This window comes from Allobacillus salarius (assembly GCF_007559425.1).
Lineage (GTDB): Bacteria > Bacillota > Bacilli > Bacillales > Alkalibacillaceae > Allobacillus > Allobacillus salarius.
The window spans coordinates 57672-115342 of sequence record NZ_VMHE01000001.1; the positions used below are offsets into that span (position 1 = coordinate 57672).

Below are 57671 nucleotides of genomic sequence, written 5' to 3' on the forward strand. Positions count from 1 at the left end.
TTGATCAAAAGCTTCATGAATAATAGTCGCTTTTCGTTTGACTGCGTTAGAGAGCTTATACGCTTTACACCATGTTGATATCGATATCGATGGTTCCATCAAATGTAAATACGCGATTAAGACGGCTTGATCGCTTATTGGTTCACGAAGTCGTTTATAAACTTGCGAAAAAACTTCTTCATTCTCTCGAAATATCGGTAACTGTTGATAAAGGTTGGTTTCTTTTAAATATTCCAATGCTCGAACGACACCGTTTCCGCCGAACATCTTCGTCAGTTCCACTGTAATTCGTTCTACAGAGATTGCGTCTAATAGTGAACGGTTTTCTTTTATAGCCGTAACTACTTCGTCATCAATGAAGAATTCCAATTGACTGGAGAAGCGAATGGCCCGCAACATCCGAAGTGCATCTTCGTTAAATCGATCTTGTGCATGTCTAACGGTCTGAATGCGTTTTGACTTTAAATCCTGCAGACCATTAAACGGATCGATAATATTACCATCTAGATCCATAGCTATAGCATTAATCGTAAAATCTCTTCGACTTAAGTCTTCTTCTATGCTATCTACAAAAAACACTTGCTCTGGATGACGGTGGTCTTTATACTCCCCTTCTGTCCGGTAAGTCGTTACTTCATACGAATTATCATTCAAAAGAACTAATATTGTTCCGTGTTCGATGCCAACAGGAATCGTTCTTTTAAATAATTGTTGAACAGTGTGTGGATCTGCGTCAGTTGCGAGATCAACATCACCGATTGTACGCTTTAATTGGAAGTCACGTACGGATCCACCGACAAAAAAACACTCATATCCGTGTTTGTTGAGTGTATGTATAATAGGTGCCGCCTGATCGAATGGTTTACCGATCATGGAATCTACCGCCTTCTATACTTCATAATAAAGATTTTCATAACGTTTAATGATTTGTTCAGCATCAAAGCACTCTCTCACTCTTTCTTTGGAAAGAGTCGATTGTCGTTTCCATTCAGACTCTTGTGTCAAAAGGTGAATGGCTCTTTTGCTCATCGCTTCAATATCGCCAACTTCACAAATATAGCCTGTTTCACCATCTTTAATCACCTCAGGAATCCCGCCTGTATTCGAACCAATTGACGGTACTCCAGCTACCATAGCTTCCAAAAGTACTAAGCCGAAACTTTCTTTCTCAGAGACTAACAAATTTAGATCACTAATTGCGAATAAGTCATGTATGTTGTCCTGCCTACCCATAAAGATGACTTGATCTTGTAATCCTAGATTTTGAACGAGTTGATAAGCATCACCATATTCAGGGCCATCGCCTACTAAAAGAAGTTTTGTATTTACTGTTTGTTGAACTCGATGAAAAACATGAATGACATCTTGAACTCTTTTCACTTTGCGAAAGTTGGAAATATGAATCATTACTTTTTCAGCTGGCTGAATGGATAATTTTCTTTTTAATTCTTTTTTATCAGTTGGTTCGTCTATTTTATCAGATTCAATAAAGTTATGAACGACTTCAATGTCTTTTTGTATATTTAGTAATTCTTTCGTTTGGTCCCTTAAACTATAGGAAACAGCCGTGACAGCATCTGACTCTTCAATCCCGAAACGAATTAAATTCGTTAGACTTGGATCAATACCAAGTACCGTAATATCTGTTCCATGCAAGGTTGTAATGACACGCACATCTTTTTTCGCCATTTGTTTAGCTAAAAGAGCGCATATTGCATGTGGCATTGCATAGTGAGCATGAATGATATCTAACTGTTCACGGTCGATGACCTCCGCTATTTTACTCGCCAAAGATAAGTCATAAGGCGGGTGTTTGAATACTGGATAATTTGCAATTTCAACTTCATGGAAGAAGATATTAGGGTCTAGCCGTTTTAAACGAAAGGGCATGGTTTGTGAAATAAAATGAATCTCATAATCCCGGTCAGATAGATGCATACCTAATTCGGTTGCTACCACCCCAGATCCCCCGACTGTTGGATAGCAAACGATACCTATTTTCTTATTCATCATATAAAGATGTTGACTCCTTGACGTTTCTCCAATCAAGCCACCCGCTTTGAATGCCGCGAACCATAATTTCAGCTGACGCTTCGTTGGTGGCGAGAGGGATTCGATAAACATCACATAATCTTAGTAATGCAGTAACATCTGGTTCATGTGGTTGAGCTGTCAATGGGTCTCTAAAGAAAACCACTAAGTCTAAATCATTCGCTGCAATTTTTGCACCGATTTGCTGATCACCACCTAATGGCCCCGATTGAAATCGATGAACATCCAACCCAACCTCTTCTTGAATCATTTTTCCTGTTGTACCTGTAGCAAATAATTCATAATCATTAAAAATATCTTTGTAAGCTGTGACGAAATTGAGTAAATTCCTTTTTCGCTTGTCATGTGCAATTAATGCGATTTTCATTATTTCACAACCTATTCCATTAAGTTTTCAAGTCCATAAACGAAATCTTCACGATTCATAACTTCATTGACCGCAAATTCAACACCACTCATAAATGATGCTCTATCTGCTGAATTATGGTTAATCGTTAATGTTTGTCCGCTCATTCCAAACACAACTTCTTGTTGGGCAATAAATCCTGGTAGTCGCATGCTGTGAATTTTCATTCCATCTACATCTGCCCCTCTAGCCCCTTCAATCGTTTCTATTTCATCTGGATGGCCTTGTTTATGCTTTTCTCTTACTTCTTGAATCAGTTGAGCTGTTTTGACTGCTGTTCCAGAAGGAGCATCTAATTTATTGTCATGGTGTTTTTCAATGATTTCTACATCCGGAAAGTATTTAGCAGCCTCTTTCGCAAACCGCATCATTAAAATGGCACCAATTGCGAAATTCGGTGCGATCACAATACCTGTTGCATTTGAAGCACTTAATTCTTCAAGTTCTTGCAATTGATCCGTTGAAAAACCAGACGTACCGACAACCGGTCGCACATGGTGGATCAGCGCTTGCTTCGCATGATGGTACCCAGCATGAGGGTTCGTAAGTTCAATTAAAACGTCTGCATTCACTTGATCGAATGCTTCCGTCGCATCTGTAAATATTGGTGCATCAAATGCAGGCATGCCTTCCAAATCGCGAAGATTCATTCCGTCGTTTTTTCGGTCGATACAACCGACTAGGCGAAAATGCTCCGTGCGTTCTATTAATGCTAAAGCTTCTCGGCCCATTTTACCGCGAGGGCCGGCAACAATCATATTAATGGTTTTATTCATGTTGATTCTCCTTCTTCGTCCAACGGTTTTGATCTCTATGTTCTATTTTTGACATACTTCGATCGAACGCTTCATCGAGCTCAATGCCAAGTGAATTCGCTAATGTCACCAACACAAAATAAACATCACCAAGCTCATCTTCAATCGATTTTTCTTTTTCCGTAGATTTTTTTGGTTTTTCTCCATAATAATGATTAATCTCTCGTGCAAGCTCCCCCATCTCTTCAGTAAATCGAGCCATCATAGAAAGTGGAGAAAAATACCCCTCTTCAAATTGTCGGATAAACCGATCTACGCGCTCTTGTGTTTCTTTTAATGTTACTGATTGCTTTTCCACGATTTAACGTCTCCTTCATGAAAACATCTAATCATATGTTAGCTAAACAGACGAATTTTGACAAATCATTAAACTTTGTTTGATGAATCTAATTTATTTGTCTATAATATTCTGGAGATATGTCTGGAGTGGTTAAATGAAAATTCCGATTAAAATGAAGAATATATTATTTATTATTATTGGTTCTGCAATCTTTTCATTTGGAGTCGTCAATTTCAACATGGCGAACAATTTAACAGAAGGTGGATTTACCGGGATCACACTGCTTTTATACTTTCTATTTTCTTGGGATCCTGCAATCATGAACCTTGTTTTAAATGTTCCCGTATTTTTCGTAGGATGGCGTTTGTTAGGCCTATCGACGTTTATTTATACGGTAATCGGCACAGTCATGGTTTCTGTATTTCTATGGATTTTTCAAATCTTCCCGTACGGTTTCTCACTACAAAACGATATGACGTTGGCGGCATTGTTTGCCGGTTCCTTTATTGGTGTAGGTTTGGGAATTATTTTCCGCTATGGAGGTACAACTGGTGGTGTCGACATCATTGCCCGGCTAGTCAATAAATATGTTGGCTGGGGTATGGGCCGTACAATGTTTTTATTCGATGCGGTCGTTATTGTTGCATCAGTGATTTTTTATTTGAATGAAATTGAAGGGATGTATACGTTAGTTGCTGTATTTATCGCAGCTCGAGTCATTGATTTCATGGTGGATGGTGCTTATGCTGCAAGAGGTGCATTGATTGTATCAGACCACCAACAAGCGATTGCAAATAAGATATTGAAGGAAATGGACCGTGGCGTGACACTCTTACATGGAAGTGGAAGTTACACAGGTGAAGCTAAACGAGTTATTTACTGTGTTGTCGGACGAAACGAGATCATTCGATTGAAAAATTTAATTAACGAAGTTGACCCACATGCCTTCGTTTCCATGATGACTGTCCACGATGTTCTCGGAGAAGGATTCACATTGGATGAAAATAAGAATCCGATTGATTAATGATTTCAATATCTGAATGAAGATGCGTACCGCGTTCTCATTCAGGCATTTATTTATAATTTGAGTTTGAATCGTAAGATAATATTAGTTCTCTTCTGCATTTGTGTCTCCATAAAATAAAGGCATACTAGAATCTTTTTTCTAGTATGCCTTTTATGATGATTTATTTTCTTTGATCAAACGCTTAGTTATTACTGTTCAAATATAACAATACAAAACGTAGAAGCTCCATAACTGCTACTGCTGCTGCAGCAACATATGTTAAAGCTGCGGCATTCAATACTTTCTTCGTTTCGCGGTGCTCACTACTTGTCACGACACCTGTAGATACAAGTTGATTCATTGCACGATTAGATGCATCGAATTCAACAGGTAATGTAACCAATTGAAACAGTACAGCAAAAGTCATTAGGAAAATTCCAGCTAAATAAAGTCCATTTGCTTGCAGAAAAATTCCACCTAGAATTAAAAAGTACGCCATATTAGAACCCAAACTTGCCATTGGGACTAAAGCTGTTCTAAACCGCAGGAATGCGTAATCTTGCGCATGTTGGATAGCATGTCCTACCTCGTGAGCTGCAATGGCTGCAGCAGCTTGTGAAGGGCGATGATAGTTGTCTGATGATAAACGAACCACTTTTTGTCGTGGATCATAGTGATCAGATAGAAAACCCTTCGTTTCCTCAACACGTACATCATACAAGCCGTTATCTTGCAAAATCTTTAAAGCGACATCTCTCCCAGTCATGCCAGAAGAATTGTGGATTTTTGAATACTTTTGATATGTTTTCTTCACTCGACTACTTGCCCATAAGGGTAGTAAGAGCAATATTCCAAAGTAAATTAACATTGATCCGATTGTCATGGTCGTTCCTCCTATATTTTTCTTTCTCTATAGGTCAATTTTAGTCAAATTCATCGTCGTTTTCAACATTTTTGCTTTCTTGCGTCTGTTTGTATTTTCTCCATGAAACATAAATTAATGAACTGATTACAATGGTAAAAATAACGGCTACGATTAACAAGAAATGACTCCAACTTGGTGTTCTGCTCATGACGAAAAAAGAACCAATAAGATGCCAATTATAACCCACTCAGCTCAACCCCTCTATAAAGGCTTTACTCATCTTATGCGCTTAGAGGGTTAACTTAGAACGAGGGGATTTAATGCCATAGCGGTAGACAAGCCATATTGAAAGGATACTTAACCAAAAAGTAAAATACCCAACGTGATTTATCGAATCAGTTAATTGATGATAGATAGGCATCATGCCATACACATAATCAATGACATCATTGTGTAACGTCCATATCGCTGCAACAACTAAATGTTTCATTTCGATTCGATAAAACTTTGCATAGAGGAGACCTTGAACAGCCATAGCTCCATGTGAAAGCACCAACATCATTCCTGTTGGGGATATCGATGACAATTGAATGAACGTCAAACCATTCATTACAACAGCCCACACGCCGTATTTAAATAAAGTCAGCATAGCTAAAGCTTCTATGTACTTAAAATTTCGACCTAGCAAGAAGCCAATTAGAACAATAACAAAAAACAGAGATGCTGTAGGAGAATCAGGAACAAATGGGATAAAGATTGGTGGTGTTATTTCTAGCTGCCAACCATACCAAATATAACCATAGATCGTTCCTAAGATGTTGATGATTAATAAGAGTATAAGAAACGTTCGGTTCATTAATAAGTAGTTCAACATATAATCTTCAACCCGCACTTTCTTGTATGTTCATGTGAAAAAAACCGACAAAATCAGTTAATCGATTTTGCCGGTCTACATTCAATAAATTATATCACATTATTATTCAGCGGAATCTTCACCTTCGCTGCTATCTTCAGAGTCGGAACCTTCTCCTTCTCCTTCCGCAGCTTCACCACCGGAAGCTGTCATGATAAAGTCAGCTAGTTGGTTTAATTCTTCATCTGAACCAGTAAACATGTCAGCAGGCATCTCACCGATACCGTTCTGTGCAATATCTTTAATTGCAGCAGCATCGTAAGGAAGGTCCACTAGATCTGGAGCCATTCCAGGGACACCTTGCAAACTGTCACCGTGACAGCTCATACAGTTATTTGCATATACTTCATAACCTGCATGATCTTTGTCTACTTCAACTTCAGTCATATTTGACACAGAGTATTCTGCACGCTCTTCCCAGTTAACTGCAGAAGCAGATTCATACGTTAACCAGAAAACGGAAACAACCGCTAATAGCATAAGAATAACTGCAATTGGTCGCTGTGTTGGACGACGGCCAGGCTTGCTATCTAGGAAAGGTGCTAACAATAGTGCACCGAAAGCTAGTCCTGGAATACCAATCGTACCAATTACCACATATTCTGCAGCCGCAAACTCATATTTCAACAATTCATATAAGAATAAGAAATACCAGTCAGGCAACGGAATATAACCAGATGTATTTGGGTCTGCTTTAATCTCTAAAGGAGATGGGTGAGCAGCAACCAAGCATAGAAAACCAATTAGGAATACAGCACCTACTAACCATTCTTTTAATAGAAAGTTTGGCCAAAACGGTTCTGTCCTACCAGGATATTCTGAATAGTCTTTTGGAATGGTTTGCTTTGGTCCCACTTTAATACGGGAATCGCCAACAAACTTCATACCTTTACCTTTTTGCACAGTGTTCCCTCCTTTTTGTATTCACTAAATAAAACTTATAGTGGTCCGCTGATTCCTTGACGACGAATCATGATAAAGTGTGCTGCTAATAAACCGAATAAGACAGCAGGTAAGAAGAATACATGAATCGCAAAGAATCTGGTCAGGGTCTGTGCACCAACAATCGTAGGATCACCAGCTAGAAGTGTTTTAATCTCAGTTCCTATAAATGGTACACTTTCAGCAATTTCCAGTCCAACTTGTGTAGCGAAAAATGCTTTGTTGTCCCATGGTAATAGGTAACCAGTAAACCCTAAACCTAAAATTACAAAGAATAATAATACCCCAACAACCCAGTTCAATTCACGAGGTTTCTTGTAAGCACCTTGGAAAAACACACGCAGTGTATGTAAGAAAATCATAACGATTACTACACTGGCTCCCCAGTGGTGCATTCCTCGAACAATTTGTCCGTGAGCAACTTCTGTTTGTAAGTATCGAACAGATTCCCAAGCATTTTCAATATCCGGTACATAGTACATTGTCAAAAACATACCAGATAGAATTTGAATGACGACAACGAAAAACGTTAATCCACCAAAACAATAAACAAAAGCTGAGAAATGGTGGGCTGGGTTTACGTGCTCAGGAACTTCGTGATCGGCAATATCACGCCAGATTGGCGTTACATCCAATCGTTCATCAATCCAGTCATAAATTTTGTTTAACACGTATTATGCCCCCCCTCTTGCATGCGTTTCTGGACTTAGATACAGCTTTCCTTCTTCAACCTTAAACGTATACTCATGTAATGGTTCAGTTGGAGGAGTACCTGCAATGTTTTCTCCTTCAGCGTTGTAACGACCATCATGACAAGGACAGAAAAATTCATCTTCCTTTTCTGTTGCCCAGTCAACTGTACAACCCAAGTGCGTACATACTGGTGATAAAGCTAGAATATCACCGTTACTGTCATAAAATACGAAAGCATTTTTTTCAACTTTCGATTCATACCAACCATCTGTTTGATCGACTTGGAATGAGACTTTCTGTGGTGTTTCTGTGATTTCATCTACGTCCAAAACGTAAACAAAGTCACCAGATTTCTCACCTTTCAATAGTGGGTCTACTGCAAATCCAACCATTGGCGCGATTAATGCAGCACCCATAAAGCCACCAACACCTGTTAAGGTATAGTTCAAAAATTGTCGACGAGAAACTTGGTTGTTCTTTTTATTGCTCATTCTTTTCCCCCCTCTACCATCTGATGCAACGCATAGGGTCTTTCGAAACGATTATTTATTAGGACAATACAATGATAGCGTATCCCTTCATTACGGTCAATAAAAATCCTATTTCGACGAAAATTTTTCAAAATTAAGACCAACTTTCTTTGATTAATTCTTCGATATCGATAATTTGAGAGCGAATGACTTCACGAACCTCATTTGATTGAAGATTGCCACTTTTGATTGCAGGAAGCCAAACTAATTCACCTTCTATGGAGCTTGACTGTTTTCGCCATTGTTTATCGAATGTTAATAGGAACACTTCGTTGAAAGGTTGTTTCTTCACTTCTTGGATAACATGATTAATGCGTTCAATTTCATTATCAATCAAACTATTTTTTAAATAAGTATAGACTGGAAATAGAAATATTCTACCTTTCAATCGTTGTTCGAGTTGATGAGAGTATAAATTCATTAGCTCTTGTTGAAACGACGTCAGAACCATTTCTTGATCATCATGAATGGCATAAGGGACTAATGGAATGATTGCTGTATCGATATATTCCTTTTCTTGGATATACATTTTTATATCTTGTTCAATATATTTCATTTTATACTTCCCTCCTTATTCAGAGTGTTCTTTGTCAAGATTATTCAATAACTTGCTCCATTTCAAAAAAGCTTCTTCATCACCTTGGTCTAACGCTTCATTTATTCTCTTTTGCAATGATTTTTTTTCATTTTCTCGAGATGTCTCTTCTAAAAATTTTTCGATCGCATTATAATCCTTTTTTTCCAAGTAATAATCGTCGGGTAAATATGGATTCTCTTCTAGTACATCTGCATATTCAGCCGATTGCCGGACGTCTTCATATATAAATTCAATAAACAACTCTTGATCTTGATTTAAACGAATATCATGAAATGCTTTATCGACATCTGTCGTCACAATATGCTCTTTATAAAAACGGAATGGTCTACTTTCTTCTTCTTCCGTCGAAACAATGATGCTTCGTGGTGTCAAGTGAGCTTCATAGATAAAATGAATACCGTTAAGTAATTGTTCTCTTTTTAAAATATACTGAAGTAACCACACGACTTCCCTTTGCTCAGGGGGATGTGTGGTTAGGAACCATTCAATAAAAGCCTTTTTTCGCTCAGAAGGCACTTGCATTTCTTTACACCTGCCTTTATTCGTTAGTCAATCGACTGACAAAATCACTAACTTCTTCATCTTCAGGTCGGAATGTCAAATAAGCTTCCAACAAGGATAGGCTTTGTTCCCGGTTACCTTCTTCATTCATAAAGTAACCATATTCTTTCAGAAAGTCTGGCTGCTCTTTAAATGAAGGATAAGCCTTTTCGTAAGCTTGCTTAGCTTGGTCAAACAATTCCAATTCGATCGAAACTTGAGCCTTTCTCCATAGGAGGATGTCTGGGTAAGCTTCATAACTTAAAAGCTCATCCAACAAGTCGTTGGCCGCTTCATAGTCCAAATCATCTTCATACAGTTCAAGTAGTCGCTCAGCAGCTTCTTCAAATCCAGGATCTAATGAAAGGGATTGTTTTAAATAAGATTCTGCATCTTTACGATTCCCTAGCTCAACAGCGTACTCGGCTGCCAGTAAGTACAATTCGTTGTTGAATTCATCTTTTTGAATGCCTTGCTCTAATGCTTCAAAAGCTTCCTGAACAGCTCCTTCCTCATGTAAGGAAGTTGCCAACAATGGATATACACTTGTATAATCCTGGTCGATTTCGAGCAATTTTCGCCACGCTTCAATCGCTACTTGATATCTTTCCAATTGATACGCGGTATATCCATATTTGAATAGTTGATCTGGATGATCTAAAGTAATCATTTCATAATATCGTAACGCTTCTTCCCAATTACCTAATGATGAGAGTGATTCAGCAAGCCGTTCTTTCACATTGACGATAGATACCTCTTCTTCCATCCGTTCAATTCGTTCATAATATGGTATCGCTTTTTGAAATTCTCCATTTGAAAAAGCCAATTCAGCCAATGCTAAATCAATAATCGGTTCGTTTGGTGAAATATCTTTTGCTTCTAGCAATTTTTGTTCCGATACTTCAAATAAACCTTGTGTTTGATATAAATCGGCTAGTTGAACTAACGCCGGTACATAAGCTTCTTCTTCAGGACGAATCGTTTCCATTAATTCGATGACTTTCTCGTCATCCCCAATATCCGTATATATTTCGGCCAGTAGTAATTTAATGTGTGAGTCTTCAGGGTAAAGCAATAACATATCTTCATAGATTGCAATTGCATCATTCATTAATCCCCAATCTTGAAAAAGTTGGGCAATCTCAATTCGTTCATCTTCTCCAGCGCTCCGTTGGTATTCTTGTAAGAGTTGGATGGCGTCATTTATTTTATCTTGGTCTTTCAATTGAAGTGCCTGATTAATAATATCCATTATCTTCGGCCACCTTTCTTTCATTCTTTTGGAGAATGTATCGGTTATATGAATTCATTCAACTGTTCAAAGAAATTAGGGTATGAGATTTTAACACAGTCTTGATCATCAACCGTTACGTCACCACTCGTAATTAACGAAGCAATCATTGCTGTCATGGCAATTCGGTGGTCGTGAAATGTTTTGACCACTCCACCATGCAATCGAGTCCGTCCCTGTATGACCATTCCATCATCCTTCATCTGAATATCTGCCCCGAGTTCTTCTAAACCAAGTACAGTCGCTTTTATGCGGTCCGTTTCTTTAAATCGTAACTCTTCTAAATGATGAAAGTGAGACGTACCTTCAGCCTGTGTTGCGACTAAAGCCAAAATAGGGATTTCATCAATGAGTGTTGGTATTTCATCAATTTCTAATGACGTTGCATTTAATGTCGAGTATCGAACAATAATTGTTCCGACTGGTTCGTTCATCGCATCTAACTTTTCTATGATTTCGATGGATGCCCCCATTCGCTTCAATACGTTCAGAAAACCGATTCTCGTTGGGTTAAGACCAACATGTTCAATGGTCAATTCACTTCCTGGAGTAATGACTGCAGCTGCAATCCAATAAGCTGCTGATGAAAAGTCTCCAGGTACCTCGATGTTTTTTGCATGTAGCACTTGGTTTTCTCTTAATGTAATTGTACCATTTTTATCCTCGATATGAATTCCGTAGGCTTCAAGCATACGTTCAGTATGATCTCTGGATTTCGTTTGTTCAGTCACCGATACATGAACTTGTCCAGTTAGCGCTGCTAAGAGAACAGCTGATTTTACTTGGGCGCTAGCGACGGGCATTTCATAATCAATTTGCTTCAGCCTGCCTCCTTCGATCGTCATAGGTAGGTGGCCATCCCGTTGCAAAAATTTAAACTTTGCGCCCATCATTGAAAGTGGTTCAGTCACACGTTTCATCGGCCTACTTGATAAAGAAGAATCACCTTTTATTACTGTGCTAAAAGGCATGGCTGACAAAACACCCGCTAACAATCTGGCGGTTGTCCCTGAATTTCCGAGATCAATAGCGTTTTTAGCTGGTAAAAATTTTGAGGGTCCTTCACTTTCAACGATGACTTGCTGATTGCGTTTAGTAATTTGTACCCCCATCTCCTGAAAAGCATCCAGTGTACGTAAACAATCTTCCGAAAACAAGAAATTATCAATCACTGTCTTCCCTGTCGATAAGCTTGCTAAAATTGCAGCTCGGTGAGATATTGATTTGTCACCTGGAACGATGAGTGTTCCGTTAATACCGTTCATTTGAGCCAATTGAATTCACCCTGATTCCACTTTGTAATAAATTCATTGAGATAACTTTCCATTGTATAGACGTTGATATTTTGTAAGCATGGACTTCCAATTTGTTTCAAAAGAACAAGCTGCAATTCATCCTGCGTATTCTTTTTATCAAATTTCATGTTGTTTAGAAGCTCTGCACTTGTAACATCATCTAATTGTAACGGATAATCCATTTGCTTTACCCAATCCATCAGTCTTTGAAATGAAAATCCTTTCAGATGATTGAACTTCTCGTTCGATAACCATAGAGCAAAGATCATTCCAAGCATCACACATTCACCATGGGTACGCGAATTCATATGTGCCGCTTCCAATGCATGGCCAAATGAGTGTCCAAAGTTCAAGAATTTCCGAATACCCGTTTCTTTTTCATCCTTCTCTACAATCTTATTTTTCACTTGAATCGACTGTACAAGCAAATGTTTAAAATCATTTGAAGAAAGGTCAAAATCCACTTTAATCGAAGACAACAAACTATCATATAACTTCTGGTCTGCAATTAATCCATGCTTCACCATTTCAGCTAGACCGGAGCGTATTTCTTGCTCGTTAAGCGTTTGAAACATCTCGAGATCAAAAATAACTTGGTGAGGCGGATAAAAGCTACCGATGATGTTTTTCTTTCCGTCTAAATTAACCGCGACTTTTCCACCGATACTACTATCGTGCGCAAGAATGGTAGTCGGCATTTGAATGAACCCAATACCTCTAGCAAAGGTCGCAGCGGCAAAACCCGCTAAATCCCCAACGACTCCGCCGCCTAATGCGAGGATGGCTGATTTTCTTGTTATGCGTTGATTCAGCAAAAATTGTTGCAAACTTTTATATTGCTCCATCGATTTGGATTGTTCACCTGGCGGAATAACATAAACGTTAACTGGAAAAGATGATTTTAATTCATGTAAGCAATCATCGAGATAATATTTTTTTACATGTTCATCCGTTACGATGACGAGTTTTTCAATGGATGAATCAAGTAATTCCGCTAATTGAAAACGTAATCCTGAATCAATGAAAATTTGATAGTCACGGGATTGAGCTCTGACCGAAAGTCCAATCAAAATAAACGAGTCCTTTCTCTGTAATCTGCAACTGCCTTCTTCAATTGATCCATGAAGTCAGCTGGAAATTGATCTAAAATGGCATTAGCGACTTCCCAAGCAACCACATGTTCCATGACGACAGCTGCTGCTGGAACAGCACAAGAATCAGAACGCTCAATACTTGCCTTAAATGTTTCTTTCGTGTCAATATCAACGCTATTAAGTGGTTTATATAAAGTCGGTATTGGCTTCATGACCCCTTTTACGATGATTGGCATTCCTGTTGTCATACCACCTTCAAACCCACCTAAACGATTCGATTCCCGTTGATATCCATCTTGCTCATTGAAGCTAATTTCATCGTGCACTTCACTTCCGCGTTTGCTCGCTACTTTAAATCCTTCACCAAATTCAACACCTTTGAAAGCGTTGATACTCATTACACTGCCAGCTATTTTTCCATCTAGTTTTCGATCAAAGTGTACATGTGATCCTAATCCAACAGGTACTCCTTCTACATGCACCTCACATATACCTCCGATCGAGTCACCATCTTGTTTTGCTTGGTCAATAGCTGCTTTCATGTCTTCTTCTACTGAAGGATCAATAACGTGCAAAGCTGATTGATAGGAAATCTCTTGTTTTTCTTTCATCGTTAATTCAGGTCGGTCATTTGCTTCTACTTGATAGATTTGTTTGACGAAACCTAATACCTCAATACCAATCTCGCGTAATAATTGTTTGGCAACTGATCCTGCCGCTACCCTTGCAGCCGTTTCACGTGCGGAGGATCGCTCAAGGATGTTACGCATATCGCGTTGGTTATACTTCAATGCACCATTCAAATCAGCATGCCCTGGACGAGGCTTTGTTACTTGCCTACGGATTTCAGTATCGTTCGGCAAAGGATCTGCCCCCATAATATCAATCCAATGTTTATAATCGTCATTTTTCAGTACGAGACTGATCGGTGAACCTAAAGTTGAACCATGTCTGACACCTGAAGTGATCTCGATTAAATCTTTTTCGATTTTCATTCGTCGACCTCTTCCGTAGCCGCCCTGTCTGCGGATTAATGAGTGATTAATATCTTCAGCCAATAACTGTAAATGTGCTGGTATACCTTCAATAATCGTAGTTAGCTGTTTTCCGTGTGATTCACCTGCAGTTAAATAACGCATTGTCTAAGACTCCCTTTACATCTTTTGATAAAAAAATGAATCAATCGTTCGTAAGCCATATTTCTCTGGATGAAAAATTTGTTCTGTACTACCAACAAACAAAATTCCACCTTCATTCAAATGATTCGCAAATTGTGTGTATATCTCTGTCTTTGCTTCATCCGTAAAATAGATTAATACATTTCTACAACAAATTAAATCGTATTTACCTGTAAAGGAATCAGCGAGTAAATTATGTTGTTCAAAGGATATGACTTTTTTTAATTCATCGTTAACTTGATAAACTTTTCCATCATGATGAAAATATTTTCTTTTTTGTTCTTGTGTAACTTCCTTTAACGACCGTTCGTGATAAATACCTTGCTGCGCCTTATGTAATACAGTTTCATCTAAGTCGGTTGCTAAGATGTTCATTTGGTCCCAGCGTAAAAATTCATGCAATAGAATCGCTAGTGTGTATGGCTCTTCTCCAGTCGAACATGCAGCACTCCAAACGTTGATGCAATCTTTGTCTTTTAGTAAATCAGGGAGTAAATTGGATTGAAGCCGTTCCCACCTTAAACGATTGCGAAAAAATTCTGAGACATTAATTGTCATTCGGTCTAATAATTCCGTTAATAATTCTCGGTCATTCTTTACTGCTTTGAAATAGCTTGAGAATGTGTCGAAACCACGCTTTTCTCTTAGGGAAGTCAATCGACGTTTCATCTGTTTCTCTTTATATAATCCTAAATCAATGCCTGTTTGCTTTTTAATTGAACTTACAAATTCAGTATAATCATTCGTCACAACTTTTACTCTCTCCTACATCTGTAATACTTCTTATTATAAAGAAAATGGCGGTATAATGCTATTGTTCCATGAATCACCAAAATATTTAAAACTCGATTCCATGATGGTTATTATTGATAACAGGAACAGCAAAAAACCAGCTACAGATTGCAGCTGGTTTTCTGGACGTTGAAATGCTTAGTAAACCCAAGTATCTTGATTTTTTTGATAATCTACAAGTTCTTCATTTAGGAAGAATAGTTCGATTTCACGTTTTGCTGACTCTTCAGAATCAGAACCGTGGATAACGTTTTTACCTACTGTTAAACCAAAGTCACCACGAATAGTTGCAACGTCAGCATCTTGTGGGTTTGTAGCACCCATCATTTTACGTGCAGTTGCAATTACATTTTCACCTTCCCACACCATCGCAAAAACTGGTCCGGATGTAATGAAGTCAACCAATTCACCGAAGAATGGCTTATCACTGTGCTCACCATAATGTGTTTCAGCTAGATTTTGGGAGATTTGCATCAATTTAGCTCCTGCTAGTTTAAATCCTTTACTTTCGAAACGAGCTACGATATCTCCAACTAGATTACGTTGTACGCCATCAGGCTTAACCATAACGAATGTTCTTTCCATAATTAACACCTCTTCAATGTATTTATGCTATTTTTCAAACCGTAAAAAGTTTATCAAAGATTAACGAAAATTACAATTTAAATATCAATATTTACGCTTCCCTAAATAGATTGCAATTTTTCGCAACGTTTTTTTAATCGGATGTGATGGCAACTTTTCCAAAGCAATTAGTGCTCTGTCTAAATATGCGTCACTCCATGCATAAGCCTCATCAATCGCAGAAGAGCTGCCGATATCTTGTATGGTTTGGATGATTTGTTCCCGATTGTATGCTGTTGGATCTTTAAAATACGCTTCAATCGATGAAAGTGAAGCTTCATCCTTTTGAATCGCTAGAATCGTTGGCAACGTAAGATGTCCATTGAGTAAATCACTTCCAACTGGTTTGCCAAGTTCTTTTTCGGAAGCTGTAAAATCAAGTATGTCATCAATGATTTGATAAGCCATACCAATATAATAACCGAACCTTTTTAACTGTTTGATTTCTTCGTCGTTGCATTGTGACGAAATCGCACCAAGTTCGGTGCTAGATGCAATCAATAAAGCCGTTTTTCGCTTTATTCTTCTAAAATAACGGAATAAATTTTGTCCAATCATATAGCGGTCTTTTAGTTGTTCAATTTCCCCTAATGTTAGCTGATGAATTGTATGTGATAAAACAAGATGAAGTCTAGGTTCATCTAAATTCTGTAACAATTCAACTGCACGAGCAAAAATAAAATCACCTGTAAACATAGCGGTACCATTATCCCATAGATCGTTTACAGTTGGTTTTCCCCTTCGGATTGTTGCCCGATCAATCACATCATCATGGACAAGTGAGGCCATATGGATTAGTTCAAGGGCAATAGCGACTTCAATCACGTTTTTCTGCATCGGGGCACCAAATTTAGAAGCTAGCAATACAAATACCGGCCGTATCCGTTTACCACCAGCTTCCAAAAGATGACTGGATGTATGGCTGATCATAGAAGGTTCAGCAGAGGTTATCTCTTTAATTTTACGTTCAACTTGATCCATCTCTGGCTTGATCGATGATAAAGTCGCTGCAAGTTTCATCCGTTTTCACCTTTCTTTATTTAGTGCCTTTGTGCATAGCTGCTGCACCAAGTGCGTATGATTTCACTTGGACATTTTTAAATCCTGCATTTACAAACATTTTTTTCAATGTCGCTTTATCCGGAAAGTTTTTTGTTGATTCATTTAGCCAAACGTATTCGTCATAGCTTTTTGCAAATAACTTACCGAACAAAGGCATGATACGACGGAAATAAAAGAAATACAGTTGTTTATATATAGGTAATGTCGGTTGTGAGGTTTCAAGGCAAACGACACTTCCGCCAGGTTTCACAACACGGTACATTTCTCGTAAGACACGATTATAATCGGGAACATTTCGTAAACCGAATCCAATCGTTACATAATCAAATGAATGGTCGTCATAAGGTAGATTCATTGCATCGCCGTGAGTAAATGTGATGTTTTCAATTTGACGATCAGCAATCTTTTTCTCTCCGACAGAGAGCATATTTTGGCTGAAATCTAAACCAATAACTTTTCCGTCTTTTCCGGTTGCTTCAGACAGAGCGATTGTCCAATCACCAGTTCCACAGCATACATCTAAACAATCAGAACCTTGTTCGACAGCCATTCGCTTCATAACATCTTTACGCCAAGCTTTATGACGTTGAAATGAAATGATGGAATTCATTTTATCGTAACGGTTATAAATTTTTTCAAATACAGAATGTACTTTTTCGGACTTTGTTTGAGGGTCCATTGGTCTCCTACTTTCATTCACGATTGATCGAATCCTCTTCAAATTGAGATTTTCGTTCGAGCCATTTGTCTTTTACTTGGCTATTTCGTTTAATCATGTTTTCAATCCAGAATGGTTTTTGACTATAAACAAAATGATAAATGATTTGATTTCGTAAATGGTTATAGTCAGCAAGTTGATGATACAAAGCATAAGCATCATACAAACCGATATAAATCTCTTCTACTTTATTAAGAATTTCTACTACGGATAAACTTTCATTATGTAAAAGCTCAACCTTTGTACGATTAATTTGTTTAACAGGTTCTAGAAAATGCGCTAAGGCACTGAGTTCACCCGAACCAGACAACAGTTTATAAAACCAGGAACTATGATAGTCGCCAATTAAGGCATTCATTTGAATCGAGCCAACCATAGTATCCGTATGATTACTTTGTAAAAAATCAGACTCTACACGATCATGAATTTGTAATGAGATTTGCATGTGAATGACGGCATCAAAAATAACCCGTTCCCAATCATTCAATTCAGGTTTGATTTCCTGAAAAAAATGCAAATGCTGCTTCAGGCTGACCATGTCATATCGGTCTTCATTAACGTATGTATGTTTATATTTATCTATAAATGTTAGGACCAATTGATCCTGATAGTCATTTACTGAATTCAATTCAATCACCCAACTATACCGTTCTAGGACTCCTATGATATTTTAGCATGTTCGAAGCAAATTCGCTAACAAGAAGAAGAGAAAAATATATTAGACAAAAATAAAAAAAGGAGGTTAAACCTCCTTTTTAGGGATTTACCCTATGTACTGTTATTTCACAGCATCTTTTAGGGCTTTACCAGCTTTGAATGCTGGAACTTTACTTGCAGGGATATCAATTTGTTCACCTGTTTGAGGGTTACGTCCCTTACGAGCAGAACGCTCACGTACCTCAAAGTTACCGAAACCGATTAATTGTACTTTTTCTGATTTTTTCAATGAACCAGTGATTGCATCGAAAACTGCATCAACAGCATTAGAAGCGTCTTTCTTAGAAAGATCAGCTTGCTCAGCAACTGCATTAATTAAGTCTGTTTTGTTCATCCGTCTCACCTCCTCTCAAAGAGTGAGTAACTATATTAAATTGCATATTGTAGATTTTATACAATTGCAACTTAACAATAATTTTCCGCGAACTCGATCAATCTAGTTCGCTTTTTTGTGACGTTGTTTTTAGTTAACAAAACAATAGAAAGCCCGTAACCTTTGTGGTGCCTATATTTGACAGGCTCGCTAGCTGTATTTGAATAGTATCACAAGCATATCCACCTTTCAATATAAAAATGCCTAAAATACCTAATTTATCAACGTTTTAAGACATTTTTCTCATTTTAAGCAGAAAAAAAGCGACATTTCTCTGTCGCTTTTGTAAATTTATAGGATAATCGCAATCAATCCGCCGCTTCCTTCGTTGATGATTCGCTCGAGTGTATCTTTTAATTTATATCGAGCGTGTTCCGGCATGAGTGTTAACTTTGCGTGGATTCCTTCTCGTACGATCGAGCTTAATGAGCGTCCGAAAATATCTGACTTCCAAATTGATAACGGATCTTCTTCAAAATCTTGCATTAAATATCGGACGAGTTCTTCACTTTGTTTCTCTGTACCGATAATAGGAGCGAATTCTGATTCGACATCCACTTTGATCATATGAATCGAAGGAGCTACCGCCTTCAATCTCACACCGTAACGAGGACCTTGGCGTATAATTTCAGGCTCTTCTAATTTCATATCCTCTAAGGTAGGATTTGCAACCCCGTATCCCGTCTGCTTGACCATAGCAATCGCATCTTGATATTGGTCGTACTCTCTTTTGGCATCTGCATAGTCTTGGATTAACTCAAGTAAATGATCTTTCCCTCGAATTTCCACACCGACAATTTCATTTAATACTTGGTCATAAAGCTCATCGGATGTGTGAAGTTCGACTTCTGCAACCCCTTCACCCATCTCCATGCCGGATAACCTCGCATCAGTGACGAATTCATAATCGAAGAAATTACCTACCACTTGATCAACATCTCTCAAACGGCGAACATCTTTGACCGTTTCTTGAATCGCCTCTTGGAATTGTTTTCTGAGCCAGTGGTCATCTTTTAAGGACATCACCCAACTAGGAAGATTGACATTGACTTCAATAACCGGGAATTCAAACAATGCTTCTCGTAAAATGTTGTGAATATCATCTTCTCGCATTTCCTCAACAGATACTGGGATGACTGGGATATCATAAAGCTCAGCCAATTCATTACGGAGCTCGATTGTTTCCTGTTCATGTGGTCTCGAGGAATTAAGCACCATTATAAACGGTTTTCCTACTTCCTTTAACTCTTCAACTACACGAGCTTCTGCATCCACATAGTCTTCTCTTGGTATTTCTCCAAAAGACCCGTCCGTTGTCACGACGACACCAATCGTTGAATGTTCTTGAATGACCTTTCTCGTCCCAATTTCTGCTGCATCAGGAAACGGTATAGCTTCTTCATACCAAGGCGTATGAATCATTCGCGGTCCATTCTCATCTTCAAACCCTTTTGCTCCATTCACCGTATACCCTACACAATCAACTAATCGAACTTTGACATCCAAACCTTCATCAACGGAGATTTCTACCGCATTATTCGGTATAAACTTAGGTTCTGTCGTCATAATTGTTTTTCCGGCTGCGCTCTGAGGTAGTTCATCTGTTGCGCGATCACGTTCATCTTCAGATTCAATGTTCGGTAAAACAATCTGATTCATGAATTTTTTGATGAACGTAGATTTACCTGTTCGCACAGCACCAACAACACCTAGGTAAATATCTCCGTTGGTTCGCTTAGATATGTCATGAAACACGTTGAAATTATCCATCTTATCCCTCCGACCTTTTATACAGTATCGATTAACTGTTATTCATATGCACTATTAACTTATGACGTTGTCCTACTTGAATATGCCAGAAACCTATAAAAAAATAGAGATCCTACAGTTTCCTTAGTAGAATCTCTATGTAATCAAATGATCGGTTATTCGGATTGTTTTAAAATAATTTCTCCATTTTCCATAAACATCGCTGGTGAATACGCAGGGGCTATTGGATAATGCTCTGCAAGGAGATAGCGAAGATCTCCTTCATATTCCTCTATACCTTCTTCTTCCATTAATTGATATACATCCGGTCTAAAATCGACTTTCGCATCTCCACCTTTACCAATGACAATATCTAACTCTTGCCCGGTATAAGGACTAGTAACTGTGTAACCATCTTTTAATCGTAGTTTTTCTCGGTCTATCGAGAAAATCCCGTTACCAATCCGCTCACCAAATGGAGCGAAATCATTTTCATTTCGATATAAATTGATTTGATAATTTACTGTTCTTAATTGTTGAGTTATTCGTGCATCCACTACTTTTACTTTTGGATCTTCTTCTGGGTTAATTAGAACATAGGAATACTTTCCGCCGCCTGCAAATGAATTACTAGGCACTTCACCCATTATTCCTTTTTCCCTCAATACCTGAAAGTCAATAGGATATTTAATAAAAATTGGTGTGTTTTGATCTTTCGTTTCAATTGGTAAAAGTCCATTGGTTGTTTCTCGGTATTCATCAACAGCTTCTTGCACCCGATTTAATTGCTCATCATTCGTTGCCTGGTTTTCAGTAAGCTGATTATTCGGATAAAGACACCCGGTTAAAAGAATACTAGAAAAAACCAATAATAGAATACGCATCATTCTTCATCCCTCATTTATTCGGTAGGTCCACTTAGAACAATATAGAAAATAATGATTGCTCCCACAACCAAGCAAAGATAAGCTGTCAGAGAAACGATAAATCTTAATACACCAGATAACTTATTTCTAGCCAAGATGATTAAGCCTGTTGCGGCAAAGAGTAAAATCATTCCTCCAAAAGATATGTACATATTTAGCATTGATTGAGACATGTTACAACCTCACTTTCTTCCTCAAAGATTATATCATATTCTTTCATACGCTTATAAGTAATGAACTTGAAAGCTTTGTGAATTCTCAAGGCATATATCCATATACAGGTTAAAAAATATCCAGTTTTTCAATCCTTGCAAAAGAAAAAAGAGGTGTAGGGGCGTACACCTCTCAGACTAATTCCTCACAAGCAGCTCATCACTCTTTCACCATATCATATGACAATCGCGTGGGTTTGAACGTTCGCTAGCCTATACAATTGCTATTTTTTAAAAATTTGTTGAAGCATGTTCGCATCCATCGATTGATTCTTTTTCGTAACCAATTCAACAATTCGATCTTCTTTCTCTTTGGTTACCGGACGATTGGCCATTTTACCTAACCTTCTGACAAGATTTCGAACCGTTTTTTCATCCGAAAAATTTGCTTGTTGCATAGCATTTGCTACTTGAATGATCTCTTGTGGTGATATATCAGCTTTCTTGTTCAGATGATTCATAATCGAATTTGTAACATCATCTTTCATACGTTTTCCTCCTTACGAATACATTCATAATACTATATGCATTCTGGAGAAAGCTGTTCGTTCAACGCTAGAAGGATGTGTCATAACTTTAAATTTAATTAAAATCTACCGAGAGAGCATTCAGTTCATTCGTTTTTCCTCGTTGCATTAAATCATCAACAACTTGACGTGGATCTTTACCTTCAAATAGCAACTCATAAATACCACTTGTAATCGGCATTTCTACTGCTTCGATTTCTGCTAATTGATGTACAGCCTTTGTCGTACGTACACCTTCGACGACCATTCCCATCTTATCAAGCACATCGGATAATTCATATCCTTCACCTAACATAAATCCTGCTCGATAATTACGACTATGCTGGCTTGTACATGTGACAATAAGATCGCCAATGCCAGTTAGTCCTGCAAACGTTAAAGGAGTGGCACCTAGCTTGACGCCTAGCTTTGCCATTTCAGCTAAGCCTCTCGTCATTAATGCCGCTTTAGCATTATCTCCATAACCAAGTCCATCTGATATACCAGCACCGAGTGCGATAATATTTTTAAGTGCTCCACCGATCTCAACGCCGATAAAATCTTCGTTTGTATAAACCCGAAATACATTATTCATAAATAAATCTTGAGCTTTTTCGGCTTCTGTTGACTTTAACGAAGAAACAGTCACTGTAGTCGGTTGTTGCAAGGCTACTTCTTCTGCATGGCTAGGCCCTGATAAAACAACTACTTTTTCACCAAGTTGTTCTCCTAACTCTTCAGTCATCATTTCTGAAATCCGTTTATGTGTTTCCGGTTCAATACCTTTCGACGCATGCATAAGAACTTGATCACTTGTCAAATACTGTTTTGCTTGCTTAATGACATCTCGGATTGCTTTTGTTGGAACGACAACTAAAACAGCTTCAGAACTTTCCAATGCTTGTTTTAAATCATGATAACCAGTAATTTTATCCGGCAGTTCAATGCCTGGTAAATATTTGTCATTTGTATGTTGATTGTTGATCTCATCTGCTTGTTCTTTTCGGTGTGACCATAATCGAACATCATGTCCGTTATGAGCCAATACCATGGCTAATGCCGTTCCCCAGCTTCCAGCACCGAGTACCGTAACCTTTTTCATTCTTCCACCTCATCAATTAATTTCTTCTTCTGGCATAAATATTGACGGGCGTACCCTCAAAACCAAAAGCTTCTCGTATACGATTTTCCAAGAAACGTTCATATGTGAAATGCATCAATTGTGGGTCATTAACAAAAACGACAAATGTTGGCGGTTTTGCGGCCACTTGAGTGGTATATAGGATTTTTAGTTTTTGCCCTTTAATCGAAGGCGTCGGATTGACGGCTAAAGCATCTTCAATCACTTCATTTAATACGTTCGTCTTCACTCGTTTAGCGTGATTTTCGCCAGCCATGACGATCGTTGGCAATAAAGTGTGTAGTCTTTTCTTTGTTTTCGCTGATAAAAACACGATTGGTGCATAACTTAAAAATTGGAACTGCTTTCTGATTTCTTGTTCAAATTTGTTCATCGCATCTTGACTGCTCTCAACAGTATCCCATTTGTTAACGACAATAATAATTGCACGTCCCGCATCATGTGCGTAACCAGCAATTTTCTTGTCTTGTTCTCGTATTCCTGTGTCAGCATCAATTAAAATGAGAGCGACATCTGAACGTTCGATTGCCTTCATGGCCCTCAGTACGCTATATTTTTCTGTCGATTCATATACTTTACCTCTTTTACGCATCCCTGCTGTATCGATGATTGTAAAATCTCTACCTTCTCTCGTAAAAGAAGTATCTACAGCATCTTTTGTTGTACCTTCAACATCGCTGACGATGACACGATCAACGCCTAGTATGGCATTTACAAGAGAGGATTTACCGACATTCGGTCTTCCGATTAAAGAGAAATAGATTCTGTCTTCATCTTCAATCTCATTGCTGCGGTCAGGAAAATGCTTGACAACCTCATCCAACAGATCACCTAATCCTAATCCGTGTGTACCGGAAATCGGAAACGGTTGTCCAAAACCTAACGCATAATATTCATAAATTAAATGTTGCATTTCATAGCTATCAACTTTGTTGATGGCAAGTACAACCGGTTTGTTGGATCGGTATAAAATCTTTGCTACCTCTTCATCTGCACTCGTGATGCCTTCTCGACCATTGACCAAAAAGACAATAACGTCTGCTTCATGAATTGCAATTTCAGCTTGCTCTCTAACTTGTACAAGCAGTGGCTCATCACTTAAATCAATTCCGCCTGTATCAATAATATTGAATTCTGTATTTAACCATTCTGCTTTTGCGTAGATGCGGTCCCGAGTTACACCAGGTGTGTCCTCGACAATCGAAATCCGTTCACCAACTAAACGATTGAAGATAGTTGATTTACCGACGTTCGGTCTACCTACGATAGCAACAGTCGATTTTCTCATAATCATTCATTCCTAACAACATAAGTAAATTTTTTAATCACATTCTGTTAAATAAATAATAACTTTTAGCATTGTATTTCATTATAGAATTAATCGGATAAAAAAGCTGGGACAAAAATTCCTTTATATCAGAAAGTACCGAGTGACAGCATATAACGATCTATATTCCCAGAAACGTAGCAATTTTAATTAATGCACGTTCTCTTATTCGGAAAATTTCACGTATATAGTAATACTATCATACTCCGCTTCTTCTGATTAATAAATGTTTGTTAAGTCCCAGCCTCTTCCATTCATTTTATTGTAATGTTACTTATCAAAAACTAGAGATTTCTTAGTCTCTCATCTTTTTAAGTTTGTCCCCAACAAGGTCACCAAGTTGGAACGTATGGTCATCTTGATCTTTCTGGTATTTTTGATATTCAGAACGATCTTGATCTTCTTCAATTTCACGAATACTTAAAGAGATTCGTTTCTTTTCGCCATTTACTTCAAGTACCTTCGCTTTTACTTTCTGGCCTTGCTCAAGCACTTCTTCTGGTCTACCAATATGTTCTTTCGAAATCTGAGAAATATGCACAAGTCCTTCTACACCCGGTAGCACTTCTACGAAAGCACCAAAATGAACGAGACGAACGACATTTCCTTCGACAATTTCACCAACGTTAATTTGGTCTTCAATTCGATCCCATGGACCTGGAAGTGTTTCTTTCACTGAAAGACCGATTCGTTCATTGTCACGATCAACAGAAATGACTTTTACTTTCAATTGGTCTCCTTCGCTAACGACATCGCTCGGTTGGTCGATATGCTGATGGGATAATTGTGAAATATGAACCAATCCATCCATTCCACCTAAGTCAACGAAAACACCGAATGGAGCTAGTCGTTGTACTTTTCCTTCAACGATATCACCAATTTCGAGTTCTTGTAGTAACTCTTGTTTTTTCGCTTGCAGTTCTTCTTCAGCTACAGCTTTATGGGAAACGATGATGCGGTTTTTTTCCTCATTCATTTCGATGATTTTTACAGATAAAGTTTTTCCTTTGTACGCACTTAAATCTTCAACATAGTGCGTTTCTACATGAGAAGCTGGCATAAATGCACTTAATCCAGCATTCACGACTAAGCCGCCATTGACTGATTCAATTACTTCTACGTCGAAAACCTCTTCTTTTTCGAATCGTTCAGTCAATTTTTGAAACGCCGTTTCGCGGTCTTTCATCTTTTTGGAAAGAATAATTGTATCTTCTTCTACTTTTTTGACGACAACACTTACTTCTTCCCCTTCAGATAACACTTCGCTTGTATGATCCACGTGCAAATGTGAAAGTTCAGAAATAGGGATGACACCATCAAATTTTGTTCCTGTATCTACAACTACTTGTTTCTCCTCTAATTTCAATACAGTTACATTCAATTCATCTCCAACATTCAACACATTTACTTCATGGTCCTCATGATTCTCTACCATGTCCAAATCCTCCTTCGTACCCAAACTCTTCTTCAATAAATTTAACTAAATAAATCATAACATCATTTTCTATATTCATCTAATAATCGCTTTATATTTTCCATAATTTCATCGGTGACTTCTTGAGCGGATGGTTTGTCTTTTTTCAATGATTCGAACTGTATCGGTTTACCATAAATAACCGTCAATGGTTTAGAGCGTTCATATTTTCCGATGATTGCACAAGGGATGACTGTAGCATTAGACCGCATAGCGAAAAAACCTGCACCAGCAAGGCCTTTTTTTACTTGACCCGTTTTACTCCTAGTTCCCTCTGGAAATAGTCCTAATACATTCCCTTCTTCCAGAAGTTTCAAACCTTTTCGTAAAGCATTCCGATCACGCATACCACGTTTAACCGGAAATGCATTTACATTTCTTAAAATAAACCCAATACCTTTTTTCTCAAACAGCTCTTCTTTCGCCATAAAATGGATTGTTCTTGGCGAGGTAATGCCGACGGTAGGTGGGTCATAGTTTGAAATATGATTGGAACAAATAATTACAGGACCATCCTTGGGTATGTTTTCTTTTCCAATGACTTTAATTTTAAATAACAATTTAAATAAGACAGAAACGAGAAATTTACCTAATGGATATAACATTACGCTTTCCCTTCCTCATTTTCTTTTTGAATGACTATTGAAAGAATCTTGTCTTTCACTTCATCTATGCTCATAGAAGTAGTATCCAATTCTATGGCATCGTCCGCTTTTATTAATGGTGAAACTTCGCGTTCTGAATCCAATTGATCTCGTTTGCGAATTTCATCTTTGAGCGTTTCTAAGTCTGATTCAAATCCGTTTTCCACATTCTCTTTATGGCGACGTTCTGCTCTTTCAATAACGGAAGCAATCAAAAAGATTTTTACTTCTGCATTTGGAAGAACGTGCGTACCTATATCTCTTCCATCCATAACGACATTACCTTCTTCGGCTAATTGTTGTTGCATCGCAACCAATCTCTCACGAATTAAGCGATGTTTTGCAACAATTGAGACGTTATTGGTCACGTCTTTATCTCGAATTTCCTTTGAAACATTGATTCCATTAACATACACTTCTTGCTGTCCATCTGTTCCGGCTTGGAATGTAATTGAAGTATCATTCGCCAATTCCACTAATTCATGTTCTTTTTCTAAGTTAACAGAAGCTTTTAACGCAGCTAATGTCATTGCGCGATACATGGCTCCTGTATCTATGTATAAATAACCTAGCTCTTTTGCCAATAATTTGGCTACGGTGCTTTTTCCTGCTGCAGCAGGCCCATCAATTGCGATTCTCATATGCGTTTCCTCCTGGAATTTTGGTTATTACTTAATTTCCTTCGTTCTTCTAATTGTTTTTCGAAAATGAATTTAATAATTTTCTCCCGATTATTTGGTTGGATATCCGTAAAATTAATGGACATGCGGGGTTCAGCATGCTGTTGATCCAAAAAGTTACGAACAACTTTCCCTGGACTTTCGATATATTCATATTTGTCAGAGCTAAAAGGTAGTACAATCATTAAGCGGACAGTTTCATCTGGTTTGAATCGGTCTTGTGAATCAGTCACTACCGCTAAACCACCGCCACTGATATCGACAGATCTTGTTATTAAAGGAGCTTTCTCTTCCTCTAAAGAGTATACTGCAACATCTAGTACATTTTCTACACGAACGTATTGTCTGCGTTGAATTTTTTTAATTTCTGTCGAATGAGGTATACGAATATAAAGAACAGGGATTTTTTTTATCTTTTTCCTACCTAAAATTTCTGAAGAAAATTTATAGACCACATTATTCGAACCAACGACTGATATATCCGTAAGTTGCCCATCGGCTACGTAAGTTGTTGTTCCCTTACGTTGGTGCGAAGGATATGTAAGATATAAATAATTTCGATCGAATTCCATAATTTTGCTTGTATGTTGCTCTTTGTTACCACTTTGATCCATTTCTAACGTGACTCGCATACCTATTGTAAACACGTCACCATTCCCCTTCGTGAGTAGATATACTTATTATTACAAAAAAAACGAAAAAGGAAAAGACATCTTTTGTCTTTCCCTTTTTCAAGTTAAGAGGATTCAAATATTTGCTCACTATTCTTCAAGCGTTCAACGCCTTCTTCAAACCCATCATCCGCATTAATATACACTTTGTAAGTTGAATCATTGGCTTGTCCAATGAATTCATAAGTCAATACTTCATCACCTAAATCATTTTTAATAACTGCCAACTTTGATACCTCGACTTCGAGTGCAGGATTGACTAACTCTTTCGCTTCTTCTTCTGTTAAGTTTTGTTCATAGTTAACGTCTCCTCTAGAATAATGGTTCACTAAATAATCTCGAGCTGATAATGCGGTGATTTCACCATTATCCAAAGCTACTTTTACTTGAATACGATCTGGCTGATAATAAACATCATCATCCGTACGAACAAACGTATAGACTCCGATTTTTTCATATTGCATCGATTCTGTAGGTTCCATATTCTCAAAACCGAGACCTTTCAAATGTTCAGCTGCTTGATTCATTCCATCATGTAAACTAATTTCACGGTCTTGAACATCACGGTTTAGGATAAAGGAAACAACCTGACCACCTTGCTGCGTAACTTCTGCATACCCTCGGTGTGTGTCATTTTCAAAGGAAAAATAGTAGACAGGAAGGTCTGTCCCTTCCATTGATTCCGACACATTTAGCTCTAGAGACTCATCTAAGTCAAAATGTTTGCGAATAAACTGACTGGCTTCTTCTTCTGTAATTGGTTCTCCTTCCAGCTTAAGCTCTTTCTCATCTTCTGCCGTCGCTGTCAATCCAAACTGACTACCTGCTTCTATATAACTCTCTGCGTTTGTTTCAACAGTTTGAAACCCATCGATAATTGTATTATCACCAGGCTCATTCGTTGCTAGGGCCATTTCAACATCCATCCAACGCAATCCTTCATTCAAAACTTCATGTTGAACTCGTCTCAAGTCTCTTTTGACTTCATTTGATTGTTCATATAGTTCAGCCAAATAATCTAATTCTTTCTGTTCTAGGGGATCATCATCAAGTTTACGTACGGCTACCCGATATGAATATTCACCGATATTATTTAAAAACTCCTGGGTTTTATTAAATGGCAACAGAGATAGTGGTAACATGCCTACATCACCATGTGCTTCTGAAGTGATTTTCCAAATATCAGCCATTTGCGGTGAAAGTCTTTCTGGCGTATTCGTAGCCATAATGGTACTAATCTTATCATTCAATAAATCTATTCGATAAGTTAAATCATGAAATGCTCGTTGATATCCATTTTCTGCATGGACAAGAACTGCATCCTTATCTTGGTGTTCTTGATAACCCCAAATGCCTATACCGACCAACAAAACGCTTAATATCCCGATTGTTATCCATCGAAACAATATTCACACCTCCATTTTAATTACAAAAAATATGTTTGCCGATTCGTTTAATCTGAGGTCTTCCCCAAATCCAATCAGAAGTTGCGGTATCTGGATTGAAATAATAAGTAGCTCCACCTGAAGGATCCCAACCATTAATGGCATCTAAAACAGCTTCTTTTGCAGTTTCATTCGGCTCCATATAAATTTGTCCGTCCGCGACTGCGGTAAAAGCTAAAGGTTCAAAAACGACTCCAGAAATCGTATCAGGAAATGTCGAGCTTTCAATTCTATTCAAAATGACAGCAGCAACAGCAACTTGACCCTCATATGGTTCCCCTCTTGCTTCACCATACACAGCTTGTGCCATAAGACGGATATCATTTTGTGAGAAACCTTTTGGTACGTTTACAGCGGTAGGCGTTGGAGTAGTAGATTCTTCGCCTGTCGTTTGTTGTTCGCCGCCTCGATCTTGACCACCATAATGTGTGAATTTCTTCCCTTTATTTAGTTGCTCTTGAACATAGTTTTGATCATATTCTGTTGCTCGTTCTAGAGCTTGTTTCGTCTTTTCTCCTACAAATCCATCAACTTTAATGCCGAATTCGTATTGAAAATTACGGGTTGCCCAATATGTGCGCCATCCAAAAACACCATCAATATCACCGTTATAAAAGCCGATGTACTGAAGTCTAGCTTGCAATTCGATGACATCTTCTCCAACAGCCCCTTGTTGTATGACTTGGTTGGTAAACGCTTCTGCAGGCTTGGAAGGTACCATAAAAGACATGCCTGCAACTACTAATAAAGGCAAAATCATTAACTTCAACTTTTTTTGATTCATCGATTAACCTCCTCGATTCATTGTGACTTTCCATATTTTCCGCCTGAGTCTGAAATTTATGCGATAGAAGCACAAAAAACTGAGAACCAGAGAAAAATATTCTCCAATTCTCAGTTTCTTCAACCAAGTTAGCTTAATCAATTTTAATATTGTTCAATTATAAAAGTTTTAGTTGTAAATGGTTCAAAGCTAGTTAAAAATACACGTTTTCTTTTGCGGCTAGTTGAACGCTTAGTCGCACCCGGGCTTTCTTACTATCAAAATCTCGACCTAAAACGACTTGCTCATTATGTAAATTATGAGCACTTCCTGGATAGTCATATGTCGGATAGACAGAGCCTTCTTCTGAAGATGTCGTAATGACCACATATATGCCCTGTTCGATACATCGTTTGATTGCCGGCATCATGGTAGGTGTGACTTGACCACGACCTACCCCTTCGATAATTATTCCTTTACTTCCTGCTTTTGCTAATGCATCTAACACGACACCATCACTTTCAATATGGCACTTAACAATATCTACACGAGGCAAGGAACGATTAACTTGGTAATTTTCTCGGTTGATCGGCTTTTGAAATAAATAGACATCGTCATTATCAATAATTCCTAAATAACCAAATCCAAACGCATTAAACCCTTGAATATTACTTGCGTGTTCTTTTTTCACATAGCGTGCTGCAAAAATTCGTTCATTGAACACGACAACAGTTCCGCAATTTCTCAAGTCTGGGTGACTGGCGGAATAGATTGCGTGACGTAAGTTAATATACACATCACTACCTAAATCAGCAATTGAACGTTGAGAGCCTGTCACGACAACTGGACGCTCATCAGCGATAGTCAAATCAAAGAAATACGCCGTCTCTTCCAATGTGTCTGTCCCATGAGTGACAACCACTCCATCCACATTAGGATTTTCAAAGTGTTTTTCAATTCGATCTTTCAGTAAGATCCAGTCATCGCCAGTCAAGTGTATGCTAGGCTTTTGAATAGCTGAGTCAATTTCGACATCAATGCCTTTAGGTAAGTCACATAATTCTGCGAGTTCTTCGCCCGACATAGCACCCGAATCCAATTTCCCACTCGATTCTTTCGGTTTGCTGGCAATTGTTCCTCCTGTAGTGATTAGTACGACTTTTTTCAAATGAACCACCTACCGTTCTTATTGCATATTTTTTTGCTGTATATTCTCAGCGATTAAACCGCCGTGATATCGACCGTTTTCAATAAAAATTTTATTATTGTTATACCCAGCAGCAACTACACCTGCAACATAGAGATTTTCGACATTTGTCTCCATCGTATTTGGGTTGTAAATCGGACAAGCAGATTGATCGAGCTCAATGCCGCTTTCTTTCAAGAATGGTTGATCTGGTTGATAGCCCGTCATAGCAAATACATAATCAGCTTCTACAGAGTGTTCCTCGCCATTCTTGACGTATACTACATGAGATTTCGTAATTTCTTTTGGAATAGAATTAAAATGAATAAATGCTTTCTCATTTCTCATTAATGAATCAAATAATGGTAAAATCCATGGCTTAACACTTGCTGAATAATCTGAGCCTCGATAGAGTACCGTTACTTCTGCACCTGCTTTTTCTAACTCTAGTGTTGCGTCTACTGCTGAATTTTTCCCACCAATGACGACAACTTTTTTGTTGAAAAAAGGATGTGCTTCTTTGAAATAATGGGAAACATGAGGTAAATGTTCACCTTTAATTCCCATGTAATTTGGCTGACCGTAATACCCAGTAGCCATCACCACAAATTCTGCTTGGTAAACTTTTTCTGTTCCCTTATGATCAACGGAATGCAACTGAAAACAATCCGTATTTTTTTGTACGTGTTGAACTTCTTCAAAGGTATTAATTCGTAACCCTGTTCGTTGAGCAACGGTTCGATAATAATTTAACGCTTCATTTCGCACCGGCTTTTGTCTCTCAGAAACAAAGGGAATTTGCCCGATCTCTAATCGTTCACTTGAACTAAAGAACATTTGGTGTGTGGGATAATTATAAATCGCGTCCACTACACTTCCTTTATCGATGATTAGTGAGTCAATTCCAATATTTTTTAATTCAATGGCTGCTGACAGACCACATGGGCCCGCGCCAATTATAATGACTTTTTCCTTTTCCATCCTTATACACTCCTGTTTGTTAAAAACCAACTATACATATATGTGATTAAAAATTCCTACCAAATTAATGATAGGAGAAGATGTGCATATAATCAATGAATTAACTGTTATTTATAAAGACAATAAAAAGCCAATGAACATATACCATCCATTGGCGATTAAATAAAGTATTAAATCCAACCTCTATATCTTGCAGCTTCTGTCGCTCTCCGTACACCGACCATGTATGCTGCTAAACGCATATCAATTTGACGGTTTTGTGATGTCGTATACACATTATTAAATGAACGAACAAGGACTTCACGAAGTTTCTCTTGAACTTCTTCTTCTTTCCAGTAGTATCCTTGGTTATTTTGTACCCATTCAAAGTAAGATACAGTAACCCCACCAGAGGAAGCAAGTACGTCTGGCACTAGTAAGATTCCTCGTTCTGTCAAAATTTTAGTCGCCTCTAATGTTGTTGGACCATTCGCTGCTTCTACAACGATATCCGCTTTAATTTTATGAGCATTTTCTTCTGTGATTTGATTTTGAACTGCAGCTGGAACTAAAATGTCAGTATCTAGCTCTAGCATTTCTTGGTTCGTAATCGTGTCATCAAAAAGATTGGTTACTGTACCAAAGCTATCTCTTCTATCTAACAGATAGTCTATATCTAATCCGTCTGGATCGTGCAAAGCTCCTTCAGCATCAGAAATAGCAATAACTTTTGCACCCATATCGTGCATAAATTTAGCCAAGAAACTACCTGCGTTTCCGAAGCCTTGTACAATAACTCTTGCTCCTTTAACGTCAATTCCTCGTTTTTTGGCAGCTTCTTCAATACAAATCGTAACACCTTTAGCTGTAGCAGATTCTCTACCGTGAGAACCACCAAGAACGATCGGTTTTCCAGTAATGAATCCAGGACTGTTGAATTCATCAATACGGCTGTATTCATCCATCATCCAAGCCATAATCTGTGAGTTTGTGAAAACATCAGGTGCTGGAATATCCTTTGTCGGTCCAACTACCTGTGAAAGTGCACGGACATATCCCCGACTCAATGCCTCTAATTCACGAAAAGACATTTCTCTTGGATCACAAATAATTCCGCCTTTACCTCCACCATATGGAAGGTCGACAATTCCAGATTTTAACGTCATCCAAATGGATAATGCGCTAACTTCCTTCTCTGTTACATTCGGGTGGAAACGTACGCCACCTTTTGTCGGACCAATAGCATCATTATGCTGCGCCCGATATCCTGTAAATACTTTCGTTTTTCCATCATCCATCCGTACTGGAATCCGAACAGTAATCATCCGCATTGGTTCTTTCATCAACTCAAAAGCTTCGTTCGGATAGCCTAATTTATCTAGAGCTTCCTTAATCACTTCTTGGGTGGATAATAAAATATCATTTTTGGAATCTGCTGAATTCTCGGCTACCATTCATTTACCTCCTAAAATTAAGCAACCTATATAGTACATTAAACAGGCTTTCAATGATTAGTATACATTCAATATAACTTTATGCAACCATAATTTGTGAGTTTTTTATCAATAATTCTTCATAGCTAAACCAATCAATTTATCCAACATTTGCTCATAGTTTAAGCCAACTGCTGCCGCAGCGTCTGGATATAAACTTGTCGGTGTCATACCAGGTAACGTATTGACCTCTAAGATGATTGGTTCGTCTTGTTCGTTCAATATAAAGTCTACGCGTGAATAGGATTCACAACCTAATGCTTGGTGTGCCTTTACAGCTAAGCTTTGTATTTTGTCTGTCAACGGTTCAGCGATTTTGGCAGGTACAATATGTTCACTACCGCCTACACTGTATTTTGCTTCATAATCATAATATTTATTTTTAGGAATGATTTCAATAATCGGTAAAGCTTCTTCTTCACCTTGATTGCCGAAAACAGACACAGTCAACTCTCTACCTTCTACAAAGTCTTCCACGAGCAACTGATCGTCATGTGAAAAAGCGAGCTGAATGGCTTTTTCTATTTCTTCTTGATGATGAACAAATGTTAACCCAAGTGTCGAGCCTTCTTGATTCGGCTTAATGACGAACGGACAATCAAACGTGTTGATTATTTGTTGGTAGATTTCTTTGACGTCCATTTTTTTGTTGAATGTTTGACTGCGTGCAATTGGTAACCCTTCGTTAGCAAAGATTTGCTTAGACCGAGATTTATCCATCGCTAAAGAAGAAGCGAGAACCCCAGAACCGAGATATGGAAGTCCCAACAATTCTAAGAACCCTTGAACCCTTCCATCTTCTCCTTGTTTTCCGTGTAATCCAATTAATACGAAGTCTACATTTTCCAATTCACTAATATGTTGAGTAAGTTTGGCAGGATCAAAATCGATCGCAACGACATCATATCCTAGTTGGCGAAGAGCATTAATCATCCCTTCGCCAGTTGATAAGGATACTTCTCTCTCTTTAGATGTCCCGCCATATAAAACCGCAATTTTCATCTTGTCACCCTTTATACATATTTAGAAATACTTTTGAATGGTTTCAAAGGCATTTTGTTCAACAATACATTTTCCATATTCATTTAATATATAAGAGGTCATTGTCGATGGAGAAGAAAATTCTGATACCATTGAAATGATCTCTTCCTGGGATTGATCACTTAGCTCTTCATCATGTATTTTTACATAATAACAGCCTTCGTAATGATAAAGAGATGCTTGAAGTTCAGTTAATTTCTTAAACGAACCAGCTGCTTGGATGACATCTTCAAAATCATCGAATACAAACATCAATTCTTTACTCTCATCCATCGTTACCTTCAACTCGATAAAATCTTCATCTGAAATTCCTTCACTGTTTTGAGTAACTACTATTACCATACCTTGAGCTTGCAACATGTAAACCTGAACGACTAATTTTCCATCCAGTTCAATTCCGAGCTCATCACAAGCTTCATATAACATATCTTGAAAAAGCTCGTTAGCTTTTGGTAAGTTGTTCCACAATTCTTCTTTAGAGTATCCGCGTTCTTTTAAATCATTATATGTCAAAAAAATTTTGAATTGGTTAACGCTTAATCTCTCTAAACGCACGTAACCACCCCCAAAAGTATTTTATACTACTATATGATTTCATCCAACAAATAAAGCCTGGTCAAAATCAAAAAGTCTTAATTCTCCATTTTAAAGCATCCAGCTACTGTTAAAAAGAGTTAACCCGAATTTATGTATAAAACTGACCCCAGTCTTACAACTGGAGTCACTCTCATTAAAGCTCTTTCACGTCCAATATTCTAAAGCCATTCTTTTCGAGTTCGTCGATAAACTTTTGACTGTTTTCTTGTGTATCAATTTTAAGGACAATCCTTCTTGCTAATTTACCTGTTTCATCGAAGGTAGTCAATGAAATTACATTTACTTGGTGAGAACGAATCACATTTGTCAATCTATATAATACGCCTTCTTGCTCAGTTGTTGAGAACGTTATCCGTGTGCCTCGTTTCTTCATACCAAAAACACTTTCGAATTGTTCGATCACATCGTATCTCGTGACGATACCTAAAAATGTTTTGTCATGATCGATCACTGCAATAATCGGCGCACCTTTTAACGTGGTGAAGGCACTCTCAAACACCTCATCTTTATACACATAGATGTTTTTATTACTTAATACTTCGTTAACACGATGATTTTCTAGAAATAATTGTTTATTCTCTTCAACGACCTCAAAATAGTATTCATAAATGCGTTGCTTCGTAATCATACCTTTATATTTCCCTTGTTCGACGACAGGCATTCCTTCAATATCATATTTATCGAATGTATCCAATACTTCTTGCAGAGATTCTTCGCCTTCTGCAAAATGACATTCACTCTTCGGCATCATCACACTACGAACAAACACAAACATTCCCCCTTTTTCGACTATTATGATAGTATTCAACAACCAATCAAAAGAGTCCTGCTTTCTATTCAATTACTTCAATAAAAAAGTCATGAATTTTTGTCCTTCCGGCTAAGTTATAATAGATGAATTTCGTTTATTGAACATTAGTGATTAGGCAGTTTTTGAGGGCTGGTTCCATAGAGTATTACTCTTCTCGATTCTGTCTATTATATTGAACACACTTTTAATATTATGATATTGAATCATTTATAAATATAAGAAAGGAATTGATAAAATCAACAAGATAAAGACAATAGCCATTACATTAAGAAACAAGTGTGAGAAGAAAAACTCATTTTCTTTAAGCTCTTTTTGTTCCCTACGGTTTCTACGTGTGTTGCGTTCACGACGACTCGGTATTGCTACTTCGTCCATGACTTCATTTTTTTGTGTTGTGAGGATTTGCTTGTCTAATTCATCCGGCATTTTTAAATCTTGCATATCCAATCACCTCATTCGATATCGATAGTATAAACCTAACAAAAAGTCGATCCAAATATGTGCTGCTATTGGCACCAATAAGTTGCCGGTTATCTCGTACATATAGCCAATTAGGAAGGACAAAAGGATGACAGAAACCAATAAAACAGGTTTACTTAAGTATCTAACGTGGACGAGAGCGAAAATAGTACTTGCTACTATATACCCAAATTCAGTATGAATAACGCCACGAAAAAGAAATTCTTCCGAAACACCAATGACAATCGCCAACAAAAATATTTGCCAAGCACTTAGTGAACGAAATATTTTTTCATTAACCCCGCCGTCATCCCAGTGTCTTTTTGGAACGAACCGAATAAGAATCAAATCAATAAACACAACAATCGTGCCTGGAATAAGACCATAAATAAAGATTTCCAACCAATTAAACTGAAATAGTGCAACTATTTCTTCCCAAGAAAATAGATAAAAAGTAGCAATCACAGCTAAAAATAAAAAAATTAATTGAGATGCAATGACATTTAAAACGAGTTCCTTATCAGATACTTCTTGAATTAATTCAGCTTGCGTCTTTCTTTTCTTTCTTCCCATTCACTCACCCTTTCATTAATAATTCACCAAGTAATGCTTCCCAATTATCTCTAAGAGGTTTATTTTTCTTTTGGTAGGTTTCTGGTGTATTTCGCCACTCCTCCAGACGAAAATCACAGCAATCACAACATTCATACTTAGCATTAGAGACATCCGGCTGAAAGTGAGAGAACAATCCGACACGTCGGCACGTATCTGCTTTGATCCAGTCGACTAATTTGAATATACTCTGCTGTTTAATTCGCTCTCGGTCATTTCTGTATTGAATAATTCTCTTTGCTTGCTCGCTTTTTTGAGTTTTTTGGTGCTGTTCTTTTTGCAGTTCCAAAAACCTCATTTTTGTTTCATTCAAATAATCTTCCGGCTGTCCGTTCATATTCTCATTAAGAAATAAGTTCACTTCATCTTCTGTAGGTAGTTCGGTCTGAATGAGTTGAAAAGGCAGGTATTCGTCTCCTGGAGCATACAATAATATCGAAACACTTTGTTTGCCATCTCGTCCTGCTCTTCCAACTTCTTGAATAAACGATTCGATTGTTGAAGGCATGTGATAATGAATAACTAGACGTATGTTAGATTTATTAACGCCCATACCAAACGCACTTGTACAGCAAATGATATCCAGCTGATTATTCATAAATTGCTGCTGGATTAATAACCGTTCGTCCTGCTCCATTCCACCATGATAATACGCTACTTCGCGCTCAGGAAATTTGCTTTGCAACAATCTATATACAGCTTCGCTAACCTTTCGTGATGAAAAATAGATCATCGTTGGTATATTCTTTTGTTCAATTAAATCAATTAATCGCTCGTCTTTATTGTTTGGCGTCACTTCATCGACTGAAAACGTTATATTCGGACGGTCAATTGGATAGACAAGTTCCGTCATAGGAAGTTTTAATTGCTTGATAATATCTTGACGAATCGAAGGTGTCGCCGTGGCGCTTAATGCTAGTACAGTTGGATTGTTCAATTTTTTAACGACATCTCTAAGTCGTAAAAAGTCTGGTCGAAACTCGTGTCCCCATTGGCTAATACAATGTGCTTCATCAATGACAAAGAAATCTATCGTTTTGTTTGATAAAGCAAGTTGTACTCGTTCTTGTTGAAGCATTTCAGGTGAACAGTAAAGTAATTTATAAGTGTCCAATCGATTAATGACAGCCGATTTTTGTTTCGCGTTCATCATACTATTTAAGCTCGCCACTCGCTTAATCCCTTGTGCCTTCAATAATTTGACTTGATCGACCATCAACGAAATTAACGGCGACACAACAACAGTCATACCTTCACCGATTAAGGCCGGAAGCTGATAACAAATGGATTTACCACTGCCTGTTGGTAATGTGGCCAATGTGTGATTTCCACTCCGAATCGATTCTATGATTTCTCGTTGGCCAGCGCGAAATTGCTTGAAGCCAAATAGACTGATTAACGATTGGTCAATGTCATTAGATATCGCTGAGTTCATCTGTATTACTCCTTATCATCATTCATGTTGGCAATAGCCAAGCGGATGTGAAAATAGTCGATTTCTTCTCTGAGCTGTTCTTTTATCGGTTTTAATTTTCTAGTCGATGTATTTTGTATGGCTTCCTGAATTTCGTTTAAATCTTGTTCGGAAATGAATGAATAGATGTTGAAGACCTTTTTATGTGTAGCAATTTCTACAAAGTGATCTTGTATTGTACTGATTTTCAACTGACGAATTGAAGCAATTTCTTCAAGCGTATGTCCAGCCTGATAAAAATTAAACGTTTCTTGCGCTGAAACGGTTAAACGGTTCGTTTTTTTCAAAATCAACCTTGTGAGTAATGTATACTTTTCAGGTTGTTCTGAGATTGTGTCAAGAATGTTATGGATGGCAGCAACTGTCTGAAGATGTAAATCTTCTTTGTTACGATTCTCTTCAACAGCGATTTGTTGTTCACTCATGCCAACACGTGCATATCCAGAACACTGCTTAAGCAAAACAGTAGCAAGATGTTCATCAATCGTTGATAAAACGGTATGTAATTCACCATATAGTTGTTCAGCAATCTTGTCGAACTGCATGGAGTAATCTCGCAACACTTCTCTCACTCTCGATTGAATATATGATTGATCTACGATTGGAATAAATTTGTTTTCTCCGTGAATGAGCATTGAAACCGTTTGAATTAACAGGATTAAACCTTGCTTGAACTCGCGGTCAATTTGATGATACTTATGACCTTTAATCTGATAATAGCTTTGAAAGCTCCTACCTCTCAAGATTTGGTTACCCTGTTTTGTCACTATTGCTTGGTCATTTTCCACTCGAACAAGTCGTTTCTCTGTCAATTCCCTTACATAGACATCAAAAGTGGATTTTTTCAATTTTCGATCGATACCATAAAAATTTTCGATTTGAAAAAGGTATGCATCTTGCAATGTTTGCGCTGATTTTTTACCCTTCAACAAGTGAAATACTGCATTGACTGATCGTTCATGTTCCAGTTTTTTGAATAAAAATAATAACAATTCTCGATAATGCATGGCGATCTCCCTACAATCAGTACTCTTTAATAAAGTACTCGAAATATATCGAACGTTGTCTCTCCCTTTATTATAACAATTTATTGAATTAAATGGCGGCAAAAATTACAATGAAAGAATGAAACATTTTTTCGGAGGATGAATATGGCCAACTACACAATCGTCGACCAAGATACGTGCATCGCTTGTGGTGCATGTGGAGCAACGGCACCCGACGTATTCGATTATAATGATGACGGAGTCGCCTTCTCGCTACTAGACGACAATAAAGGAAATAAACAAATTCCCGACGAATGGCTGGAAGACGTTGAAGACGCGTTTGAAGGATGTCCAACCGAATCGATTCGATTGGCGGAAGCCCCATTCGAAGGAGATCCAAATAAGTTTGGAGATTGACCTTGGCTTTATATAGCCTATTAATACAAATATTGTTATAATAAATAGGACTTTGTAGATTTAAGGAGGAAGAAAACATGGCAGAAACCAAAATTGTTGAAGTCTTTGTTGAGATTCCAACAGGAAGCCAAAACAAGTATGAATACGATCAAGAAAAAGGTGTATTCAAATTAGATCGCGTATTATTCTCACCACAATTTTATCCAGCTGAGTATGGATATATTGATGAAACATTAGCTTTAGATGATGATCCATTAGATGCATTAGTGCTAGTTACAAACCCTACATTCCCTGGTTGTGTCATTGACGCTCGAGTGATCGGGTTCTTAAACATGGTTGATGATGGTGAAGAAGATCAAAAACTACTAACTGTTCCTGTAGAAGACCCACGTTTTAAAGATGTTTATTCACTCGAAGATGTACCACAACATGTCCTTGATGAAATCTCTCATTTCTTTAAAACATATAAAGATCTACAAGGCAAGAAAACAGAAATCGGTGACTGGGAAGGCCCTGAAGCGGCAGCTAAATTAGTTGATGAGTGCACTGCGCGTTACCAAAAATAATAACATGAAAAAGAGCAGCCTTCTCGGCCGCTCTTTTTTCCATTTTGTATGGTTTAAACTCGAAGTAAACCACGAAATCCTCGCACTCCATAATAAGAGTCTGCGCCATTATGATAGATGAAAACTTGTCCGTATCGATAATCTCCAAACAGAGCCCCACCGAGGTTTCTGACAGTACCGGGTGTTTGAATCCAACTTGACGATTTTGTATCAAATGGTTCAAGTTTTTGTAACTCACGATATTGTTCTTCGGTAAGCATTTCAATACCCATATCATTGGCCATATCAATTGCATTATTTTCTGGTTTATACTTCTTCCTTGCTTCTAATGCTTCTCGATCATAGCACACTTTTCTCCGGCCTTTAGGACTTTCCTTTGAGCAATCACAAAAAATATATTCGCCTGTTACTTCATCATAAGCAATAACGTCTGGCTCTCCATCTGTCGACTCCATTTCATTGAGTGACCATAATTTCTCACGATTGTTTTTTAATCTAGTTTCAACGTCATTCCAATCCAAGTTTTCATGACGATGGCTATTTTTTTCAAAACGCTCTTTTAAAGTGTTAAGAAGTTCATGCTGTTTCTCTTCTGACAACTCTTTTTGATTCTTTTTCATAACAGTTCAAAACCCCTTTTTTCTAAATCCAATAATTTAACGCAAATACAAATTAATCGTGCGGATTAACATACGCTGGGGCTTGAATTGGTTCACCAATTGGATATTGACCAATTTGCTCAAAACCGTCCATCGAAAAAACCACTTCATTAAAGCCGAAACTTTCTGCTGTTAACAGAATTGTTTCAACTGCAATGATACGACCTTGTTCGGTTTCATCATCTACATTTTCAATTGTAAGATATAATCGATCTTCTGTCTGATTGTCAACTTGAATTTTCCACTCACTTGGTATGGACGACATTGCCTCAGTATATTCATCCTCTTGTTTCATTCGTTGAAATGCGTCTTCAATGGATATAGATTCTGTAGATTCACCAGAAAAGTCAGGAGACTGTACATAATACGGTTCATCTATTTCAGTTAAATGAATGATTTTAAATGGTTGTTTATCTGTTGATTCCACTTCAAGTGGTTGGTCGATTTCTCCTATATGTGGAAGTGAAACGTTTTCTCCATTGGTATTCACCAATTTGATAGTATCCTCATTTAGCTCCGCAAAGTAAGCATTAATCGTTTGTAAAAGAAAATTCTCTATCGTTGAACCGCCAGGATATTCTTTTTGAAAACGATCCACATCAATTTGAATAACTGGCATTCCGCTAGAATCAATCTCTTTAAAAGAAAGATATTCATAAAGCTCATCGTTTATTGGGAAATCGTCCGGAATCACATCTTGAGCGTAATTAAAAGCTTCATATGGGTCAGCTACTTGCTGCTCAAAGGTAATAGGTATAAGTAATTGCAGTTGTTCATCCGGGAAGAAATACGTAACTAAATTTTCATTTGTTTCATCATTAGCATGAACTACACGTGTGAATGATGCATCTGTACTTTCTTCCACAAAATCTTCCTGATTAATTTCAGCACTTTCCATTGATTCCTCTTCTTGTTGTTCAACCGAACTTTCAGCTTGCTCATCATTCGCATACTGTTTCATATCTGTATTTGAATTGAATTCACTTAGCTCAACATCTGACCCCTCATCAAAAGTAGGTGCACCAACAGGGAGATATTTCGCAGACAATAACATAACCAAAAACAAAGCCGCAACACTAGCTAATACCGGGTATAACTTTGTTTTCTTTTTACTTCGTCTTTTAGTTTTAGTCAGTTCTTCATCAATATTTTTATAATAATATTCACTTGATTGCTCATCTTTTATATCAGGCATATGGCCAAGCAATTTTTCTATTTCTTTTTCATCAAATTTACTCATCCGCTATGCCCTCCTTCTACTTCATTCATTCTTCTCGTCAAGAACTTAATGGCACGATGTTGGGTGGTTTTTACTTTACTAACTGTCCAATTTAAGACTTCTGCAGTTTCTTGAATCGATAACTCCTGTATGTAACGTAAAATCACAACAACACGCTGATCTTCCGTACAATCATCAAGACAACGATAGAGTAACTGAATTTGTTCATTTTTTTCAGCGATTTCATCCGGTAAAGGCTGGACATCGCTTAGCTGGTCATTATTTTCATGCCAATCATAATAGTCAGCTGATTGTTTTTTACGTCGTTCTTCTTTGCGAAAAAAATCAATGGTAACATGACGTGCAATTGAAAACATCCAAGTCTTCGGACTGCTCTCACCTTTAAATGTTTCATAAGATTTGAATACTTTGATATACACTTCTTGAACTAAATCTTCAGCTGTAGAACGGTTTTTCACCATATAATAAATAAATTGATATAAATCTTGATGATAACGGTCGTAGAGGTCCTGAAAGATGGATTTCATGCTCGCCCTCCATTCATATTATTTGTCGGGTAAAGATAAAAATAGTTACAACTTTAATCATTTTACCACAAAATAAATAGTCGGTTTCTTCATATATACACAATAAAACAGCCTTAGAGAATAAAAATATTCTCAGGCTGTTTTCATCATGAATAATCTTTATGTGGGTTTTTTGGTAGAGTAATTGTAAATTTAGTACCTTCATTTACATGACTTTGAACAGAAATCCGACCTTTATGTGCTTCTACGATATGTTTAGCAATCGAAAGTCCAAGACCAGTTCCTTTGACTTCTTTTTTCCTTGTCCGAGCTTTGTCACTTTTGTAAAATCGTTCAAATATAAATGGTACGTCTTCTTCAGGAATTCCAGATCCTTCATCTTTTACATAAATGACGAATTCATTTATTAGTTCATCGAGTGTAATTGTTATCGAATCACCGCTCGTTGAATGGCGAATGGCATTATCAATCAAGTTCGTTAATACTTGTTCCATTCGATCGGGATCTAAAAACACTAATTCTGTTTGATTATTTAAAGAAACATCAACATGAATGTTTTGATCATCGGCAACCGTTCGGAACTTTTTCGCTACTCGATTGATGAAGCCGCTAATATCGACTTTTTCAATATTTAATTGAATGTGTCCAGCTTCCATGCGAGCTAGGTCTAGTAATTCGTTAACTAAACGACTCATCCGGAGTGATTCATCATAAATAATTTGGGCCAGCTCACGTTTTTCTTCATTGGAAGCAGCGATGTCATCCACAATTGCTTCTGAATAGCCTTGCATTAAAGAAATCGGCGTTCGAAGTTCATGTGAGACGTTAGCTAGAAAGTCTTTACGAAGTTTATCCGTTTGCCGTTCTTCTGTCATATCTCTTAATATCGCTACAACCCCTCTAATGACTCCGTTCGTGTATAATGGCGTCAGAAGTAAAACGTAGGTTCTGCCTTGGACAGAGATTTCGGAAATGCTCTCTTGCTCTTTATTTAGAACATCTTCAAAATATCCCTTCAACTCGGATGGCAATTTATTCATCGTATCATCGAATTGATAGCCTAATTGTTCCAAAACGGATTTTGCTGGTGGATTCATTACCATAATTTCACACTTTTTATTAATGGTGATGACACCGTCAGCCATTGATTTCAATATACTTGATAAATGAGATTTTTCCTGGTTCAACGCAGATATGTGATCATTTAATTGTCGGCGCATTCGATTAAATGAGATAGCTAACTCACCAATCTCATCATGCGTTAACACAGGTACCTTTGTATAAAATTCACCGCGAGAGAGTTCTCCTGCTGCTTTTCTCATTTTTATTAACGGTGCAGTAATTCTAGTTGATAAGAAAAAGGCAAAAATTGTCGTCAAAATGATTGAAATTGATGCAGCGATTAAAATAATTCGAGTTGTTTTCGTAGTCGTTTCTTCAATCGCTTCAAGTGATTGATAAGCATAAATGGCACCCGTACTTCCCTCTAATTCAAAAGGAATTCCAACGACAACTATTTTTGCTTCTGAGTTGGATAAAGGTTCTATCTTCATGACTTCTTCTTTATTTGTTATTGTTTGGTTTAAATCTGTATTTGTTAAAAACCAAGTTGGATCTACCTCAGGTAATGGGTTTGTCTCAGAATTGTCATTCATCCAATACTCATGTTCACTATAAAAAATAGTTACACGAGTCGTCGGAGCGGTAACTTCATTGATTGTTTCAATCTCTAAACCATCATTACCGTGACTTTCAATAAGTGTTGCTACACTTTCAGCTTGGTTCAGCAAATTTTTTTCTGCTTCTTCAACGTAGTAATTCTCAAAGAATTCTAGTAGAAGTACAGTCAAGATGAATAGAACAAAGGCCACCATTAAAATAATGGTGAACCATAATTTGAATACTACACTACGCCAAAACATTATAAGTCTTTAACCTCGAACTTATATCCGACTCCCCAAACTGTTACAATCATCTTGGCAGCTTCTTCTGATACACGATTTAATTTCTCGCGTAGGCGTTTGACATGGGTATCTACTGTTCGTAGATCACCGAAGAACTCATATTCCCAAACTTCTTTTAACAACTCTTCGCGGTCAAATACTTTATCCGGTGTTTTAGCTAAATAATAAAGCAGCTCATATTCTTTCGGTGTTAAGTTAACTTCAGTGTCTTCTACCATCACTCGATGGGCATCTTTATCAATGCTCAAATGTGGAAACACTAGAACATCGTTTGTCTCAGGTGAAGTTTCCAAATACTTCGTAGCAGAAGAACGTCTTAATAGAGCTTTCACACGAAGAACGACTTCTCTAGGACTGAATGGTTTTACGATATAATCGTCTGCACCAACCTCAAAACCTTGCACACGATTACCTTCTTCCCCTTTAGCCGTCAACATAATTACTGGAGTAGCTTTTCGCTCACGAAGCTTTTCACATACCTCTTCACCGCTCATACCTGGTAGCATCAAATCCAGTAAAATTAAATCATAATCGTTATCTAATGCCATTTGGAGAGCATCCTCTCCATTTTCTACTTCTTCCAGCGTATAACCTTCACGAGATAAATAAAGGTTTAGAAGACGACGGATTCGCTCTTCGTCTTCTACAATTAAAATTTTACCTTCTTCTGACATCACGCATTACTCCTTCTTCATCAATATATTAAGCATAAGAATGTAAGCCGGAAATGACCAAGTTGACCACGATCAAGTTAAACATGATGATGGCAAATCCGATTACCGCTAGCCATGCAGACTTTTTACCATGCCATCCACGCGCGAGTCTTAGATGTAAGAAGGCTGCATAGAATAACCACGTAATAAGCGCCCAGACTTCTTTCGGGTCCCAGCCCCAAAAACGTCCCCAAGCCTCTTGGGCCCAGATTGCCGCAAAAATCAATCCACCTAATGTGAATAATGGGAAACCGATTGCTATGGCACGATAAAGAATGTCGTCTACAACGTCAGGATTTACTTTGCCAAATTTATTCTGCAAGTATGCGCCTATTCGTTTACGTGTCAATAATCGTAACAATCCATATAAAACGAGACCAGTCAATAATGACCAAATTAACGAGTTAAATTTACGAGCAGCTTCCGCTCCGTTTAGAAAGCTTGGCGCTTCTATACCAGTGTAAAAATGATCAGTTGTTGCCAGTTCTGAGTCAGTCGGACCAATTAACGCAGGCAATGTGTAAGAAATCTCGTTATAATCTCCATTCTCTGGTAAATTAAACACTGCTTCGTAATCGGCAGCACCGAATGAAAATGATAATACAACGAATGCTATAACTGAAACGACGAAGTACATAATCAGTTCTAAATAAGAAGTTTCTTTGCTACGTACCTCTTGGTTTACTTTCACAATCAAGTATAACAATCCAGCAACAAAGCTAATTGATAATATAGCTTGTGCCAATGCAACAGTCGTTACGTGAATGTATAACCAATTCGACTGTAACGAGTCAACTAATGGGGTGACTTCAGTTGGGAAGACGCTTCCGTATCCAATTAATACGATCGCAATCGGGAGTGCCACAATCCCCATGATCGAATAACGATAAATAAAATGAATTAATAAAAAGGCAAATATTAAACACATGCTGAAGAAATAGATGAATTCAAACATATTACTAACTGGAATATGTCCTGCTTCCATCCATCTGAAAATAAATGAAGCGACTTGTGCAATGAAACCAATGATGGTTAATATGATTCCAATTGTCGTCAGTTTTGATTTTTGTCGTTCATCTCTTTTCTTACCTAAGATTGCACCAAAGAATACTACTGCAATCAAATAGATAAAAAAGGAAATAGATAATAGACTACTACTTATTTCATAAAAATCCATGAGAGGACCTCCTCTATTGAGTCAATTACTTCAATTCACTTTGGTCTTTAAATTCATTAAACTCAGTTCCTTCAAAAATTTCGTCGAGTTCTTTCTTCATACCGAACCAGTTTTTGTTCGTATGTGAACCGACAAGATATTCATTTTCTGTCGGATGTATCCAAATTCTACGGTGATACCAATATAATCCCTGAACTACACCGATCATGAAAATAATTGCACCAATCAAAAAGAATGGTAAACTGTAATCTTTCTTAACGGTTAATCCAGACGCTGATCGTTTTTCAATATCCGTAACGGACATAGTTAGTGTGCTCTCGTCTGAAAGACTGATAATATCTTCCCCTAAATAAAAGAATCGGTCACCTTCTTCTTCTCCTTCATTCAGAACCGAGAAAATAATTCCGGGATTTCTCGGGAACTTTGAAAAAGATGAAGGACCTTTATCAGTGAACTCTAACTGTGGATAGTAATCATCCACTCTAACGATCATACCATTGTCTAATTCAATTTGATAAGGTGCTTCATCAGTATCGAAAGTGAATTTACCTAATTCTTGATCGTTTTCTCCATTAATTTTAAAAGAGATTTGATCGTACTCGCTGTCCATTTGGTTACCTGCTTGGTACAGTGAATATCCATCAAACTGAATTGGATGATTTACACGAATTTGTCCACGCTTGATTTCTTCAAGTTCAGGTTCTTCACCGATGACCGTTTCGCCTTTGACTTTGTAGATGATCGCATCGGTTTGAAAGTCTTTTGGAATAGGTCCATTCGCGTTCTTTAATGCTTCACGGAAGCGTATGTCTTCATCTTCCTCTGCATCAAAGAAATCATAACTGAAATTTTCATTTTTGATATAATACTCTTGATTTGTACCTGGAATAACCCGCGTTTCTCCCTCACGAACCCATACATAGTCATCCACGTGCATTACATCAAACATACGTAGAATCGCCGCAGTCAAGATAACGATTAAACCAATATGGTTGACATAGGGTCCCCACCGAGAAAAGCGGTTCTTCTCTGCAAATAGATGTCCGTCTTCTTCTTTAATCTTATATCTTTTTTTCTTCAATCTTTCTTTGATCGTCTGATAGTTTTCATCAGATAGTTTGTCCGTTGAACTGACAACCCTTTGACGTTTCACGAATGTTGGGTGACGTTTAATTTTTTGATTCTTTAATGCACGTCTTAACGGTATGTAGCGATCAAGACTACAAATAACAAGAGATATACCAATCATTGCTACTAAAATAATATACCACCAAGAATCATACATATTATGAAAACCTAGTTGATAAAAGATTTTTCCAGTCAGCCCGTATTCTGTCTCATAAAATTGAGAAGCTGGCAATGGTGAGTTTTTAAACGGCTCTTGTGGATAGATTGTTCCTAATGCTGAAAAAATTAGCGTAATTACGATGAGCCACACACCGACTTTAACAGATGAAAAAAACGCCCACGTTTTATCTATAAATGTACGTTTGTAAGTTTTTGAACGACGGGCACTACCGTCATAACGCATTTCAAGAACTCTTTGATCGTCATTTCCATCAAGGTGTTGGTTGCCTTTAATTGGCTTACCGCAAGCTTCACAAAGGACGGTACCTTCGTGATTAATATGTCCACATTCACATTTTATCGTGTTCACACTCATGTTTATCCCTCTTTAAGTCTACGTTTGATTTTAACTCGTTGGTAGAATTTCCTGTAGATACCCCTCTAATCGTTCCAATGTTAATGCGCCCTTAACGACTCGCTCAATGGTCCCATCTGGATTGACAAAAAATGACGTCGGTAACGGAACGATGTCATACGCTTCCATTACTGCTCCATTCTTGTCATGAACACTTGGAAAACTTAATCCTAGTTTATTATAGAAATTATTAATGACAAACTCATTTGAATCAACACTGATGGCAACAATTTCAATCCCTTTATCCTTATACTCTTGATAAAGTTCATCCATGTATGGCATCTCTTCTTTACACGGTTCGCAATAAGTTGCCCAGAAGTTCAACATAACACCTTTTCCTTCAAGGTCTTTTAATTCAATCGTCTCTCCCTCAGCGTCCAATCGTTTAAGCTTAAAATTTGGTGCTTCATCTCCCTCAGCTACAACAGGTCGTTCATTTGAGAAGTTAACATATAAAACACCAATTAAAGTTAGAACCAGGATCGATAATATAACCGTCCGAATGATCAACCTCTTTTTCTTTTTATGCACAGTATCTCACTCCTCTTGAGGGCCATTATATCACTAGAGTTGACGTCCCTTATTTCAACGTTTGAACATTATTTAACATTTTGATTTGAGAGGGCAATTAATTGCTTCACCTCATGTGGTGTAAGCTTTCTATACTCTCCAGTTGGCAGGTTACCCAAACTCAAGTTACCAAACCGTTCGCGTCTCAACTTTTCCACCCGGTAACCAAGCGCTTCAAACATTCTACGCACTTGTCGATTCTTACCTTGGTGGAGCGTGAGTTCGACAATACTCTTTCCTTCCTTGCTCTCTTTACCTTTTTTGACATTACTATTTAAAATTCTTGCTTTAACACATTTTAATCTTTCACCTTGGTCGACAATTCCTTTTTTTAGTTTTGTAAGTTCTTCTTTTTCAATGATTCCATTGATTTTTGCTACGTACACTTTGTCCATTTGATACTTAGGATGTATAAGCCGTTGAGTAAATTCACCGTCGTTCGTGAGTAGAATTAACCCTGATGTATCGTAATCAAGCCGGCCAACAGGAAAAAGACGCTCTTCAATCTCATCCGATAGCAAATCAGTCACTACTTTCCTGTCTTTATCATCCTTCACGGCAGATATGACTCCGCGAGGTTTATGAAGCATATAATAAACAGGTTCCTCTTTTTCAAGTTCTACTTGATCTACTTCTACCCGATCAGAGGAAGAAACCTTTGTACCTAATTCTGTCACTATTTTTCCATTCACTTTGACGCGACCTTCTAAAATGTAATTTTCAGCCTTACGTCGGGAAGTAACCCCACTTTTTGCAATCACTTTTTGTAGTCGTTCCATACCTATTTCACCTATTTTCTTCAATGTCTATGTGTATTTTAACATACGAGCATATTTACATACGACAAATAAGGGTTCATTGTCGAATAGTATCGAACCCTCTACATAAAAAACATTAAAAATATACGGAGACTTCTGCGGGAGGAAAAGCCTAGGTGAGACCCCGCAGTGCGTAGCACGAGGAGGCTCAACAGCTGCCTGAGAAAAGCGGAGTATATTTCCGAAGCGAGTTTTTTCCGCATTACTAAATTAGAATGTTCGTATCTGAGTCAACTTTAAAGATTTTATCCCAGCCACTTAAAAAAATATACGCATTAACTAAATAATATGTAACAAATAATTAGTGAAGCTGTAATCCCGATTAAATCAGCCAGTAACCCAACTTTCAACGCATCACCCATTTTTTTGATTTGGACAGCTCCAAAGTAAACAGTCAATACATACAATGTCGTATCCGTACTTCCTTGCATGGTAGAAGCTAATTTTCCTAAAAATGAATCTGGTCCTTCATTTTGGATAATATCTGTCGCAACACCGAGTGAAGCTGTGCCAGAAATTGGGCGAGTCAGCGCTAATGGAACGATATCAGGAGGAATATGAAAAACAGCCAATACGGGCTCTAGTAAATGAACAAATGCATCCAATGCTCCTGATGCTCGAAAGATCGTAATGGAAACGAGCATACCTAATAAGAAAGGAAGCAATGAAACAGCCATTGCGACTCCTTCCTTGCCACCTTCAACAAACGCTTCATAAGTAGGTACTTTTTTATATGTCCCATAAAGCAAAACCGATAAAATGAGGAGCGGAATAACCATGTTACTAAATTGAACAAGCATTTATAAGCTCCTTTGCCTTCGATAATAAAAGAATCGATCAATTAATAGTGCCCCTACAGTGGAAACCAATGTTGCCATAATGGTTGCTCCCACAATTTCAGTCGGTGCAATGGAATCATATTTCATTCGAATCGCAATCATAGTCGTCGGTATTAACGTCACACTAGAGGTATTCAGTGCTAAAAAAGTGATCATTGATCTTGAAGCATCCGTCCGGTTATTGTTCAACTTCTTCAATGATTGCATGGCTTTAATGCCAAATGGTGTAGCGGCATGGCCGAGACCAAAAATGTTTGAAGAAAAGTTCGATAAAATATAGCCCATGGCAGGGTGATCTGGTGGAATCTCAGGAAATAACCGCGTGAATAATGGGCGAAATAACTTTGCTAGCTTGTCCAGCAATCCCGCTTCTTCTGCAATTTGCATGAGACCTAACCAAAATACCAAAACACTGACGAGTGTGATCGTTAAGGCAACTGCTTCTTCTGCGCCAGTAAAAACAGCTTCATTGACTTCTTCCATTGTCCCATTGAATAAGGCATAAATAATTCCGATTGCTGCTAATCCGGCCCATATGATATTTACCATACGGACGCCCCCTGCAATTGACGGAACGTTTCGATATAAAGATCAAATAAATTAGATTGATTGGCTTCTGCTTGAATCGGCACATTTGGCTTCTTCGCTAATTCTTGAAAAGCATAATCATAAAGTTTTTTGTGGTCATTCCAATCATCTGAGGCATTAAGCGTTACTACGACAATTGCTTGATCTTCATATTCAGCTGTCGTAACGAGGGTTCGACCAGCTTTTTTTGTAAAGCCTGTTTTTCCTCCTGTACAGTATTCACCATAAGTGGTTAGTAGTTTGTTTTTATTGAACCAATAATAGTCTCCATTTTTCGGTAAGTGCTTTTCTGTTCCGAAGATTTTTTTGAATTGATCATTCTCGTTCATTGCATGCGCTGTAATCAATGCCATATCATAAGCGCTTGAATAATGATTTTCCTCTTCCAGGCCATGTGAATTTTTAAATGAACTGTTTTCCATACCGATCCAATCAGCTGTTTCATTCATCAGAAAAGCAAAGCCCTCTACACTTCCGCCCACATGCTCTGCAATCGCAGTAGCTGCATCGTTACCTGAACGAAGCATAAGCCCGTAGATTAAATCTTCAAGTGTATAGAGTTGATTCTCTTTCGTGTAAATGGATGAACCTTCCATCATGGATGCTTTTTTTGAAATACGCACTCGGTGGTCTAAATCACCATATTCTAAAGCGACAAAGGCAGTAACAATTTTAGTGATGCTTGCTATAGAGGATCTCTCATTCATCTGTTTTCCATAGAGGACCTCCATTGTATTCATATCAAGTACAACAGCCTTCTCTGCGGATATATCTGGAGCAGCGTCACTTCCATATGGATTGATAAACAATATCAGGAGAATCAATAAGGTAAAAATGGCTAGCTTTTTCATTGTTCGATTCCACATCCATTCATGCTTGTCTAGTTATTAAAAGATATGAACCACTTCTCACTGATATGAATCCATCATTGAAATAAGGTTAAGCAATAAAGAATGATGTGATGAATCTGAAAAATTGTTCGGTCTGTGCCTTAAAGTTGGAAATACTTCCACAATATAAAAAAACCGAACTAAAAATCATTGATTTCAGTTCGGGTTGATCACAGCCTATCCTTTTTTAGTCACGATTTAAGTGTACTAGGATATTTCTTGTGAAAAATATTCTAATTGGTTTCGTAAATCTAGGAATATTGGTTCAAGCTCTCGAGTTAGTTGAGTAATTTCCTCTCCAGGATTTTCTATAAAGTCAATGGCATCTTTATTTTGATAAGATGCTCGGCTGTCCTCAAACCACAAATCAACGGTGGGCGAAAAGAATGAATTTACACATTTCAGATTAATACCTCTTAATATTCGATCGATGTTCTTGGCATCAATTGTTTTACCGTTTGTAAATGGGTAAATCGCTCTCTTGCCTTCCGTAGAATAGGCTTCTAGAAGTCTGAATTGTTTAATGACTCGTTGGATATATTCTTCACTTAAGTCTTTATTGCTATTTGCCAAGTGATTAGCCGAATGGCGATTGTGAAAGTCTTCTAGAATCGATTCTATACGTCCAAGCTCTTCAAAAACTTTTTGCGCTTGAGACCTTCTTCCTGTACGCATTGGTTCGTAGGGACCCCCTTAATATTATTGAGCTGCTTTTTCATTCTCATCAGCCAGTTCAGTAAAAAATAAATCGGATTCCATTAATGTTTGATCTAAATCTTCTTCCGTAAGTGGTGGTAAGTCATCTAACGAAGTTAATCCGAAGAATGTCAAAAATTCTCTTGTCGTTTGATATAGAATCGGCCGTCCACTCGTATCTTTTCTTCCGGCTTCTTCTATTAAATATCGCGACATTAACGTTTGAACTGGCCCATCACACTTCACACCACGAATTTCTTCCATTTCAACTTTCGTGATTGGCTGTTTATAAGCTACAATCGCTAATGTTTCCAAAGATGCCTGAGATAATCTTGACGATACATTTGACTGTTGCATTTTTTCATAATAAACAGCGTGATCCGGTTTAGTCGTCAGATAATGGATGCCCCTTACTTCTAAAATAGATAAACCACGTTGTCCATGTTCATAATCATATTTTAATTCATTCAATAATAATGTAATAGCATCCTCATCTATTTCAAGAATATTCTTGATTTGTTTATTTGATAACCCTTCATCACCTGAAACAAACAATAAACCTTCCAGGACACCCTTCATTTCATTTAACTCCATTTATATTTCCCCCGTCAACTGGACCGTTATTGAGTCGAAATTATGGTTTTGGATACAGATGATTTTCATACCTTTCATCAACTCTAAGATAGCAAGAAAAGTCGCAACAACTTCCACTCTCTTCTGATAAGAAAAGAGCTCTTCAAATGTCCTTTTCCCACGATATTTCATTAACGTATTTAAAATTTCATCCATTCTTTTTTCAATCGAGATTTCTTGCCTCTGTACAGTTGTTTCCATCGGTTCCAGCAATTGTTTTCTGCGTAAAACCTTTTGAAAAGCTTGTGTCAGATCAACAATATCTAATTCATTACTTCTCTCAACCTTTGTCTCATTTTGATAAACGGAAAGGTCGGTTGCCGGTCGCATATGCGTGCGAAGTTGTTCTTGCTCTCTTTCTTTTAATTCAGTGGCAGCTTCCTTAAACTTACGATACTCGATCAGCTTTGCAATGAGTTCATCGCGTAAGTCCTCTTCATACTCGTCCTCCATTTCCACATCTTGCTTTGGTAAAAGCATCTGACTCTTGATGGCCAGTAGTGTTGCAGCCATGACTAAGTACTCGCTGGCAATGTCCAACTGAAGTTCTTGCATTGTACGTATGTAATTCATATACTGATCCGCAACATCTTTTAAAGGTACGTCGTATATATCGATTTCATATTGATTGACTAAATGTAATAATAAATCTAGTGGACCTTCAAAGGTATCGAATTTTACTTGATAGGTTTGATTGGACAAATGCATCACTCTTTCGATGGCCGAGAGTTTATATTGAAATCTTATCAAACTTTCGAGTGAAAAGGAATAACAATGAGGGAGATAACTTATGTATCCGAAACAATATCTTGAATATCTCTATGAATTCCATTATACAAGAGACTATTTTGAGTGTCATGAAGTGTTAGAAGATTTTTGGAAAAATGAGACGGAAATGAAGCGAAATTCGGTTTGGACAGGATTGATTCAATTAGCTGTTGGCTTGTATCATTATAGACGAGGAAACATAGTCGGGGCGAAAAAATTGATCGATAGTTGCTATGAGAAGTTATGGAAGCATCAAGGTGATTTAATTCAACTAGGATTATCTAACCAACGCCTAATTGATCTGATTTCTACGATCCAATATCAGATTCAAAATAACGTACCGTATAAAAGCGTTGACTTACCAATTGTTAATAAGAAATTGCAAGACAGGCTTTGTCGCTTGGCAATACAAAAAGATAATCAAGCGGAATACGCTTATCAGGTTTCGGATGAACGGATCGTCCATCGGCATTTAAAAGAATTTCGTGATGACATATAAAAATAAGGTGGTTTTTAACTTTATAAAAAAACTAATATAGTGTGGCGGAAATACCCGCTTCGGAAATATACTGCGCTTTTACCCACAGGGCATAAGGCGACATCTGCGATAAATCGCAGTGTCTTCTATATCGCGGGCAGCTGTTGAGCCTCCTCGTGCTTCGCACTGCGGGGTCTCACCTAGGTTTTGCTCCCGACGCCCAGGACGGGCTAGTGTCAACGTTGGCCACAGGACGTGGCCGCATTTAGTTGACCGCAGAAGTCTCCGTATATTTCCTACGCTAAATTAGATTGTTATTTCTGTTACTGATTTACTACACTAAGTTGTGGATTTAAATCAATATTAAAAATCATAAAAACCGACATGTCTATATAAAACAAACTGTCCAATCTACTCATTACAAAAGTAAATTGGACAGTTTATTTATTCTTCTTGGCAAGCTTCAAAAAATTCATTGGTGAATTCATTTCCGCAAACGTGGCGCTCGTCATATAGCTCTTTCACTGCTTGAACCATCTTTTTACCGATACCTTGGTTTCGATAAGACGGATTTACGCTAATGTGCTGAACGACAACTTTATCGTCTTCAAAGCAGACACCAATTGTTCCTAGTACTTCTTCTTCTTTCCACAAGTACAATTGCCAATCTTCGTTACTTTCGTACTCATTTATTGTTTCTTGTAGTTTCTTCACCTGTTTTTCTTCGGGCATAAAAGAAAGAAGTCCCATGGCAATTTTTTCAAAGCTCTTTTTAAACTTGATTAACATATTAACCCCTCTTTAACAAAAGGATTTTTACAATCCTTCAATCTTTGAGAATTTCATGGAAGATAATTCAATGTAAAATTCACAAAAAAAAGTTTGTCGAGTAGTAATAGTAACACCATTTTGTCCAAAAAATCAAGGTTCAATACGTTGGTGTTCTATTCTTCGATTGTCACCTTTTGCATGACGTCGCCAACTTTTACGCGGTCGACAACATCCATTCCATCTACAACTTTTCCAAATACAGTATGCACACCGTCAAGATGTGGTTGTGCTTCAAAACAAATAAAGAACTGGCTTCCACCAGTATCTTTACCGGCATGTGCCATCGATAAAGATCCTCTTTCATGCTTGTTCGGATTACCTTCTGTTTCACATTTAATTGTATATCCTGGTCCACCTGTACCATTACCATTTGGATCTCCGCCTTGAATGACGAATCCTGGAATCACTCGGTGAAATGTTAACCCATCATAAAAGTTTTTATTTGCTAGGCTGACAAAGTTTTCAACTGTTCCTGGAGCATCTTCTTCAAATAAATCAATCTTAATTTGTTCACCGTTTTCAAATTGAATCGTTGCTTTTTTCATTTTCTATTCCTCCAATTAGTTTATTCATAGCTTAAATCAAACCGGGTTAAGTCCGTGTACTTTTCACGTTTGACAACGAGCTGATCTTTTCCATTTTCAACAAATACAACCGCTGCTTTAGGAAAACGATTGTAATGACTTGCCATCGCGTACCCATAAGCGCCAGTCGAAAATACAGCTAAAAAGTCACCTGATTCGATTGCAGGGGTTTTTAAGTCCCAAATAAGCATATCACCAGACTCACAACATTTGCCAGCAATTGATACTTCTTCGATCAATGGATCATTTATTTTATTTGCGACAACCGCTTGGTACTTAGCTTGGTATAGTGCTGGCCGAATATTATCTGTCATGCCACCGTCTACGGATACATATTTTCGAACATTTTCAACTTCTTTCAATGATCCAATGGTATATAACGTAATGCCCGCATCACCAACAATAGACCTGCCTGGCTCAATCCAAATCTCAGGAATGGACAAACTTAATCTTTGCGCTTCAGCTTTGACACATTCTGTCAATGTGACGACATATTGATTCAAAGGTAATGGTTGATCGCTTTCCGTATACTTAATACCGAAACCACCACCTAAATTGACAACTTCAGCATCATATTGGTATTGATGTTTCCAATGAATGAGTAATTGGAAGAGTTTTTTAATGGCCATCTCAAAACCCGTTGTCTCAAATATTTGGGAACCGATGTGTGAATGAATCCCCAATACTCGAAATCGTGGTAGATTAAGTAAACGTTTCAGTGCCTTATCAGCTTGGTTGCTATTTAGATCAAACCCAAATTTGGAGTCTTCCTGACCAGTCAATATATAGTCATGTGTATGTGCTTCAATCCCTGGTGTGACTCGAAGCAACACTTGTACCGTTGTATCCAATTCCTCAACCAACGCCTCGAGCAAAGAGATTTCGTGAAAATTATCGACGACAATACAACCAATTCCACATTCGATTGCCATTCTCAGTTCATCTTCGCTTTTATTATTTCCATGCATATGAATTTTTTCAACAGGGAAACCGGCTTCCAGCGCTGTATGTAATTCACCTTGAGAAACGACATCCAAGCTTAACTTTTCTTGCTTAGCCACTTGAAGCAT

At 37.7% G+C, this 57671-nt stretch carries 67 protein-coding genes (2 of these 67 cut by a window edge); 4 read left to right on the top strand and 63 right to left on the bottom strand.

All coding sequences use genetic code 11. The features are described 5' to 3' along the window. The 5 genes in view from FPQ13_RS00310 to FPQ13_RS00330 are tightly spaced (at most 15 nt apart) and all read right to left on the bottom strand, a layout consistent with a single transcriptional unit that may run on beyond the window. On the bottom strand, positions 1–873 hold the 5' portion of the coding sequence (locus FPQ13_RS00310; protein ID WP_144087306.1) for a CCA tRNA nucleotidyltransferase. The gene continues 333 nt to the left of window position 1, outside the view; the window shows 873 of its 1206 coding nt (coding positions 1–873); it begins with the start codon at positions 871–873; its stop codon lies beyond the left edge, outside the window. 15 nt (positions 874–888) lie between these two features. Next, positions 889–2010, bottom strand: coding sequence for an N-acetyl-alpha-D-glucosaminyl L-malate synthase BshA (gene bshA / locus FPQ13_RS00315; protein WP_144087615.1), 1122 nt, complete (start codon positions 2008–2010; stop codon positions 889–891). Then, on the bottom strand, positions 2003–2419 hold the full coding sequence (mgsA, locus tag FPQ13_RS00320; protein WP_144087307.1) for a methylglyoxal synthase: 417 nt from the start codon (positions 2417–2419) through the stop codon (positions 2003–2005). Before mgsA ends, bshA begins: the two co-directional genes overlap by 8 nt. 11 nt (positions 2420–2430) lie before the next feature. Then, positions 2431–3234, bottom strand: a complete 804-nt coding sequence (gene dapB / locus FPQ13_RS00325) for a 4-hydroxy-tetrahydrodipicolinate reductase (protein WP_144087308.1) — start codon at positions 3232–3234, stop codon at positions 2431–2433. After that, positions 3227–3571, bottom strand: a complete 345-nt coding sequence (locus FPQ13_RS00330) for a nucleotide pyrophosphohydrolase (protein ID WP_246065285.1) — start codon at positions 3569–3571, stop codon at positions 3227–3229. The genes dapB and FPQ13_RS00330 overlap by 8 nt, the downstream gene beginning before the upstream one ends. A 136-nt stretch (positions 3572–3707) precedes the next feature. Between FPQ13_RS00330 and FPQ13_RS00335 the strand changes: the two genes are divergently transcribed. After that, complete coding sequence (locus FPQ13_RS00335) at positions 3708–4577, top strand: YitT family protein (protein WP_144087309.1); 870 nt, start codon at positions 3708–3710, stop codon at positions 4575–4577. Positions 4578–4761: 184 nt separating this feature from the next. On the opposite strand, the gene FPQ13_RS00340 is transcribed toward FPQ13_RS00335, so the two are convergent. The 40 genes from FPQ13_RS00340 to FPQ13_RS00535 form a co-directional block, all read right to left on the bottom strand. After that, positions 4762–5442 (bottom strand): zinc metallopeptidase, encoded by a 681-nt coding sequence (locus tag FPQ13_RS00340; RefSeq protein ID WP_144087310.1) that lies wholly within the window; start codon positions 5440–5442, stop codon positions 4762–4764. A gap of 40 nt (positions 5443–5482) precedes the next feature. Further along, positions 5483–5671 (bottom strand): sporulation protein YpjB, encoded by a 189-nt coding sequence (locus FPQ13_RS00345; RefSeq protein WP_144087311.1) that lies wholly within the window; start codon positions 5669–5671, stop codon positions 5483–5485. Positions 5672–5713: 42 nt separating this feature from the next. Continuing rightward, complete coding sequence (gene lhaT, locus FPQ13_RS00350) at positions 5714–6298, bottom strand: lipoprotein heptaprenylglyceryl N-acetyltransferase LhaT (protein WP_144087312.1); 585 nt, start codon at positions 6296–6298, stop codon at positions 5714–5716. A gap of 102 nt (positions 6299–6400) precedes the next feature. Next, on the bottom strand, positions 6401–7240 hold the full coding sequence (locus FPQ13_RS00355) for a menaquinol-cytochrome c reductase cytochrome b/c subunit (RefSeq protein WP_144087313.1): 840 nt from the start codon (positions 7238–7240) through the stop codon (positions 6401–6403). 35 nt (positions 7241–7275) lie between these two features. Beyond that, positions 7276–7950: a menaquinol-cytochrome c reductase cytochrome b subunit gene (gene qcrB, locus FPQ13_RS00360; protein ID WP_144087314.1), complete on the bottom strand. Its 675-nt coding sequence runs from the start codon at positions 7948–7950 to the stop codon at positions 7276–7278. Between the two features lie 3 nt (positions 7951–7953). Then, positions 7954–8463 carry a QcrA and Rieske domain-containing protein gene (locus FPQ13_RS00365; protein WP_144087315.1) on the bottom strand — a complete coding sequence of 170 codons (510 nt, stop codon included), beginning with the start codon at positions 8461–8463 and terminating at the stop codon, positions 7954–7956. A 133-nt stretch (positions 8464–8596) separates the two neighbouring features. Beyond that, a complete protein-coding gene (locus FPQ13_RS00370; RefSeq protein WP_144087316.1) occupies positions 8597–9058 on the bottom strand; it encodes a DUF2487 family protein in 462 nt (153 codons plus the stop codon). 15 nt (positions 9059–9073) lie between these two features. Then, a complete protein-coding gene (locus tag FPQ13_RS00375; RefSeq protein ID WP_144087317.1) occupies positions 9074–9622 on the bottom strand; it encodes a ReoY family proteolytic degradation factor in 549 nt (182 codons plus the stop codon). Between the two features lie 16 nt (positions 9623–9638). Continuing rightward, a complete protein-coding gene (locus FPQ13_RS00380; RefSeq protein ID WP_186279494.1) occupies positions 9639–10892 on the bottom strand; it encodes a tetratricopeptide repeat protein in 1254 nt (417 codons plus the stop codon). 44 nt (positions 10893–10936) lie between these two features. Beyond that, positions 10937–12196, bottom strand: coding sequence for a 3-phosphoshikimate 1-carboxyvinyltransferase (aroA, locus tag FPQ13_RS00385; RefSeq protein WP_144087617.1), 1260 nt, complete (start codon positions 12194–12196; stop codon positions 10937–10939). Then, positions 12193–13296, bottom strand: coding sequence for a 3-dehydroquinate synthase (gene aroB / locus FPQ13_RS00390; protein ID WP_186279495.1), 1104 nt, complete (start codon positions 13294–13296; stop codon positions 12193–12195). Before aroB ends, aroA begins: the two co-directional genes overlap by 4 nt. Further along, positions 13293–14459: a chorismate synthase gene (gene aroC, locus FPQ13_RS00395; protein WP_144087320.1), complete on the bottom strand. Its 1167-nt coding sequence runs from the start codon at positions 14457–14459 to the stop codon at positions 13293–13295. Before aroC ends, aroB begins: the two co-directional genes overlap by 4 nt. A 15-nt stretch (positions 14460–14474) precedes the next feature. Continuing rightward, positions 14475–15248, bottom strand: coding sequence for a CheR family methyltransferase (locus tag FPQ13_RS00400; RefSeq protein ID WP_144087321.1), 774 nt, complete (start codon positions 15246–15248; stop codon positions 14475–14477). A gap of 180 nt (positions 15249–15428) precedes the next feature. Continuing rightward, positions 15429–15875 (bottom strand): nucleoside-diphosphate kinase, encoded by a 447-nt coding sequence (gene ndk, locus FPQ13_RS00405; RefSeq protein WP_144087322.1) that lies wholly within the window; start codon positions 15873–15875, stop codon positions 15429–15431. A gap of 84 nt (positions 15876–15959) precedes the next feature. Continuing rightward, positions 15960–16934, bottom strand: coding sequence for a polyprenyl synthetase family protein (locus FPQ13_RS00410; RefSeq protein WP_144087323.1), 975 nt, complete (start codon positions 16932–16934; stop codon positions 15960–15962). A gap of 16 nt (positions 16935–16950) precedes the next feature. Further along, positions 16951–17655 (bottom strand): demethylmenaquinone methyltransferase, encoded by a 705-nt coding sequence (locus FPQ13_RS00415; RefSeq protein ID WP_144087324.1) that lies wholly within the window; start codon positions 17653–17655, stop codon positions 16951–16953. Positions 17656–17668: 13 nt separating this feature from the next. Next, entirely contained in the window at positions 17669–18322 is a 654-nt protein-coding gene (locus FPQ13_RS00420; protein ID WP_144087325.1) for a heptaprenyl diphosphate synthase component 1, read from the bottom strand. Between the two features lie 150 nt (positions 18323–18472). Further along, positions 18473–18745 (bottom strand): HU family DNA-binding protein, encoded by a 273-nt coding sequence (locus FPQ13_RS00425; protein WP_144087326.1) that lies wholly within the window; start codon positions 18743–18745, stop codon positions 18473–18475. 330 nt (positions 18746–19075) lie between these two features. After that, positions 19076–20554, bottom strand: coding sequence for a stage IV sporulation protein A (spoIVA, locus tag FPQ13_RS00430; RefSeq protein WP_144087327.1), 1479 nt, complete (start codon positions 20552–20554; stop codon positions 19076–19078). A 155-nt stretch (positions 20555–20709) separates the two neighbouring features. Beyond that, positions 20710–21420 (bottom strand): hypothetical protein, encoded by a 711-nt coding sequence (locus tag FPQ13_RS00435; RefSeq protein ID WP_144087328.1) that lies wholly within the window; start codon positions 21418–21420, stop codon positions 20710–20712. A gap of 14 nt (positions 21421–21434) precedes the next feature. Then, on the bottom strand, positions 21435–21632 hold the full coding sequence (locus FPQ13_RS00440) for a DUF2768 domain-containing protein (protein WP_144087329.1): 198 nt from the start codon (positions 21630–21632) through the stop codon (positions 21435–21437). Positions 21633–21895: 263 nt separating this feature from the next. Next, entirely contained in the window at positions 21896–22159 is a 264-nt protein-coding gene (locus FPQ13_RS00445) for a stage VI sporulation protein F (RefSeq protein WP_144087330.1), read from the bottom strand. Between the two features lie 94 nt (positions 22160–22253). Further along, a complete protein-coding gene (locus tag FPQ13_RS00450; RefSeq protein ID WP_144087331.1) occupies positions 22254–23279 on the bottom strand; it encodes an NAD(P)H-dependent glycerol-3-phosphate dehydrogenase in 1026 nt (341 codons plus the stop codon). A 16-nt stretch (positions 23280–23295) separates the two neighbouring features. After that, positions 23296–24606, bottom strand: a complete 1311-nt coding sequence (der, locus tag FPQ13_RS00455) for a ribosome biogenesis GTPase Der (protein WP_144087332.1) — start codon at positions 24604–24606, stop codon at positions 23296–23298. Between the two features lie 334 nt (positions 24607–24940). Next, positions 24941–26080 carry a 30S ribosomal protein S1 gene (rpsA, locus tag FPQ13_RS00460; protein WP_144087333.1) on the bottom strand — a complete coding sequence of 380 codons (1140 nt, stop codon included), beginning with the start codon at positions 26078–26080 and terminating at the stop codon, positions 24941–24943. Positions 26081–26142: 62 nt separating this feature from the next. Next, positions 26143–26724, bottom strand: a complete 582-nt coding sequence (locus FPQ13_RS00465) for a lysophospholipid acyltransferase family protein (RefSeq protein ID WP_144087334.1) — start codon at positions 26722–26724, stop codon at positions 26143–26145. Continuing rightward, positions 26724–27404 carry a (d)CMP kinase gene (cmk, locus tag FPQ13_RS00470; RefSeq protein WP_144087335.1) on the bottom strand — a complete coding sequence of 227 codons (681 nt, stop codon included), beginning with the start codon at positions 27402–27404 and terminating at the stop codon, positions 26724–26726. The genes FPQ13_RS00465 and cmk overlap by 1 nt, the downstream gene beginning before the upstream one ends. Further along, complete coding sequence (locus tag FPQ13_RS00475) at positions 27401–28090, bottom strand: flagellar brake protein (protein WP_144087336.1); 690 nt, start codon at positions 28088–28090, stop codon at positions 27401–27403. Before FPQ13_RS00475 ends, cmk begins: the two co-directional genes overlap by 4 nt. 89 nt (positions 28091–28179) lie before the next feature. Continuing rightward, positions 28180–29520 carry a germination protein YpeB gene (gene ypeB, locus FPQ13_RS00480; protein WP_144087337.1) on the bottom strand — a complete coding sequence of 447 codons (1341 nt, stop codon included), beginning with the start codon at positions 29518–29520 and terminating at the stop codon, positions 28180–28182. Positions 29521–29536: 16 nt separating this feature from the next. Continuing rightward, positions 29537–30289 (bottom strand): spore cortex-lytic enzyme, encoded by a 753-nt coding sequence (gene sleB / locus FPQ13_RS00485; protein WP_377863229.1) that lies wholly within the window; start codon positions 30287–30289, stop codon positions 29537–29539. A gap of 247 nt (positions 30290–30536) precedes the next feature. Next, entirely contained in the window at positions 30537–31490 is a 954-nt protein-coding gene (locus tag FPQ13_RS00490) for an asparaginase (RefSeq protein ID WP_144087339.1), read from the bottom strand. Positions 31491–31508: 18 nt separating this feature from the next. Next, entirely contained in the window at positions 31509–32489 is a 981-nt protein-coding gene (locus FPQ13_RS00495; RefSeq protein ID WP_144087340.1) for a YpdA family putative bacillithiol disulfide reductase, read from the bottom strand. Positions 32490–32659: 170 nt separating this feature from the next. After that, positions 32660–33922, bottom strand: a complete 1263-nt coding sequence (locus FPQ13_RS00500; protein WP_144087341.1) for a Glu/Leu/Phe/Val family dehydrogenase — start codon at positions 33920–33922, stop codon at positions 32660–32662. A 108-nt stretch (positions 33923–34030) separates the two neighbouring features. Further along, complete coding sequence (locus tag FPQ13_RS00505) at positions 34031–34963, bottom strand: D-alanine--D-alanine ligase family protein (protein ID WP_144087342.1); 933 nt, start codon at positions 34961–34963, stop codon at positions 34031–34033. 21 nt (positions 34964–34984) lie between these two features. Further along, entirely contained in the window at positions 34985–35557 is a 573-nt protein-coding gene (locus FPQ13_RS00510) for a genetic competence negative regulator (protein ID WP_144087343.1), read from the bottom strand. Between the two features lie 175 nt (positions 35558–35732). Then, complete coding sequence (locus FPQ13_RS00515) at positions 35733–36368, bottom strand: CBS domain-containing protein (protein WP_186279496.1); 636 nt, start codon at positions 36366–36368, stop codon at positions 35733–35735. A gap of 249 nt (positions 36369–36617) precedes the next feature. Next, positions 36618–36851, bottom strand: a complete 234-nt coding sequence (locus FPQ13_RS00520; RefSeq protein ID WP_144087345.1) for a hypothetical protein — start codon at positions 36849–36851, stop codon at positions 36618–36620. Between the two features lie 6 nt (positions 36852–36857). Next, complete coding sequence (locus FPQ13_RS00525; RefSeq protein ID WP_144087346.1) at positions 36858–37442, bottom strand: CPBP family intramembrane glutamic endopeptidase; 585 nt, start codon at positions 37440–37442, stop codon at positions 36858–36860. Positions 37443–37446: 4 nt separating this feature from the next. Continuing rightward, complete coding sequence (locus tag FPQ13_RS00530) at positions 37447–38916, bottom strand: RecQ family ATP-dependent DNA helicase (RefSeq protein ID WP_144087347.1); 1470 nt, start codon at positions 38914–38916, stop codon at positions 37447–37449. 5 nt (positions 38917–38921) lie between these two features. Continuing rightward, positions 38922–39962, bottom strand: coding sequence for a YpbB family protein (locus FPQ13_RS00535; protein ID WP_144087348.1), 1041 nt, complete (start codon positions 39960–39962; stop codon positions 38922–38924). Between the two features lie 144 nt (positions 39963–40106). On the opposite strand from FPQ13_RS00535, the gene FPQ13_RS00540 reads away from it, so the two are divergent. Next, positions 40107–40358 (top strand): ferredoxin, encoded by a 252-nt coding sequence (locus FPQ13_RS00540; RefSeq protein WP_144087349.1) that lies wholly within the window; start codon positions 40107–40109, stop codon positions 40356–40358. 77 nt (positions 40359–40435) lie between these two features. Continuing rightward, the gene (locus FPQ13_RS00545; protein ID WP_144087350.1) at positions 40436–40924 is read left to right on the top strand and encodes an inorganic diphosphatase; all 489 of its coding nucleotides are present in this window, start codon (positions 40436–40438) and stop codon (positions 40922–40924) included. A gap of 53 nt (positions 40925–40977) precedes the next feature. On the opposite strand, the gene FPQ13_RS00550 is transcribed toward FPQ13_RS00545, so the two are convergent. The 15 genes from FPQ13_RS00550 to FPQ13_RS00620 all read right to left on the bottom strand — a co-directional run bounded on the left by FPQ13_RS00550 (position 40978) and on the right by FPQ13_RS00620 (position 54642). Then, complete coding sequence (locus tag FPQ13_RS00550) at positions 40978–41544, bottom strand: DUF4256 domain-containing protein (RefSeq protein WP_144087351.1); 567 nt, start codon at positions 41542–41544, stop codon at positions 40978–40980. Positions 41545–41596: 52 nt separating this feature from the next. Further along, positions 41597–42823, bottom strand: a complete 1227-nt coding sequence (locus tag FPQ13_RS00555; protein WP_144087352.1) for a hypothetical protein — start codon at positions 42821–42823, stop codon at positions 41597–41599. Further along, complete coding sequence (gene sigX, locus FPQ13_RS00560) at positions 42820–43350, bottom strand: RNA polymerase sigma factor SigX (RefSeq protein WP_144087353.1); 531 nt, start codon at positions 43348–43350, stop codon at positions 42820–42822. Before sigX ends, FPQ13_RS00555 begins: the two co-directional genes overlap by 4 nt. A 146-nt stretch (positions 43351–43496) precedes the next feature. Further along, positions 43497–45272 (bottom strand): ATP-binding protein, encoded by a 1776-nt coding sequence (locus FPQ13_RS00565; protein WP_186279497.1) that lies wholly within the window; start codon positions 45270–45272, stop codon positions 43497–43499. Next, on the bottom strand, positions 45272–45988 hold the full coding sequence (locus tag FPQ13_RS00570) for a response regulator transcription factor (RefSeq protein WP_144087355.1): 717 nt from the start codon (positions 45986–45988) through the stop codon (positions 45272–45274). Before FPQ13_RS00570 ends, FPQ13_RS00565 begins: the two co-directional genes overlap by 1 nt. A gap of 28 nt (positions 45989–46016) precedes the next feature. After that, positions 46017–47204: a c-type cytochrome biogenesis protein CcsB gene (gene ccsB / locus FPQ13_RS00575; RefSeq protein ID WP_144087356.1), complete on the bottom strand. Its 1188-nt coding sequence runs from the start codon at positions 47202–47204 to the stop codon at positions 46017–46019. Between the two features lie 25 nt (positions 47205–47229). Continuing rightward, the gene (resB, locus tag FPQ13_RS00580; protein ID WP_144087357.1) at positions 47230–48867 is read right to left on the bottom strand and encodes a cytochrome c biogenesis protein ResB; all 1638 of its coding nucleotides are present in this window, start codon (positions 48865–48867) and stop codon (positions 47230–47232) included. A 30-nt stretch (positions 48868–48897) separates the two neighbouring features. After that, complete coding sequence (gene resA, locus FPQ13_RS00585) at positions 48898–49437, bottom strand: thiol-disulfide oxidoreductase ResA (RefSeq protein ID WP_144087358.1); 540 nt, start codon at positions 49435–49437, stop codon at positions 48898–48900. A gap of 68 nt (positions 49438–49505) precedes the next feature. Then, on the bottom strand, positions 49506–50255 hold the full coding sequence (locus FPQ13_RS00590) for a pseudouridine synthase (RefSeq protein ID WP_144087359.1): 750 nt from the start codon (positions 50253–50255) through the stop codon (positions 49506–49508). Positions 50256–50569: 314 nt separating this feature from the next. After that, positions 50570–51094 carry a spore maturation protein gene (locus FPQ13_RS00595; protein ID WP_144087360.1) on the bottom strand — a complete coding sequence of 175 codons (525 nt, stop codon included), beginning with the start codon at positions 51092–51094 and terminating at the stop codon, positions 50570–50572. Continuing rightward, on the bottom strand, positions 51095–51682 hold the full coding sequence (locus tag FPQ13_RS00600; RefSeq protein ID WP_144087361.1) for a nucleoside recognition domain-containing protein: 588 nt from the start codon (positions 51680–51682) through the stop codon (positions 51095–51097). After that, complete coding sequence (locus FPQ13_RS00605; protein WP_186279498.1) at positions 51676–52572, bottom strand: D-alanyl-D-alanine carboxypeptidase family protein; 897 nt, start codon at positions 52570–52572, stop codon at positions 51676–51678. The genes FPQ13_RS00600 and FPQ13_RS00605 overlap by 7 nt, the downstream gene beginning before the upstream one ends. Before the next feature lie 246 nt (positions 52573–52818). After that, entirely contained in the window at positions 52819–53286 is a 468-nt protein-coding gene (locus FPQ13_RS00610; protein ID WP_144087363.1) for a DUF3907 family protein, read from the bottom strand. Between the two features lie 24 nt (positions 53287–53310). Beyond that, positions 53311–53901 (bottom strand): SMC-Scp complex subunit ScpB, encoded by a 591-nt coding sequence (scpB, locus tag FPQ13_RS00615; RefSeq protein WP_144087364.1) that lies wholly within the window; start codon positions 53899–53901, stop codon positions 53311–53313. Beyond that, a complete protein-coding gene (locus FPQ13_RS00620) occupies positions 53902–54642 on the bottom strand; it encodes a segregation/condensation protein A (RefSeq protein ID WP_281281161.1) in 741 nt (246 codons plus the stop codon). Positions 54643–54730: 88 nt separating this feature from the next. Between FPQ13_RS00620 and FPQ13_RS00625 the strand changes: the two genes are divergently transcribed. After that, a complete protein-coding gene (locus tag FPQ13_RS00625) occupies positions 54731–55207 on the top strand; it encodes a DUF309 domain-containing protein (protein WP_144087366.1) in 477 nt (158 codons plus the stop codon). A 423-nt stretch (positions 55208–55630) separates the two neighbouring features. Here FPQ13_RS00625 and FPQ13_RS00630 read toward each other — a convergent pair whose 3' ends face one another. The 3 genes from FPQ13_RS00630 to lysA all read right to left on the bottom strand — a co-directional run. Then, entirely contained in the window at positions 55631–55975 is a 345-nt protein-coding gene (locus tag FPQ13_RS00630; RefSeq protein WP_144087367.1) for a GNAT family N-acetyltransferase, read from the bottom strand. Positions 55976–56130: 155 nt separating this feature from the next. Further along, complete coding sequence (locus FPQ13_RS00635) at positions 56131–56562, bottom strand: peptidylprolyl isomerase (RefSeq protein ID WP_144087368.1); 432 nt, start codon at positions 56560–56562, stop codon at positions 56131–56133. A 20-nt stretch (positions 56563–56582) separates the two neighbouring features. Next, positions 56583–57671, bottom strand: partial view of a diaminopimelate decarboxylase gene (lysA, locus tag FPQ13_RS00640; RefSeq protein ID WP_144087369.1) — the 3' portion only. It continues 189 nt past the right edge of the window; 1089 of the gene's 1278 nt are visible here — the last part of the coding sequence; its start codon lies off the right edge, out of view; its stop codon occupies positions 56583–56585.

Coding starts and splice junctions, on each gene's coding strand:
- bshA (WP_144087615.1), bottom strand. CDS start 2,010: ATGAATAAGAAAATAGGTATCGTTTGCTATCCAACAGTCGGGGGATCT.
- mgsA (WP_144087307.1), bottom strand. CDS start 2,419: ATGAAAATCGCATTAATTGCACATGACAAGCGAAAAAGGAATTTACTC.
- dapB (WP_144087308.1), bottom strand. CDS start 3,234: ATGAATAAAACCATTAATATGATTGTTGCCGGCCCTCGCGGTAAAATG.
- FPQ13_RS00335 (WP_144087309.1), top strand. CDS start 3,708: ATGAAAATTCCGATTAAAATGAAGAATATATTATTTATTATTATTGGT.
- FPQ13_RS00340 (WP_144087310.1), bottom strand. CDS start 5,442: ATGACAATCGGATCAATGTTAATTTACTTTGGAATATTGCTCTTACTA.
- lhaT (WP_144087312.1), bottom strand. CDS start 6,298: ATGTTGAACTACTTATTAATGAACCGAACGTTTCTTATACTCTTATTA.
- FPQ13_RS00365 (WP_144087315.1), bottom strand. CDS start 8,463: ATGAGCAATAAAAAGAACAACCAAGTTTCTCGTCGACAATTTTTGAAC.
- FPQ13_RS00370 (WP_144087316.1), bottom strand. CDS start 9,058: ATGAAATATATTGAACAAGATATAAAAATGTATATCCAAGAAAAGGAA.
- FPQ13_RS00375 (WP_144087317.1), bottom strand. CDS start 9,622: ATGCAAGTGCCTTCTGAGCGAAAAAAGGCTTTTATTGAATGGTTCCTA.
- FPQ13_RS00380 (WP_186279494.1), bottom strand. CDS start 10,892: ATGGATATTATTAATCAGGCACTTCAATTGAAAGACCAAGATAAAATA.
- aroA (WP_144087617.1), bottom strand. CDS start 12,196: ATGAACGGTATTAACGGAACACTCATCGTTCCAGGTGACAAATCAATA.
- aroC (WP_144087320.1), bottom strand. CDS start 14,459: ATGCGTTATTTAACTGCAGGTGAATCACACGGAAAACAGCTAACTACG.
- ndk (WP_144087322.1), bottom strand. CDS start 15,875: ATGGAAAGAACATTCGTTATGGTTAAGCCTGATGGCGTACAACGTAAT.
- FPQ13_RS00410 (WP_144087323.1), bottom strand. CDS start 16,934: ATGAAACTTGCAGCGACTTTATCATCGATCAAGCCAGAGATGGATCAA.
- FPQ13_RS00415 (WP_144087324.1), bottom strand. CDS start 17,655: ATGGACCCTCAAACAAAGTCCGAAAAAGTACATTCTGTATTTGAAAAA.
- FPQ13_RS00425 (WP_144087326.1), bottom strand. CDS start 18,745: ATGAACAAAACAGACTTAATTAATGCAGTTGCTGAGCAAGCTGATCTT.
- spoIVA (WP_144087327.1), bottom strand. CDS start 20,554: ATGGATAATTTCAACGTGTTTCATGACATATCTAAGCGAACCAACGGA.
- FPQ13_RS00435 (WP_144087328.1), bottom strand. CDS start 21,420: ATGATGCGTATTCTATTATTGGTTTTTTCTAGTATTCTTTTAACCGGG.
- FPQ13_RS00440 (WP_144087329.1), bottom strand. CDS start 21,632: ATGTCTCAATCAATGCTAAATATGTACATATCTTTTGGAGGAATGATT.
- FPQ13_RS00445 (WP_144087330.1), bottom strand. CDS start 22,159: ATGAAAGATGATGTTACAAATTCGATTATGAATCATCTGAACAAGAAA.
- FPQ13_RS00450 (WP_144087331.1), bottom strand. CDS start 23,279: ATGAAAAAGGTTACGGTACTCGGTGCTGGAAGCTGGGGAACGGCATTA.
- der (WP_144087332.1), bottom strand. CDS start 24,606: ATGAGAAAATCGACTGTTGCTATCGTAGGTAGACCGAACGTCGGTAAA.
- rpsA (WP_144087333.1), bottom strand. CDS start 26,080: ATGGTAGAGAATCATGAGGACCATGAAGTAAATGTGTTGAATGTTGGA.
- FPQ13_RS00465 (WP_144087334.1), bottom strand. CDS start 26,724: ATGTTATATCCATTAGGTAAATTTCTCGTTTCTGTCTTATTTAAATTG.
- cmk (WP_144087335.1), bottom strand. CDS start 27,404: ATGAGAATCGCAATTGATGGGCCTGCTGCAGCAGGAAAAAGCACCGTA.
- sleB (WP_377863229.1), bottom strand. CDS start 30,289: ATGTCTTTTATGGTACCTTCCAAGCCTGCAGAAGCGTTTACCAACCAA.
- FPQ13_RS00495 (WP_144087340.1), bottom strand. CDS start 32,489: ATGGAAAAGGAAAAAGTCATTATAATTGGCGCGGGCCCATGTGGTCTG.
- FPQ13_RS00500 (WP_144087341.1), bottom strand. CDS start 33,922: ATGGTAGCCGAGAATTCAGCAGATTCCAAAAATGATATTTTATTATCC.
- FPQ13_RS00505 (WP_144087342.1), bottom strand. CDS start 34,963: ATGAAAATTGCGGTTTTATATGGCGGGACATCTAAAGAGAGAGAAGTA.
- FPQ13_RS00520 (WP_144087345.1), bottom strand. CDS start 36,851: ATGCAAGATTTAAAAATGCCGGATGAATTAGACAAGCAAATCCTCACA.
- FPQ13_RS00525 (WP_144087346.1), bottom strand. CDS start 37,442: ATGGGAAGAAAGAAAAGAAAGACGCAAGCTGAATTAATTCAAGAAGTA.
- FPQ13_RS00530 (WP_144087347.1), bottom strand. CDS start 38,916: ATGAACTCAGCGATATCTAATGACATTGACCAATCGTTAATCAGTCTA.
- FPQ13_RS00535 (WP_144087348.1), bottom strand. CDS start 39,962: ATGCATTATCGAGAATTGTTATTATTTTTATTCAAAAAACTGGAACAT.
- FPQ13_RS00540 (WP_144087349.1), top strand. CDS start 40,107: ATGGCCAACTACACAATCGTCGACCAAGATACGTGCATCGCTTGTGGT.
- FPQ13_RS00545 (WP_144087350.1), top strand. CDS start 40,436: ATGGCAGAAACCAAAATTGTTGAAGTCTTTGTTGAGATTCCAACAGGA.
- FPQ13_RS00550 (WP_144087351.1), bottom strand. CDS start 41,544: ATGAAAAAGAATCAAAAAGAGTTGTCAGAAGAGAAACAGCATGAACTT.
- FPQ13_RS00555 (WP_144087352.1), bottom strand. CDS start 42,823: ATGAGTAAATTTGATGAAAAAGAAATAGAAAAATTGCTTGGCCATATG.
- sigX (WP_144087353.1), bottom strand. CDS start 43,350: ATGAAATCCATCTTTCAGGACCTCTACGACCGTTATCATCAAGATTTA.
- FPQ13_RS00565 (WP_186279497.1), bottom strand. CDS start 45,272: ATGTTTTGGCGTAGTGTAGTATTCAAATTATGGTTCACCATTATTTTA.
- FPQ13_RS00570 (WP_144087355.1), bottom strand. CDS start 45,988: ATGTCAGAAGAAGGTAAAATTTTAATTGTAGAAGACGAAGAGCGAATC.
- ccsB (WP_144087356.1), bottom strand. CDS start 47,204: ATGGATTTTTATGAAATAAGTAGTAGTCTATTATCTATTTCCTTTTTT.
- resB (WP_144087357.1), bottom strand. CDS start 48,867: ATGAGTGTGAACACGATAAAATGTGAATGTGGACATATTAATCACGAA.
- FPQ13_RS00590 (WP_144087359.1), bottom strand. CDS start 50,255: ATGGAACGACTACAAAAAGTGATTGCAAAAAGTGGGGTTACTTCCCGA.
- FPQ13_RS00595 (WP_144087360.1), bottom strand. CDS start 51,094: ATGCTTGTTCAATTTAGTAACATGGTTATTCCGCTCCTCATTTTATCG.
- FPQ13_RS00600 (WP_144087361.1), bottom strand. CDS start 51,682: ATGGTAAATATCATATGGGCCGGATTAGCAGCAATCGGAATTATTTAT.
- FPQ13_RS00605 (WP_186279498.1), bottom strand. CDS start 52,572: ATGAAAAAGCTAGCCATTTTTACCTTATTGATTCTCCTGATATTGTTT.
- FPQ13_RS00610 (WP_144087363.1), bottom strand. CDS start 53,286: ATGCGTACAGGAAGAAGGTCTCAAGCGCAAAAAGTTTTTGAAGAGCTT.
- scpB (WP_144087364.1), bottom strand. CDS start 53,901: ATGGAGTTAAATGAAATGAAGGGTGTCCTGGAAGGTTTATTGTTTGTT.
- FPQ13_RS00625 (WP_144087366.1), top strand. CDS start 54,731: ATGTATCCGAAACAATATCTTGAATATCTCTATGAATTCCATTATACA.
- FPQ13_RS00630 (WP_144087367.1), bottom strand. CDS start 55,975: ATGTTAATCAAGTTTAAAAAGAGCTTTGAAAAAATTGCCATGGGACTT.
- FPQ13_RS00635 (WP_144087368.1), bottom strand. CDS start 56,562: ATGAAAAAAGCAACGATTCAATTTGAAAACGGTGAACAAATTAAGATT.